Annotated in this window: 51 protein-coding genes and 1 other RNA gene (2 of these 52 only partly in view); 11 read left to right on the forward strand and 41 right to left on the reverse strand. The window is 63.2% G+C overall.

Annotated features, from left to right (window positions below):
- From ACELLULO517_RS00985 to ACELLULO517_RS01125, 29 genes are all read right to left on the reverse strand, one after another.
- A protein-coding gene (locus ACELLULO517_RS00985) for an efflux RND transporter periplasmic adaptor subunit (RefSeq protein WP_227304854.1) crosses the window boundary here: on the reverse strand, positions 1-647 show its 5' portion. 541 nt of this gene lie to the left of the window's left edge; 647 of the gene's 1,188 nt are visible here — the first part of the coding sequence; it begins with the start codon at positions 645-647; its stop codon lies beyond the left edge, outside the window.
- A gap of 234 nt (positions 648-881) precedes the next feature.
- Positions 882-1,247, reverse strand: a complete 366-nt coding sequence (locus ACELLULO517_RS00990; protein ID WP_227304857.1) for a response regulator — start codon at positions 1,245-1,247, stop codon at positions 882-884.
- Between the two features lie 119 nt (positions 1,248-1,366).
- Positions 1,367-3,157: a malto-oligosyltrehalose trehalohydrolase gene (treZ, locus tag ACELLULO517_RS00995; RefSeq protein WP_227304860.1), complete on the reverse strand. Its 1,791-nt coding sequence runs from the start codon at positions 3,155-3,157 to the stop codon at positions 1,367-1,369.
- Positions 3,154-5,274, reverse strand: a complete 2,121-nt coding sequence (gene glgX, locus ACELLULO517_RS01000) for a glycogen debranching protein GlgX (protein WP_227304861.1) — start codon at positions 5,272-5,274, stop codon at positions 3,154-3,156. Before glgX ends, treZ begins: the two co-directional genes overlap by 4 nt.
- 147 nt (positions 5,275-5,421) lie before the next feature.
- Positions 5,422-6,570 (reverse strand): MFS transporter, encoded by a 1,149-nt coding sequence (locus tag ACELLULO517_RS01005; protein ID WP_227306042.1) that lies wholly within the window; start codon positions 6,568-6,570, stop codon positions 5,422-5,424.
- 98 nt (positions 6,571-6,668) lie between these two features.
- A complete protein-coding gene (gene ftsZ, locus ACELLULO517_RS01010) occupies positions 6,669-8,210 on the reverse strand; it encodes a cell division protein FtsZ (RefSeq protein WP_227304863.1) in 1,542 nt (513 codons plus the stop codon).
- A 100-nt stretch (positions 8,211-8,310) separates the two neighbouring features.
- A complete protein-coding gene (gene ftsA / locus ACELLULO517_RS01015; RefSeq protein WP_406566220.1) occupies positions 8,311-9,606 on the reverse strand; it encodes a cell division protein FtsA in 1,296 nt (431 codons plus the stop codon).
- Between the two features lie 13 nt (positions 9,607-9,619).
- Positions 9,620-10,567, reverse strand: a complete 948-nt coding sequence (locus ACELLULO517_RS01020; RefSeq protein ID WP_227304865.1) for a cell division protein FtsQ/DivIB — start codon at positions 10,565-10,567, stop codon at positions 9,620-9,622.
- Positions 10,555-11,472 carry a D-alanine--D-alanine ligase gene (locus ACELLULO517_RS01025; protein WP_227304867.1) on the reverse strand — a complete coding sequence of 306 codons (918 nt, stop codon included), beginning with the start codon at positions 11,470-11,472 and terminating at the stop codon, positions 10,555-10,557. Before ACELLULO517_RS01025 ends, ACELLULO517_RS01020 begins: the two co-directional genes overlap by 13 nt.
- Positions 11,469-12,398 (reverse strand): UDP-N-acetylmuramate dehydrogenase, encoded by a 930-nt coding sequence (gene murB / locus ACELLULO517_RS01030; protein ID WP_227304869.1) that lies wholly within the window; start codon positions 12,396-12,398, stop codon positions 11,469-11,471. The genes ACELLULO517_RS01025 and murB overlap by 4 nt, the downstream gene beginning before the upstream one ends.
- An 8-nt stretch (positions 12,399-12,406) precedes the next feature.
- Positions 12,407-13,861: a UDP-N-acetylmuramate--L-alanine ligase gene (gene murC / locus ACELLULO517_RS01035; protein WP_227304871.1), complete on the reverse strand. Its 1,455-nt coding sequence runs from the start codon at positions 13,859-13,861 to the stop codon at positions 12,407-12,409.
- On the reverse strand, positions 13,858-14,979 hold the full coding sequence (gene murG, locus ACELLULO517_RS01040; RefSeq protein WP_227304873.1) for an undecaprenyldiphospho-muramoylpentapeptide beta-N-acetylglucosaminyltransferase: 1,122 nt from the start codon (positions 14,977-14,979) through the stop codon (positions 13,858-13,860). Before murG ends, murC begins: the two co-directional genes overlap by 4 nt.
- The gene (locus ACELLULO517_RS01045; RefSeq protein WP_227304875.1) at positions 14,976-16,097 is read right to left on the reverse strand and encodes an FtsW/RodA/SpoVE family cell cycle protein; all 1,122 of its coding nucleotides are present in this window, start codon (positions 16,095-16,097) and stop codon (positions 14,976-14,978) included. The genes murG and ACELLULO517_RS01045 overlap by 4 nt, the downstream gene beginning before the upstream one ends.
- Entirely contained in the window at positions 16,097-17,434 is a 1,338-nt protein-coding gene (murD, locus tag ACELLULO517_RS01050; RefSeq protein WP_227304878.1) for a UDP-N-acetylmuramoyl-L-alanine--D-glutamate ligase, read from the reverse strand. The genes ACELLULO517_RS01045 and murD overlap by 1 nt, the downstream gene beginning before the upstream one ends.
- Complete coding sequence (gene mraY, locus ACELLULO517_RS01055; RefSeq protein WP_227304881.1) at positions 17,431-18,519, reverse strand: phospho-N-acetylmuramoyl-pentapeptide-transferase; 1,089 nt, start codon at positions 18,517-18,519, stop codon at positions 17,431-17,433. Before mraY ends, murD begins: the two co-directional genes overlap by 4 nt.
- Positions 18,519-19,907 carry a UDP-N-acetylmuramoyl-tripeptide--D-alanyl-D-alanine ligase gene (locus ACELLULO517_RS01060; RefSeq protein WP_227304884.1) on the reverse strand — a complete coding sequence of 463 codons (1,389 nt, stop codon included), beginning with the start codon at positions 19,905-19,907 and terminating at the stop codon, positions 18,519-18,521. Before ACELLULO517_RS01060 ends, mraY begins: the two co-directional genes overlap by 1 nt.
- Positions 19,904-21,385, reverse strand: a complete 1,482-nt coding sequence (locus ACELLULO517_RS01065) for a UDP-N-acetylmuramoyl-L-alanyl-D-glutamate--2,6-diaminopimelate ligase (protein ID WP_406566233.1) — start codon at positions 21,383-21,385, stop codon at positions 19,904-19,906. Before ACELLULO517_RS01065 ends, ACELLULO517_RS01060 begins: the two co-directional genes overlap by 4 nt.
- Positions 21,386-21,389: 4 nt before the next feature.
- Positions 21,390-23,390: a peptidoglycan D,D-transpeptidase FtsI family protein gene (locus ACELLULO517_RS01070; RefSeq protein ID WP_227304890.1), complete on the reverse strand. Its 2,001-nt coding sequence runs from the start codon at positions 23,388-23,390 to the stop codon at positions 21,390-21,392.
- 12 nt (positions 23,391-23,402) lie between these two features.
- On the reverse strand, positions 23,403-24,389 hold the full coding sequence (ftsL, locus tag ACELLULO517_RS01075; RefSeq protein ID WP_227304894.1) for a cell division protein FtsL: 987 nt from the start codon (positions 24,387-24,389) through the stop codon (positions 23,403-23,405).
- On the reverse strand, positions 24,386-25,342 hold the full coding sequence (rsmH, locus tag ACELLULO517_RS01080) for a 16S rRNA (cytosine(1402)-N(4))-methyltransferase RsmH (protein ID WP_227304897.1): 957 nt from the start codon (positions 25,340-25,342) through the stop codon (positions 24,386-24,388). The genes ftsL and rsmH overlap by 4 nt, the downstream gene beginning before the upstream one ends.
- Positions 25,342-25,839, reverse strand: coding sequence for a division/cell wall cluster transcriptional repressor MraZ (mraZ, locus tag ACELLULO517_RS01085; RefSeq protein WP_227304900.1), 498 nt, complete (start codon positions 25,837-25,839; stop codon positions 25,342-25,344). Before mraZ ends, rsmH begins: the two co-directional genes overlap by 1 nt.
- A 353-nt stretch (positions 25,840-26,192) precedes the next feature.
- An RNA gene (gene rnpB / locus ACELLULO517_RS01090) (RNase P RNA component class A) lies at positions 26,193-26,608 on the reverse strand.
- 33 nt (positions 26,609-26,641) lie between these two features.
- On the reverse strand, positions 26,642-27,352 hold the full coding sequence (locus ACELLULO517_RS01095; RefSeq protein ID WP_227304902.1) for an N-acetylmuramoyl-L-alanine amidase: 711 nt from the start codon (positions 27,350-27,352) through the stop codon (positions 26,642-26,644).
- A complete protein-coding gene (locus ACELLULO517_RS01100) occupies positions 27,349-28,428 on the reverse strand; it encodes a site-specific DNA-methyltransferase (RefSeq protein ID WP_227304905.1) in 1,080 nt (359 codons plus the stop codon). Before ACELLULO517_RS01100 ends, ACELLULO517_RS01095 begins: the two co-directional genes overlap by 4 nt.
- Before the next feature lie 67 nt (positions 28,429-28,495).
- Positions 28,496-29,209: a ribonuclease HII gene (locus ACELLULO517_RS01105; RefSeq protein ID WP_227304908.1), complete on the reverse strand. Its 714-nt coding sequence runs from the start codon at positions 29,207-29,209 to the stop codon at positions 28,496-28,498.
- The gene (locus tag ACELLULO517_RS01110) at positions 29,209-29,928 is read right to left on the reverse strand and encodes a hypothetical protein (protein ID WP_227304911.1); all 720 of its coding nucleotides are present in this window, start codon (positions 29,926-29,928) and stop codon (positions 29,209-29,211) included. Before ACELLULO517_RS01110 ends, ACELLULO517_RS01105 begins: the two co-directional genes overlap by 1 nt.
- A gap of 10 nt (positions 29,929-29,938) precedes the next feature.
- Positions 29,939-31,108, reverse strand: a complete 1,170-nt coding sequence (locus ACELLULO517_RS01115) for a pyridoxal phosphate-dependent aminotransferase (protein ID WP_227304912.1) — start codon at positions 31,106-31,108, stop codon at positions 29,939-29,941.
- Between the two features lie 184 nt (positions 31,109-31,292).
- Entirely contained in the window at positions 31,293-32,627 is a 1,335-nt protein-coding gene (locus tag ACELLULO517_RS01120; protein WP_227304915.1) for an ABC transporter ATP-binding protein, read from the reverse strand.
- A gap of 86 nt (positions 32,628-32,713) precedes the next feature.
- Positions 32,714-34,432, reverse strand: coding sequence for an ABC transporter permease (locus tag ACELLULO517_RS01125; RefSeq protein WP_227304918.1), 1,719 nt, complete (start codon positions 34,430-34,432; stop codon positions 32,714-32,716).
- Between the two features lie 173 nt (positions 34,433-34,605).
- Here ACELLULO517_RS01125 and ACELLULO517_RS01130 point away from each other — a divergent pair, with 173 nt between their 5' ends.
- A complete protein-coding gene (locus tag ACELLULO517_RS01130; protein ID WP_227304921.1) occupies positions 34,606-36,063 on the forward strand; it encodes a DUF2142 domain-containing protein in 1,458 nt (485 codons plus the stop codon).
- A gap of 9 nt (positions 36,064-36,072) precedes the next feature.
- On the opposite strand, the gene dut is transcribed toward ACELLULO517_RS01130, so the two are convergent.
- Genes dut through ACELLULO517_RS01145 form a run of 3 tightly spaced genes read right to left on the reverse strand, consistent with a single transcriptional unit; the run spans position 36,073 to position 38,500 of the window.
- A complete protein-coding gene (gene dut, locus ACELLULO517_RS01135; protein WP_227304924.1) occupies positions 36,073-36,522 on the reverse strand; it encodes a dUTP diphosphatase in 450 nt (149 codons plus the stop codon).
- Positions 36,519-37,736 carry a bifunctional phosphopantothenoylcysteine decarboxylase/phosphopantothenate--cysteine ligase CoaBC gene (gene coaBC, locus ACELLULO517_RS01140; protein ID WP_406566221.1) on the reverse strand — a complete coding sequence of 406 codons (1,218 nt, stop codon included), beginning with the start codon at positions 37,734-37,736 and terminating at the stop codon, positions 36,519-36,521. Before coaBC ends, dut begins: the two co-directional genes overlap by 4 nt.
- The gene (locus ACELLULO517_RS01145) at positions 37,733-38,500 is read right to left on the reverse strand and encodes a class I SAM-dependent methyltransferase (protein ID WP_227304927.1); all 768 of its coding nucleotides are present in this window, start codon (positions 38,498-38,500) and stop codon (positions 37,733-37,735) included. The genes coaBC and ACELLULO517_RS01145 overlap by 4 nt, the downstream gene beginning before the upstream one ends.
- A gap of 29 nt (positions 38,501-38,529) precedes the next feature.
- On the opposite strand from ACELLULO517_RS01145, the gene mutM reads away from it, so the two are divergent.
- From mutM to ACELLULO517_RS01180, 7 genes are all read left to right on the forward strand, one after another.
- Positions 38,530-39,375 carry a bifunctional DNA-formamidopyrimidine glycosylase/DNA-(apurinic or apyrimidinic site) lyase gene (gene mutM / locus ACELLULO517_RS01150; protein ID WP_227304929.1) on the forward strand — a complete coding sequence of 282 codons (846 nt, stop codon included), beginning with the start codon at positions 38,530-38,532 and terminating at the stop codon, positions 39,373-39,375.
- Positions 39,376-39,536: 161 nt separating this feature from the next.
- On the forward strand, positions 39,537-39,803 hold the full coding sequence (gene rpsT / locus ACELLULO517_RS01155; RefSeq protein ID WP_227304932.1) for a 30S ribosomal protein S20: 267 nt from the start codon (positions 39,537-39,539) through the stop codon (positions 39,801-39,803).
- Positions 39,804-40,222: 419 nt separating this feature from the next.
- Positions 40,223-41,692 carry a chromosomal replication initiator protein DnaA gene (dnaA, locus tag ACELLULO517_RS01160; RefSeq protein WP_264481286.1) on the forward strand — a complete coding sequence of 490 codons (1,470 nt, stop codon included), beginning with the start codon at positions 40,223-40,225 and terminating at the stop codon, positions 41,690-41,692.
- 131 nt (positions 41,693-41,823) lie between these two features.
- Complete coding sequence (gene dnaN / locus ACELLULO517_RS01165) at positions 41,824-42,951, forward strand: DNA polymerase III subunit beta (RefSeq protein WP_227304936.1); 1,128 nt, start codon at positions 41,824-41,826, stop codon at positions 42,949-42,951.
- Positions 42,944-44,137 (forward strand): DNA replication/repair protein RecF, encoded by a 1,194-nt coding sequence (gene recF / locus ACELLULO517_RS01170; protein ID WP_227304938.1) that lies wholly within the window; start codon positions 42,944-42,946, stop codon positions 44,135-44,137. Before dnaN ends, recF begins: the two co-directional genes overlap by 8 nt.
- Before the next feature lie 37 nt (positions 44,138-44,174).
- Positions 44,175-46,628, forward strand: coding sequence for a DNA topoisomerase (ATP-hydrolyzing) subunit B (gyrB, locus tag ACELLULO517_RS01175; protein ID WP_227304941.1), 2,454 nt, complete (start codon positions 44,175-44,177; stop codon positions 46,626-46,628).
- 425 nt (positions 46,629-47,053) lie between these two features.
- Entirely contained in the window at positions 47,054-47,122 is a 69-nt protein-coding gene (locus ACELLULO517_RS01180) for a hypothetical protein (RefSeq protein WP_319796408.1), read from the forward strand.
- Positions 47,123-47,197: 75 nt separating this feature from the next.
- Here ACELLULO517_RS01180 and ACELLULO517_RS01185 read toward each other — a convergent pair whose 3' ends face one another.
- The gene (locus ACELLULO517_RS01185) at positions 47,198-47,575 is read right to left on the reverse strand and encodes a hypothetical protein (RefSeq protein ID WP_227304942.1); all 378 of its coding nucleotides are present in this window, start codon (positions 47,573-47,575) and stop codon (positions 47,198-47,200) included.
- 994 nt (positions 47,576-48,569) lie between these two features.
- Between ACELLULO517_RS01185 and ACELLULO517_RS01190 the strand changes: the two genes are divergently transcribed.
- Complete coding sequence (locus ACELLULO517_RS01190; RefSeq protein WP_227304944.1) at positions 48,570-48,821, forward strand: hypothetical protein; 252 nt, start codon at positions 48,570-48,572, stop codon at positions 48,819-48,821.
- A 124-nt stretch (positions 48,822-48,945) separates the two neighbouring features.
- Positions 48,946-49,146, forward strand: coding sequence for a hypothetical protein (locus ACELLULO517_RS01195; protein WP_227304947.1), 201 nt, complete (start codon positions 48,946-48,948; stop codon positions 49,144-49,146).
- Positions 49,147-49,199: 53 nt separating this feature from the next.
- Here ACELLULO517_RS01195 and ACELLULO517_RS01200 read toward each other — a convergent pair whose 3' ends face one another.
- Entirely contained in the window at positions 49,200-50,141 is a 942-nt protein-coding gene (locus ACELLULO517_RS01200; protein ID WP_227304950.1) for a LysR substrate-binding domain-containing protein, read from the reverse strand.
- Positions 50,142-50,435: 294 nt separating this feature from the next.
- Between ACELLULO517_RS01200 and ACELLULO517_RS01205 the strand changes: the two genes are divergently transcribed.
- Positions 50,436-51,197 carry an SDR family oxidoreductase gene (locus ACELLULO517_RS01205; RefSeq protein ID WP_227304953.1) on the forward strand — a complete coding sequence of 254 codons (762 nt, stop codon included), beginning with the start codon at positions 50,436-50,438 and terminating at the stop codon, positions 51,195-51,197.
- Positions 51,198-51,403: 206 nt separating this feature from the next.
- On the opposite strand, the gene ACELLULO517_RS01210 is transcribed toward ACELLULO517_RS01205, so the two are convergent.
- The 7 genes from ACELLULO517_RS01210 to ACELLULO517_RS01240 all read right to left on the reverse strand — a co-directional run.
- Positions 51,404-53,773 (reverse strand): membrane-bound PQQ-dependent dehydrogenase, glucose/quinate/shikimate family, encoded by a 2,370-nt coding sequence (locus ACELLULO517_RS01210; RefSeq protein WP_227304956.1) that lies wholly within the window; start codon positions 53,771-53,773, stop codon positions 51,404-51,406.
- Positions 53,774-53,784: 11 nt separating this feature from the next.
- Positions 53,785-54,885, reverse strand: coding sequence for a pyrroloquinoline quinone biosynthesis protein PqqE (gene pqqE / locus ACELLULO517_RS01215; RefSeq protein ID WP_227304959.1), 1,101 nt, complete (start codon positions 54,883-54,885; stop codon positions 53,785-53,787).
- On the reverse strand, positions 54,882-55,169 hold the full coding sequence (gene pqqD / locus ACELLULO517_RS01220) for a pyrroloquinoline quinone biosynthesis peptide chaperone PqqD (protein ID WP_227304960.1): 288 nt from the start codon (positions 55,167-55,169) through the stop codon (positions 54,882-54,884). The genes pqqE and pqqD overlap by 4 nt, the downstream gene beginning before the upstream one ends.
- A 7-nt stretch (positions 55,170-55,176) precedes the next feature.
- Positions 55,177-55,914, reverse strand: coding sequence for a pyrroloquinoline-quinone synthase PqqC (gene pqqC / locus ACELLULO517_RS01225; RefSeq protein WP_227304963.1), 738 nt, complete (start codon positions 55,912-55,914; stop codon positions 55,177-55,179).
- Positions 55,911-56,828, reverse strand: coding sequence for a pyrroloquinoline quinone biosynthesis protein PqqB (gene pqqB, locus ACELLULO517_RS01230; RefSeq protein ID WP_227304966.1), 918 nt, complete (start codon positions 56,826-56,828; stop codon positions 55,911-55,913). The genes pqqC and pqqB overlap by 4 nt, the downstream gene beginning before the upstream one ends.
- Before the next feature lie 37 nt (positions 56,829-56,865).
- The gene (pqqA, locus tag ACELLULO517_RS29015) at positions 56,866-57,054 is read right to left on the reverse strand and encodes a pyrroloquinoline quinone precursor peptide PqqA (RefSeq protein WP_406566234.1); all 189 of its coding nucleotides are present in this window, start codon (positions 57,052-57,054) and stop codon (positions 56,866-56,868) included.
- A gap of 486 nt (positions 57,055-57,540) precedes the next feature.
- Positions 57,541-57,671: the end of a PfkB family carbohydrate kinase gene (locus tag ACELLULO517_RS01240; protein ID WP_227304968.1), read on the reverse strand. Its footprint extends 790 nt past the window's final position; 131 of the gene's 921 nt are visible here — the last part of the coding sequence; the start codon falls outside the window, past its right edge; its stop codon occupies positions 57,541-57,543.

Genomic DNA, 57,671 nt, shown 5'->3' on the forward strand with positions numbered 1-57,671 from the left:
TCCTGGGTCACCGTCAGGATCGGGCTGGTGCCATTGGCTTGAATGAGATTGCCGACATCGATTTGATAGAGACCGACACGTCCGTCGAAGGGCGCATGGATGGTCGCATAGCCGAGGTTGATCTTGGCCGTCTCGATCATGGCGTTATCCGCCTGGATAATCGCCTGATCCTTGCCGACGACGGCGCGCTGATCGTCGACCTGCTGAACCGGGGCATAGCTGCTAGTGGCGAGCTTGGCATAGCGCGCCAGATCCAGCTGCGCGCTTTGGAGCGAGGCCAGATCCTCGGCCCGCTGAGCCAAGGCCTGATCCAGTGTTGCCTGATAGGCTGACGGGTCGATGCGGGCGAGAATATCGCCCTTCTTGACTTCCTGGCCTTCCTTGGCCGGCAGGTCGATCAGGACGCCGCCGACCTGCGCTTTGATCGAGACCGTATTATAGGCCTGCACATTGCCCAGGCCATCGAAATAGACCGGCACGTTCTGCGCCACTGCCTTGGTCACCGTCACCGGAACGGGGGCTGCTGCCGGGGCCGCCGCCTGAGCCGAGGACATCAGCCCCCCCGTCAGGGTAAGCGGTAAGGTGAGCGTCAGGGCCATGCCGAGAGCGGTCAGACATCCATCGTAGCCGCGGATCATCCCGTTCATCTGTCCCCACCTCTTCATCCAACTGAGCGCCCTGCTAAGGGATAGTTGGAGGCTGCGCGAGAGCTTGGCGCTTGGTATCTCAGCTTCGTGAGAGGTTGTTTCAATCCGTCACAGAACGAGACCTTCCGCAGTCCTGCGTTCGCATCCTGTCTCATCCGGGATTTCGATAAATGTCCGGCTGGCAACCAAGTGTTTCGTTATTTTAGCGTTTCGTCTTGGCGAAAGCCGCCCAACTCACGCTTGGTGTAGCGCCTCGTGCAGCATCGCCAAAAGATGGCGGGGCAGATAGGGCTTTCCAAGGAAACGATAGCCAAGTTCCGGGTCCCAGGTGCGGGCGATCACATCCGGCCGCCCGGAAGCGATGATCACCGGCAACTGCGGGTAATGGATGCGCGCATGGGCCGCGACCTCCGCGCCGTCAGCCTCGCCCGGCATATGAAAATCTGTCACCAGGGCCTCGATCGCCCGATCATGATGGTCGATCAGGGCCAAAGCCTCATCGCCGGTCGCGACCTGAATAACCTCGAATCCGTCATCCGCCAGGCTCTCAGCCATGATTTCGCGGATCAGCGCCTCGTCTTCGACCAGCAAGATAGCCACATGCATCCCCATCTCGGGCAGTTACAAACTGTATATCTGCCCGGTGCTGCGCCTTTTCACTGGTCCTTCGCCATACAAGATCGCGTGGCTGCCCGGCCGGTCCTTTCAACGCAGGTCGATCAGGGAGAAAACATCCAGCGGACAGACCATGCCGGGAGATTTTCTTTCTGCGCAGCCGCGCCTTCCTGCCATAACGGCTGGGAATCGACCGCGAAATCACCCGAAACGGTTTCCGATGACAGATTGGCGAGCAGCGTCAGAGCACCGCCGCCATCGACCGTCCAAACCACTTCGACCGCCCTCTGGCCCCGCATGCGCGCCCGACCGCCTTGCCTGATCCCGTGCAGAAGCGGCAGCAGCCTCTCCCGCCGCACGGCTAGAATGCGCCGATACCAATCCTGCACCGTGGGATCGACCTTGTCCCACTGCAGCTTCGATGCCAGGAACGTCGCCTCGGCCAAGGGGTCCGGGATCTTCTCGCGCGTCTCAGGGTCGCTGAAGGCGGGGAAGCGAGCGAATTCCTCGCGTCGTCCATCCCTGACCTTCTCTGCTAGCTCCCCTTCGAAATCGGCAAAGAACAGAAAGGGCGAGGTCGCACCCAATTCCTCACCCATGAACAGCATCGGCACCTGCGGCAGCAGCAGATAAACGGCCGAAACGGCCCGCACCGCCTCGGCACTCGCGATCTGCGACAGACGCTCGCCCATGGCGCGATTGCCGATCTGGTCATGGTTCTGGGCAAAGGCGACGAAAGCCGAGGGCGGCAGATGGGCGGAGGGCTCTCCCCTCGGCTTGCCGCTATACGCCATGGCTTCGCCCTGGAAAGCGAAACCTTCCGCCAGGGCGCGGCCGAGTAATTCCGGTTGCTGCGCGTAGGGCGCGTAATAGGCGACGTCCTCACCCGTGGCTGCGACATGCAGCACGTGATGGACATCGTCGTTCCATTGGGCCGAGTAATCGCGCGGCTGGCCGTTTGACGTCCGCTCCAGATAGCGCGCGCGGTTGTCCTCATTCTCCAGGACAAGATGCAAGGGCCGGTCCTGGACCTGGGCGCGCAGCGTCTCCGCCAGTTCCAGCAACAGGTGGCGGGGACTGTCATCCTGAATGGCATGGACGGCGTCGAAGCGCAGCCCGTCGAGATGAAATTCCTTTATCCAATACAGCGCGTTGTGGATGAAGAAGTCGCGCACCGGGCGGCTGTCCGCGCCATCGACATTGATGCCCGCGCCCCAGGGGCTTTTGTGACGCTCGGTAAAGAATTGCGGCGCGTAGACGGGCAAGTAATTCCCATCCGGTCCGAAGTGATTATAGACGACGTCCAGCATAACGCTGAGCCCACGCGCATGGGCGGCGTCCACCAGGGCCTTGAAGTCTTCCGGCCTTCCGTAGCTGCTGTCCGGTGCAAACGGCAGCACGCCGTCATATCCCCAGTTCCGCTGCCCCGGAAAATCCGCGACCGGCATGATCTCGATCACTGTCACGCCAAGATCGGCCAGATGGTCCAGCCTGGCGATGGCCGCACGGAAACTACCTTCGGGCGTAAACGTGCCGATATGGAGTTCGTAGATCACGGCTTCCGCCCAATCCCGGCCGCGCCAGCTCCCGTCCTGCCAGTCATAGGCCTCAGGATCGATCACCTCGCTTGGACCATGGACATCCTGCGGCTGAAAGCGGGAGGCCGGGTCCGGCACGCGGAGCCCGTCTTTCACCACATAGTGGTAAACCGAGCCGGCCTTGGCATTTGGGACCAGCTTTTCGTGCCACCCGTCCTCACCCGCTGTCATCGGCAAGGGCTCACCCCCGTCCAACGCGATGGAGACCTCAGCCTCGCCAGGTGCCCAGAACCGGAACAGGACACCATCGCCTTGCAGACTTGCCCCGAAGGGCAAGTCATGGACCCGCGTCGTCATGCGGCATCGACCTCACTATTGGGATGGCCGAATGCAAGCACGGAACGGCCGGTGACGGTATAGATATCGCCCGTTTTGGAGATTGCTTCCTCGGCATCCGGCCGGTTGGTATCGATGATCAGCGTCCATTCATCGCCGCCGGCACATTCCGGCAGGGTGAAGTTCACGCCCTCGGCCGCCGCGTTGAAGACCAGCAGAATGGTCGCGTCGCCACCGCGCTTGCGAATGCCGCTGGGTTGCGCCCGGCCGTCGATCAACATGCCGAAGCAGCGCATGCCCTCATCCTTCCACTGGCTGTCCTTCATCTCGGCGCCAGAGGCATTGATCCAGGTGACGTCCTTGACGCCCAGTTCCTCATTATACTCGCCGCTAAGGAAGCGGTTACGGCGCAGAATGGCATAGTTATGCCGCAGCGATGTCAGCTTCTGCACGAAGGCGATGAGGGAATGGCCCTTCTCCTCGATCTTCCAGTTCAGCCAGCTGATCTCACTGTCCTGGCAATAGGCGTTGTTATTGCCCTGCTGCGTGCGGCCGAATTCGTCACCGGCCAGCAGCATCGGCGTGCCCTGTGCCAGCAGGAGCGTCGTCAACATATTGCGGATCTGGCGCGCACGAAGATCGTTGATTTCCTCGTCGTCCGTCGGTCCTTCGGCACCGCAATTCCATGACCGATTGTCGGAACTGCCGTCCCGACCGTCCTCGCCATTCGCGTCATTATGCTTGTCGTTATAGGTGACGATATCGTTGAGCGTGAAACCGTCATGCGCCGTGATGAAATTGACCGAGGCGAAGGGACGGCGCCCGTCACGGTTGAAGATGTCGCCCGAGGCACAAAGCCGTGGCACGATGGCGGCGGCAGAGGCCTCACCCTTCCAGAAGTCCCTGGAAATGTCGCGGAACTTATCGTTCCATTCCGCCCAGCCCGGCGGAAAGCCGCCAACCTGATAGCCGCCCGGCCCGCAATCCCAGGGCTCAGCGATCAATTTGACGCTCTGCAGAAGCGGGTCCTGGCCACAGGCCTTTAGAAATCCGCTCTGCTCGTCGAAGCCATGCGGCTCGCGCGCCAGGATGGTGCCGAGGTCGAAGCGGAAACCATCCACATGCGTCTCCCCCGCCCAATAGCGCAGGCTATCCGTCACCAGTTGGATGACGCGCGGATGGCTGAGATTGACCGTGTTCCCGGTGCCGGTATCGTTGATATAGTAGCGTTTCTTGTCGGGCAGCAGACGGTAGTAGCTGGCATTGTCGATGCCCTTGAAGGACAAAGTCGGCCCCAGCTCATTGCCTTCGGCGGTATGGTTGTAGACGACGTCAAGAATGACTTCGAGACCGGCATCGTGCAGCCGCGCCACCATCTCCTTGAACTCGCGCAGCGACTGCTCGCGCTCCGACGCATAGCGCGGATCGGGAGCGAAGAATCCGATCGTGTTATAGCCCCAGTAATTGGTGAGGCCCTTTTCCAGCAACTGGCTGTCATTGATGAAGCTATGGATGGGCAGCAACTCGACCGAGGTCACGCCCAGGCTGCGGATGTAATCCGTCACCGATTTGTGGCCGAGCCCGGCATAGGTGCCGCGCTGCTTTTCCGGCACCATCGGATGCTGCTTGGTGAAACCCTTCACATGGGTTTCGTACAGGATCGTATGATCCCACGGCACGGGATGCCGGTTCGGCTCACCCTTCCAATCGAAACCCGGATCGACGACGACGCATTTCGGCATGAAGGGCGCGCTGTCGCGCTCATCATAGGTTGTGTCGTCTCCGCTTTCCATCTGATAGCCGAAAATCGCCGGGTTCCATGTCAGATCGCCGGTATGGGCGCGGGCATAGGGGTCCAGCAGCAGCTTGTTCGGATTGAAGCGATGCCCCTCTTCCGGCGCATAGGGACCATGGACGCGATAGCCATACACTTGGCCGGGCCCAATGCCGCCGATCCGGCCATGGAAGATCTGGTCGGTATATTCGGGCAGCTCGATCCGCTGGATTTCCTCACTACCGTCTTCATTGAAAAGACAGACCTCGACCTTGGTCGCATGGGCCGAAAAGAGCGCGAAATTGACACCCTCGCCGTCCCAGGTCGCACCACGCGGATGCGGCAAGCCTTCACGTACAGGCAAGTTTAAACTCTCGACCAAGGGGGGGGCTCCATCCGGCGGTGCAATGACAGGCCCTAGATGGGATGAACGCAGTCGAAGCCAAGGAGCAATGGCGGCCTAAGCCGAAGGTTCATGAGGCGGCAGCCCGCACCTTTGCGTCATCGCAGCCTAGGCTTGCACGGCCCGCCGCGCCGCACCGAAGACCGAGAGGGTCAGCACTCCCACGATCACCAGCGCGGTGCCGAGCGAGGTGGCACCCGCGACGAAGCCGATAATGCCGGGACCACAGAGCATGCCGGCATAGCCGACCGCACTGATGACAGGGATGGAGATGCTGGCCGGCACGCCTGGCACGCGCGCCGCGGCACTGAACAGCAGCGGCACGATATTGGAGGCCCCGACACCGACCAGCGCGAAGCCCAGCACGGCCGCCGGCCCCGGTAGAAACACCACCGCACACCAGCCGGCCGTCGCGATCAATGCGCTGACGCGCAGCAGCGGCACCGTGCCGAAACGCCGCGTCAGCCTGTCCCCGGACAGACGCCCGCAGGCCATGGTGACGGAAAACGCCGCATAGCCCAACCCACCATAAGCGGCGGGAAGACCCTTGCCGTGCAGGAAGAGCGCGCTCCAATCCAGCGCCGCGCCCTCACCCAAAAAGCCCACGAAACACAACACCCCGACCAGCACGACCAAGGGATGGAAGGCCCGTCTGGTACGCGGCTCGTCCAACCGCCGCTCCGCCGGCGGCGACTCCACGCCCGGCAGCAGGCTCGGCACACGCCAGAGCGCGACGAGCAGCACGACCGCTGCCGTCAACACCGCACCGATGCTGACCGCGAGGCCTGCGCCAAGAAGAATGGTCAGGCCGAGCGAGCCGATCAGACCGCCGACACTGAACATGCCATGGAAGCCTGACATCATCGGCCTTGCGCTGAGTCGCTCCACCTCCACGGCCTGCGTGTTCATGGCGGCGTCGAAGGTGCCGATGCTGAAGCCGAAGACGATCAGCGCCGCGGCGAGAAGAACCGGGCTGGCTAACCAGCCGAGCAGCGGCAGAGTGATAGTGAGGAGCAAGGCGCCGGCGAAAAGCACGCGGCGCGAACCGTAGCGTCCAAGCCCCCAGGATATGAGCGGCATGACGGCGACGGCACCGACGCCCAGTCCGATCAGGACAAGACCGAAGGTCGCCGTGCCAAGACCCGTCCGCGCCTTGGCGTAGGGTACCATCGGCGCCCAGGCAGCGTTGGCGAAACCCGCCAGCACAAAGAAAAGCCGCGTGGAAATCCGCGCGGCTGCGAGCTGCGATCCTGTCACCTGACCCAAGCGGGTTTCCTTTGAACTGTCCCGCGGCGCATGACGGAGCCCGAAAAGAAAAGACCCGTCACCTTAGCCGTGGCGACGGGCCCCTATGATTAGGACTGCTGGCGGCGCAGGAAGGCCGGGATTTCCAGGCCACCCATCTCATCGGCCGCTGCCTGGCGAGCCGGGCGTGCGGCCGGCGCATCCGGACGCGGCTCGGCTGCGGCCGTCGGTTCCGCCCGCTCAACCGGTGCCGAAGCGGCAGCCGCCGGAGCGGACGAACGCTTGCCGATCGCACCCGTCACCCGATTGAACAGGCTGGTGCCGACGGAAGGCGCCGGAGCAGCCGGCTCGCTCTGGCGTGACACCGGCTCCGCGAAAAGGCTGCGGGTGCTCGCCGGACGCTGCGGCAGACCGGCCGGCGAACGCAGCGCCGGAGCGGACGACGGCAGCGGTGCCGCGGGCGCCAGATTCGGCGTCATCGGCGTCGCCTGCTGCGCCGGGCTCCACTGCGGCGCGGCCGGCGCGAAGGTCGGCGTAAAGCCGACCGAGGCCTGCATGCCGGTGGTGCCGGTCGCGGCCAGCGGCATTTCGGCAACCGCCGGGGCGGCTGCGACCTGCGCCGGCTGAGCGATACGATCGTTGCTGGTCGCAAGTTCCAGCTTCGGACGGTATTCGATGGCGGCGGAGTCTATGCCGGTCGCGACGACGCTGACGCGGATGCGGCCGTTCAGCGTGGAATCGATCGCCGAGCCGAAGATGATGTTCGCTTCCTCGTCCACTTCCTCACGGATGCGGTTGGCGGCCTGATCGACCTCGAACAGCGTCATATCGTCGCCGCCGGTGATGTTGATCAGCAGGCCGCGAGCGCCGGCCATATTGGTGTCTTCCAGCAGCGGGTTGCTGATCGCCGCTTCCGCCGCACGGACCGAACGGCCCTCACCTTCGGCCTCGCCCGTCCCCATCATCGCCTTGCCCATTTCGGACATGACGGTGCGGATATCGGCGAAATCGAGGTTCACGAGGCCCGGCACGACCATGAGGTCGGTAACGCCGCGCACGCCCATGTAGAGGACGTTATCGGCCATCTGGAAGGCTTCTTTCCAGCTGGTATGCTCATTGGCGATCCGGAACAGATTCTGGTTCGGGATGATGATGAGCGTATCGACATATTGCTGCAGCTCGGCGATGCCGGCCTCGGCCGAACGGGCGCGCTTGATGCCTTCGAAGGAGAAGGGCTTCGTGACGACGCCGACGGTCAGAATGTCATGCTTGCGGGCAAGCCGCGCGATGACCGGCGCGGCACCCGTGCCGGTGCCGCCGCCCATGCCGGCGGTGATGAAGACCATGTGAACGCCTTCGAGGTGACGTTCCAGATCCGCTTCCGCTTCTTCAGCCGAGAGACGGCCCACTTCCGGCTTGCCGCCCGCGCCATTGCCCTGGGTGATGGTCGGCCCAAGCTGGATGCGGCGGTCGGCGCGGCTACGCATAAGCTGCTGCGCATCGGTATTGGCGACGATGAATTCCACGCCCGGCAGGTTGAGCGCGATCATGTTGTCGACGGCATTGGTGCCGCCGCCGCCCACGCCGATGACGCAGATCTTCGGCGTGAAATCGGAGTGGGTCTGCTGCGGAACGGTGAGGTTCAGCGTCATGGGCGGTCTCCTTGGAAAAACTTGCCCGGCAGATATTGTCCGTCCGGCGCTACATGAAATGAAAGGGACGCGGTGAAAGGAAGGCAGCTGTGCGGCGGCATCAGACACGCTCCTTAAGGAAAGAGATCAGACGTCTGAGCGGTCCGCCCACACGCTTCGTTTCAAGGTCGATGTCCTGCATCGACCGACCTTCGCCCGAAGCCCAGGCGAGCAAGCCCGCACCGGTGGCGAATGCAGGGCCGGAGGCAGCGTCCGGCAGGCCCCGCAATCCGACGGGACGGCCAAGACGCACCTGCTTGCCCAGGATATGGGCCGCAAGCTCACGGGCACCCGCAAGCTGGCAAGCCCCACCGGTCAGCACGACGCGTGCTCCGGCGACGCGGGACAGGCCGGAATTCTCCAGCCGGTCCTTCACGATCTCAAAAATCTCTTCCAGGCGCGGACGGATGATGCTGACCACCATGCTGCGCGGCACCTTGGCGATCTGATGCTCTTCCTCGCCCACCAGTGGCACGGGCAGCATCTCCCGCTCGTCGTCCGGACTCGCCTGGCAACTGCCGTACAGCGTCTTCAATCGTTCGGCATGGGCGACCGGCGTGGAAAGCAGCCGCGCTATGTCATTCGTCACATGGCTGCCGCCGACCAGCGTGCTGGCGGTATGCAGAAGCTGCCCTTCCGCGAAGACAGCGAAGCTCGTCGCGCCGCCCCCCATGTCGATGACGGTCGTGCCAAGCTCGCGCTCATCCTCGACCAATGTCGCCAGACCGGCAGCGAAGGGCGCGGAGACGAGTTCCGCAATCTCCAGATCGCAGCGGTTGAGGCAGGTATGGAGATTGCGCAGCGCCGAGGAGACCGCGTCGATCACATGCAGCCGCGCCGTCAGCGTCTCGCAGTGCAGGCCGCGCGGGTCTTCGACGCGCATGGTCTCATCCACCGAGAATGACAGCGGCAGGACATGGATGGTGTCACGGCCTTCGGATTCCGCACGATGGCGGCCTTCCAGCACGACGTGGCGGATCTCGTCCTCCCCCACCACACGACCGCCGACCGGCCATTGCACATTGAACAGACGGCTTTCCGGCTGGCCGCAGCCGAGATTGACGGTGACGGAGCGCAGCCGCGTGTCGGCCATATCCTCGGCCTGCCCCACGGCCGCCCGGATCGCGCGCTCAGCCTCATCCAGATCGGTGATGGCGCCATGACGGATACCCCGTCCCTTCTGCCAGCCGAAGCCCAGGATACGGCGGGTGCCGTCAGGTTCCGCCCTGCCGATCATGCAGGTGATCTTGGTGGACCCGATATCGAGCGCGCCGAATATCCCCGTGCGCAACACGCGGGAACGCGGCGGCAGATCGGTCGATACCGGCGGCAGAGAGCGGCGTGCCATGTCGTTCACGGACCTCACTCCCTCAAGGATGCTTGTTGGTGGTGCCGGCATCATTGCCGGACTTGGATGCATCCTTGCCCGACGCGCCGGTATCGGGCGCGGGTTCGGGGCGAACGACAACACGGTCGGCCAGTCGCAGGTCGACGACCTTCACCGGACGATCAAGCAACTGCATGCGGGTCTGCAAGGCCTGCAAGCGGCCGAGCGCCGCATCCTGATCCTCACCCGGCAGCATGACGGTCGCGCCGGATTTGAGAACGAGATTCCAGCGCTCCTGCCCCACACGCACCGCACCGACCATGCGCGAGCGGATATCGGGATAAGGCTTCATCTCATCGAACAGCTCGGTCGTCGCTTCCGGCGCACCGGGACCCACGACCAGCGGCAAGTCCAACTCCTGCGAGGCACGGCCGACATCCTGCTCGCCCATCGTCTCGCCATTACGGTCGATCAGACGGAACTGTCCGTGATCCTGCCAGACGGCGAAGGGCGCGCGCTCAATCAGCCGCACGACCAGCGTGTCCGGCAGCCGACGCTCCACCACCGCATCGGCGACCCAGCCGAGCGAGAGCAGACGGCCCCGCGCGTCGTTGAGCGAGAAGCCCAGCATCGGTTGGCCGATCATCACACCAAGGGCGTGGCGCAGAAGCGGCTCGGGCGTATTCTCCCGCCCATCGATGATGATGTTGCGGACATTGAGCCCCATGACGGAGCCGATACCGCCAAGGACCGTCCGCACGCCACTGACGGAGCCACCTTGATCCGTACCGCGCAAGACCATGCTGGCCACAAAGATGATGATGATGATACCGCCAGCGCCGATCGCCGGGCGCATCATGCGGCGCGCGCGGCGCATCAGCATGTCGCGCTGGCTCGGCCGGTCGACCACGCTCGCGCTCGCCATCATGCGCGCATGGGCGACGCGCGCCTGATCCTCGACGATGGGGGGGCGTTTCGCTACGCGCGGCATTGAGCCGCCTCCACCATCCAGGCGCAGAGCGCGGGAAAGCTGATCCCCTGATGCGCGGCCTGTTCCGGCAGCAGCGATGTCGGCGTCAGGCCGGGCTGCGTATTCACTTCCAGCAGCACGAGACGGCCGGGCGTGCCCGCCGTGTCGTCATAACGGAAGTCGGAGCGCGAGGCCCCGGCACAGCCCAGCGCCAGATGCGCACGCAAAGCGACGTCCATCGCCTGTTCGGTAATCTCGGCCGGTACCTGGGCCGGGATGACATGGGATGAGCCGCCTTCGGCGTATTTCGATTCGTAGTCGTAGAAGGCGTGGCTCGCCTTGATCTCGGTCACCGCCAGGGCGCGGTCGCCCATGACCGCAACCGTCAATTCACGACCCGGGATGAACTCCTCGACCATGGCGGTCTTGCCGAAGCTCCAGCCGCGCGCGATCTCCGCGCGCCGGTTGTCACCCTGCTGCAGGATATAGACGCCGACGGAGGAACCTTCGCGCTGCGGCTTGACGACATAGGGACGCTGCATCGGATCGGCTTCCGCCAGATCCTCGATATCGACGACTTTGTGGTACGCAACCGGCAAGCCGGCCGCCGCGAACAGCGCCTTGGCGGCGATCTTGTCCATGGCTATGGCCGAAGGCCTTACGCCGGAATGGGTATAGGGGATGCCGAGCCAGTCGAGCACGCCCTGAATGGCACCGTCCTCACCGAAGCGGCCATGTAGCGCATTGAAGACCGCGTCCGGCTTGGGGTCGAGCGCCGTCAGAACGGCACGCAGGTCGGTGCCGACTTCGACCGGCACGACGTCGTATCCGGCCTCGCGCAAAGCCATGATGACCTGCTGCCCGGAGACGAGGCTGACCTCACGCTCGGTGGAGATACCGCCAAAAAGAACCGCGACGCGCTTCATGCCACCACCTCTGTCCGCGGCAGGGCCTGCCCGATACGCTTGATTTCCCAGACGAGGCTGACGCCGGTCGCGTCCATCACCCGGCGTCGCACTTCCTCACCCAAACCTTCCAGATCAGCCGCCGTGGCGCCGCCGGTATTGAGCAGGAAATTGCAGTGCAACTCGGCGACCTGCGCGCCGCCACGGGTCAGACCCCGGCAGCCGGCTGCGTCGATCAACTCCCAGGCCTTCTGGCCGGGCGGATTGGCGAAGGTGGAGCCGCCGGTGCGCGCGCGCACGGGCTGCGTTTTGGTGCGGGAGTCGCGAATCTCGGCCATGCGTGCCGCGATCAGATGCGGGTCGCCAAGCGTCGCGCGCAGACGCGCACGCGTCACGATGGCGCCGGGCGGCAGTTGCGAATGACGGTAGGAGAGATGCAGATCCTCGGCCACCAGGCGCATTTCCTCGCCCTGGCGGGTGACGATTTCGACCCAATCGAGGCAGGCCTTGATATCGCTGCCATAGGCGCCGGCATTCATGGCAACCGCGCCGCCGATGCTGCCCGGAATGCCGGAGAGAAATTCGAGACCAGCGAGACCGGCGGCCGCCGCATGTTCGCTGACCGTCGCATCAAGCGCCGCCGCACCGCAGACGATGCCGTCGCCTTCGACCGCGACGGTCGAGAAACCGCGCGTGAGACGAATGACCACGCCTTTGATACCGCCGTCACGGATGATGAGGTTGGAGGCGGCACCGATCACGGTCAGCGGCACGTCTTCGGACAGGGCCGCCAGGAACTGCGCCAGATCGCCGGCATCGGCCGGTTTCACCAGATACTCGGCCGGGCCGCCGACGCGAAACCAGGTCAGCGCGCCAAGCATCGCCTGCGCTTCGACCCGCCCCTGCAAAGGGGGGAGCGCCAGACCTTCGGTTTCGATGGCGTTCATGGCGGCCTTCATGCGCCCACCGCACCGGCAGCGCGACGGCCGGGCTGGGCTTGCTGGCCCTGAAGCGCCTGCAACTGCGCCGGAAGGGCATTGGCCCAGGCGGTGATATTGCCGGCACCGAGGCAGACGACGATATCGCCCGGCTGCGCCATGGCATGAACCATCTCCGCCAGATGATCGGGCGAGGGCAAAGGCACCACGCTGCGATGGCCACGGGCACGCAGACCGTCCACCAGCGCATCCCGGTCGATGCCGGCGATCGGCGCCTCACCGGCCGCGTAAACGTCGGCCACGATCACCGTGCCCGCGTCATTCATGCAGGCGCAGAAATCCTCGAACAAGGACTGCAAGCGCGTAAAGCGATGCGGCTGCACGACCGCGATGACGTTGCGGCCGCCGGCCTGACGCGCCGCCTTCAAGACCGCCGCGATCTCAACCGGGTGATGGCCGTAATCGTCGATGACGGTGATGCCGCCGGTCTCACCCGTCTTGGTGAAGCGACGCTTGACGCCACGGAAAGCCGCCAGCGACTGACGCAAAGCCGTCTCACCGATTTCCATCTCAACGCCGACCGCGATAGCGGCAAGCGCGTTCGACACATTGTGCTGACCGAGCATGGGCAGCCGGAACGGCCCCATGCGGCGCTGGCGGTTGCGCAGACGGTCGGTGATGACGACCTCGAAATTGGCGCCGTTTTTATCCATGATCAAACGTTCCGCGCGCACATCGGCCTGCGGGCTGAACCCGTAGGTGATGATGCGATGATCGGACAGGCGCGGGATCATCTGCTGCACGGCCGGATGATCGACGCAAAGAACAGCGAAGCCGTAGAAGGGAATATTACCGACGAACTGGCGGTAGCCCGCCTCCATCGCTTCCTGATTGCCCCAGTGATCGAGATGCTCGGGGTCCATATTAGTGACGACCGAGATGACCGCCGGCAGACGCAGAAAGCTGCCGTCGCTTTCATCGGCCTCGACCACCATCCAGTCGCCGGCACCAAGCCGCGTATTGGTGCCATAGGCGTTGATGATGCCACCGTTGATGACGGTGGGATCGAGCCCCGCACCTTCCAGCACCGCCGCGATCAGGCTCGTCGTCGTCGTCTTGCCATGCGTGCCACCGATCGCGACCGACCAGCGCAGACGCATGAGCTCGGCCAGCATTTCCGCCCGGCGCACGACGGGAATAAGCTTCGCCCGCGCCGCCTGCACTTCCGGATTATCCGCCTTCACGGCGGTTGAAACGACAACCACCTGCGCCTTGCGCAGGTTCTTGGCGTCATGACCGATGGAAACCTCGATCCCCTCGCCGCGCAGCCGCTTCACATTGGCCGATTCGGCAATGTCGCTGCCTTGCACCGAATAGCCGAGATTATGCAGGACCTCGGCGATCCCGGACATGCCGATACCCCCGATCCCGACGAAATGGATGGTTCCGATCGTAAGCGGAAGCGCCCTCATGACTGCGTCTCCCGCACCATAGACTGTTCAACCAAATCCGCGAGCAGCGCCACGGCATCCGCCCGCGCGATAGTACGCGCGGCGAGCGACGCGGCGGCAAGCGCGGGCGTATTCTCCAGCAGCGCCGTCAATTGCGCCGACACGGCCTCCACCGTGAAACGCGGCTGCGGCAAAACCCAGGCGGCACCCGCCTGTTCCAAAATAGCGGCATTGGCCGACTGGTGATCGTCGATCGCACTCGGCAGCGGCACCAGCAAAGCGGGCCGGCCGGTTACCGTGAGTTCGGCGGTGGTGGAGGCACCGGCGCGCGCAATCACCAGATGCGCCGAGGCCAGACGCTGAGCCATATCCGCGAAAAACGGAGAAACCTCGGCCGCGATACCGGCACTCTCATAGGCAGCGCGCACCCGCGCGCCGTCTTCCTGCCGGGCCTGCTGTACCACGCGCAGCCGCGCCCGGACGTCGGCCGGCAATGCGATCAGCGCCTGCGGCACGATATCGCTCAAGACCTTTGCCCCGAGCGATCCGCCCGTAACGAGAAGGTTGATCGGTCCATTCGGCAGGGGCGCTTCGTACGGTGCGTCCGCGAGTGCGGCGATGGCGGGCCTTACCGGATTGCCGGTAACGACCGTGCGCACGCCGGCGGGAATGCGCGTCGTGCCAGCCGCACTCAGCGCGAGAACGGAAACGCGTTTCGCGAGGCTGCGATTGGCACGGCCAAGCACGGCATTCTGTTCATGCAGGATGATCGGCGTCCTCTGACCGCTCAGCTTGGCGGCGACGATCGGCGGCACGCAGGGATAGCCACCGAAGCCCACGATGGCACCGGGCTGGAGGGTGCGGAGAAGCCTCGCCGCCACGATCGTGCCGGCCGCAAGGGCCGCCGTCGCCTTGATACCCTTGATAACGCCACGACCGGCAATGCCCGCGCCCGGCAAAACATGGCGGTCGCCATCGGCGAAAGCGTCAGAGCCACGACCGGCCGAACGGCCGTCGGTCATCAGCACCGGACGATAGCCACGACCCGCCATCGCATGGGCCAGCGCTTCGGCCGGGAAGAAATGACCACCGGTGCCGCCGGCCGCGATGACGACGGGGATCACGCGCGGGCCTCTCATGTGCGTTCTCCCGCGACGCGCCGGCGCGTCAGCGCCAGCAGCATGCCCATTTCCAGCGCGACAGACAGCGCCGATGAGCCGCCATAGGAGATGAAGGGCAAGGTCATGCCCTTGGTCGGGATGAGTTCAAGCGAAGAGGCCATGTTGATGAAGGCCTGCAGGCCGAAGCTCATGAGAATGCCGGCGGCGGCGAGCAGCACGAACTGATCGTTCTCGGCGACGAGACGAAGCAACCCGCGCAGCACGATGGCCCCGAAGATGAACAGGATGAACAGGCAGACGACGAGGCCGAATTCCTCGCCCGCCACCGCGAAGACGAAATCGGCATGAGCGTCGGGCAGGATATCCTTGACCATGCCCTCACCCGGGCCACGGCCGAGCAACCCGCCATTGCCGAAAGCCTGCAGCGCCGTCAGCGCCTGATAGGCGGTCTGTTGCGTCGGATGCAGGAAGCGCTCCACACGGATATGCACATGCGGCATCAGGAAGAAGGCGGCGATGAAGCTCACGACCAGCATGGCGGCGGCTGCCAGGACGAGGCCGACATTGAGCCCGTCCAGAAACAACTGCGCCAGGAACACGATGCTGACGACGGCCAGCATGCCGATATCCGGCTGAGACTTCAGCAGCAGCGCAATCACCGCATAGAGGGCGACCGCCAGAAGACGGCCGGGGAATTTCTCTGTCCTGCGCGCTTCGACCAGAAGCCCGGCGGTGACGACGGCGAAGAACGGCTTCAGAAACTCGCTCGGCTGCAAGGACAGAAGCGGAAGATTGATCCAGCGGCGCGCGCCCTTGATCTCGGCCCCATGCACAAGGGTGAAGGCCGTCAGCAGAACCGCGATGAAGGTGCCGATCAGGGCCAGCCAGCGGATGCCCTTGGGCGGCAGCATGGACACACCGATGACGATGCCCCCGGCAATGGCAAGGAAGGCGACCTGCTTCAGGATCAGCATGTCGCGCGGATCGCCGATGCGATGGGCGACCGCCGGGCTGGAGGCGAGCACCAGCACATAGCCGAAGCCGATCAGCGTGCCGATGCAGACCAGCGTCCAGCGATCGACCGTCCACCACCAGCGGCCAAAAAGAGAGGTATCGGTGCGCGACAGAGAGGGCATCAGGCAGCCTCTCCTTGGCAGGTGGATGGGCGCAAAGCGGCCACGAGTTCCGCGAAACGATCGCCGCGCGCTTCGAAGCCCGAGAACTGATCCCAGCTTGCCGTCGCCGGCGACAGCAGCACGACCGGCGCGCCGAGCGCACGCGCCTTCGCGAAGGCTGCCGGCACGGCGGCGTCCAGGGTTTCCGCCATGTGGAAGGGAACGTTATGAGCGGCGAGCGTTTCGGCGAATTGCGGGGCGTCCTGCCCGATCAGCTCGACATGAGCGATGCGCGGGAAGAAGGACGCAAGCGGCGCGATACCGCCGGCCTTGGCGATGCCGCCGGCGATCCAGACAATGCGGTCGTAACAGCCGAGCGCGCGGGCCGCGGCATCGGCATTCGTCGCTTTGCTGTCGTTGATGAAGATGATGCCGTCTTGGCTGCCTACGCGCGCCTGGCGATGCGGCAGGCCGGGATAGGTGCGGATGCCTTGGGCGATCGCGTCATCCGAAACGCCGAGTGCTCGGGCCAAGGCAGTCGCGGCTGCCGCGTTCTGCGCATTGTGTTCGCCCGGAAGCGCCAGCGCGCCGGTCGCCTGTCCGATGCCGCTGATTTTCACCACGCGCATCGGCCCTTGGGACTCGAGAGACTCCGCCATCGCCACCGAACGCGCGTCATCAACGCCGACCACGGCGGTGTCATCAGCCGTCTGACGCGCAAAAACTGCACGTTTTACAGCTGCATAGCGGTCCATGTTGCCATGGCGCTCGAAATGATCGGGGCTCAGATTCAGCATTGCCGCTGTAGAGAACCGGAGAGTCGCGATTCGCTCCAACATGTAAGACGACATTTCCAGAACATAGACGCCGTCATCGGGCAGCAACGGCAGCGCGAGCGAGGCGGGGCCGAGATTGCCGCCAGCCGCTGTTGGCACGCCAGACTCGGTCAGAATATGCGCGAGCAAGGCGGTCGTCGTTGACTTGCCATTGGTGCCGGTGACGCCGGCGAAGTGCGCCTTAGAGCCCGCCTTTCGCACGGCCTGATAAAGAAGCTCCGCATCACTCAGAATCGGCACGTTTTTCGCGATGGCACGTGCAGCGACAGGATGCGGTTGCGGCAAGCTGTGCGGAATGCCCGGCGACAGCACCAGCGCATCATAGGCGAAGTCACCCGCCATCAGATCAGAGAGCGTAAAGCCTTCGCCGGCAGCGGCGGTCCGCGCCGCCTCACCGTCATCCCACAACGCGACCTCGGCCCCCATGGCGCGCAACGCGCGCGCCGCCGGCAGACCGTTCTTGCCCAGGCCCAAAATCGCGAAACGTGCGCCCGCGAAGAGGTTTGCAGGGAAACCCGTCATCGGATCTTCAAGGTCGCGAGACCGACCAGCGCCAGGATCATCGACACGATCCAGAAGCGGATGACGATGGTGGGTTCGGCCCAGCCCTTCTTCTCGAAATGGTGGTGCAGCGGCGCCATCAGGAAGACGCGCCTGCCGGTCCGCTTGAACCAGAAGACCTGGATGATTACGGAAAGCGTTTCGACGACGAACAGACCTCCGACGATGGCGAGCACGATTTCATGCTTGGTCGCGACCGCAATGGCCGCGAGCGCGCCACCCATGGCCAGGCTGCCGGTATCGCCCATGAAGACCGCCGCAGGGGGCGCGTTGAACCACAGGAAGCCGAGGCCTGCCCCGATCAGCGCAGAGCAGAACACGGCAAGCTCACCCGAACCCGTGACGAAAGGCAGTTCCAGATAGCCCGCGAAGATGCGGTTACCGACGAGATAGGCAATGAGCGCGAAGACGCCGGCGACGATGATCGTCGGCACCATGGCGAGACCGTCGAGCCCGTCGGTCAGGTTCACGGCATTCGACGCGCCCATCATCACCAGCATTCCGAAGAGCGGGAAGAAGATACCGAGGGGAATGAGCACGCTTTTGAAGTCGGGAATGGAAATTCCGCTGCCCAGATCGCCGCCGATATGGACCATGATCCAGATCGAAGCGAGCAGGCCGATGCCGGCCTGGCCGACCAGCTTGAGGCGACCCGACAGGCCCTTGGTATTGCGCTTGGAGACCTTGAGATAGTCATCCGCAAAGCCCAGCGCGCCGTAGCCGAGCGTCACGAAGAGCGTCGACCAGACATAAGGATTGGCAAGATCGGTCCAGAGCAGCGTCGAGATGGTCAGCGCACTCAGGATCAGGACGCCGCCCATGGTGGGCGTCCCTTTCTTTTCGACCAGATGACGCTCAGGCCCATCCAGGCGGATCGGCTGCCCCTGTTTCTGCAGGCGGCGGAGCATGCGGATGACGCGCGGTCCCATCACGAAGCTGAGCACCAGCGACGTCAGGCAGGCGCCGCCCGACCGGAAGGTCAAATAGCGGATCAGGTTCAGGATATGCAGATGGTCCGCATAGGGCAGCAGCAGGTTGTAGAACATCAGCCAGGCTCCTCAGTCTCGGCTCGGACGGGGAGCGCGTTGATAATGATCGCCATGCGGCTGCCAAGACTGCCCTTGACCAGAATTGCATCTTCGGCGCGCAGGGCAGCTACCACCAAAGGCGCCAATTCGGCGGAAGTGAGGGTATGGGCGGCTCGTTGCCATTCCGGCACGGACTCATAAAGCCGCTTCATTTCAGGACCGCAGGCAAAGAGCAGATCGGCATGGGCGATGACGTCCGGCAGCAGGGCAAGATGCTCGGCTGCACTCGCCTCTCCCAACTCGCGCATGTCGCCGAGGACCGCGATGCGGCGGCGCGCCGGCTGAAGGGCCAGCACCGCAAGCGCCGCCCGCACCGAAGGGCCGGAGGCATTGTAGCTTTCGTCGAGCAGCAGCGCCTCGCCATCGGGCAGGGTCAGCCGGCGGCGCGCACCGCGACCGCTGACGGCAGAAAACCCGTCCAGCGCAGCCGAGGCATGATGCGGGTCGAGGCCCATGGCGACAGCGGCTGCGATCGCGGCGACGGCGTTCAGCGCCATATGTTCGCCCGGCGCGGCGAGCCGGAAGCTCAGCGGCATACCGTCCAAGCTCATCGAGACGGACGCGCCATCGGCATCGCTATTGACCGCCACAAGTCTTGCCTTGGCCGTTTCCGACTTGCCGAAACGAATGACGCGATGCGCGCCGGCAGCCCCGGCCAAGGTCGCGAATTCCGGGCTGTCCGCCGGCAGAACGGCAATGCCGCCGGGCTCCAGCCCCGACAGGATAGCGGCTTTCTCGGCAGCGATGGCGGCCAGGCTGCCCATATGGCCGATATGGACCGACGCCACATTGGTGATGACCGCGACATGCGGCCGGGCGAGCGCGGCGAGCGGCGCGATCTCCCCCGGATGATTCATGCCGATCTCGGCAACGCAGAACCGGCTGTCACGCGGCATCCGCGCCAGCGTCAGCGGCACACCCCAATGATTGTTGTAGGAAGCGACCGCGGCATGGGTCGGCGCCTCGGCCGCCAAAATCCGCCGCAGCATCTCCTTGGTCGTGGTCTTGCCGACGCTGCCGGTGACGGCGACCAGCTTGCCCGTGAAGCGGTCACGCGCGAAGCGGCCAAGGGCCGTCAGCCCATCCAGCGTATCGCCGACCCGCAGAAGCGCGGCCGAGGGCAGAACATCCGGCACATCATGATCGACCAATGCGCCACCGGCCCCGGCGGAGAGCGCCGACGCGACGAAGGCATGGCCGTCGCGGTTTTCGCCGTGCAAAGCCACGAACAGATCGCCCTTGGCCACCGTGCGCGTGTCGATGGACAGGCCATTGGCGGCGAAGGGATGGGCCATGCGGCCGCCGGTCGCCGCGATCAGTTCCTCGGGCGTCCAAAGATCGGTCATACCGGCCGCCCCCCGACCAGACGGCGGACGACATCCACGTCATCGAAGGGCAGAACCTCACGGCCCAGGATCTGCCCCTGCTCATGGCCCTTGCCGGCAACCACCATGACGTCGCCCGGACCAAGCAGGGCGAGCCCTGCCGCAATCGCCGCTTCGCGGCCGCCAACCTCGATCGCATCCGGTGCGCCGGTCATGACCTCGGCGCGGATCGTCGCCGCATTCTCGGTCCGCGGATTGTCGTCCGTCACGATGACGTGGTCGGCACCCAGACGCGCGGCTTCCGCCATCAGCGGGCGTTTACCACGATCCCGGTCGCCACCCGCCCCGAAAACGATGGCGAGGTTTCCCGTCGTGTGCGGACGGAGCGCCGACAAGACCCGCGAAATGGCGTCCGGTGTATGGGCGTAATCGACATAGACGGCCGCACCGTTCGGCAGCGTCGCTGCCAGTTCCATCCGCCCGCGCACGCCGACCAGAAGCGGCAGCCGGTCGAAGACCGCCGTATCGCCAAGAAGCAGGATGATGGCTGCGGCCAGAAGCGCATTATCGGCCTGGAAGCGGCCGGGCAGAGCGAGTTTCACCTCGAAACGGCGCCCGCCGACCGACAGATCCAACCGCTGGCCGTCCGGCTCGGGCGTCGCCCGATGCAACTGGATCAGGCTGCCGCCTTCGCCCACCGTGCCGTAGTTCAGGCCACGCTGAACTGCCACATAGGCGAGTTGGCTGCGGCTTTCCTCATCCAGCGTCATGGCAGCGACGACCGGCGCACCCTGGGGCAGAATCTCCGTGAACAGGCGCAGCTTGGCAGCGCGGTAAGCTTCCATGCTGCCGTGATAATCCAGATGATCACGCGTCAGATTGGTGAAGGCCGCGGCGGAAAGGCGCAGCCCGTCGAGCCGGAACTGGTCCAGCCCATGGGACGAGGCCTCGACCGCCGCATGCTGGATGCCCGCGCGGGCCAGCGCCGCCATGGTATTGGCGATGGAGACCGGGTCCGGCGTCGTCAGCCCGGCACCCTGGGGGAAGCCCGGAGCGACGAGGCCGAGGGTGCCGAGCGAGGCCGCCGGATGACCGCCGAAGGTCCAGAGCTGGCGCAGGAAATCCGCCGTGCTGGTCTTGCCGTTGGTGCCGGTGACGGCCGCGATGCGATGCGGCTGGGTGCCGGCAAGGCTTGCCGCCATGATTGCCAATCTGCGGCGCGGCTGTGCATCGAAAATGACCGGGCGCGGTGGCACGCCGGCCGGCCAATGGGTGCCGGGCGGCGCCAGAATGGCGGCTGCCCCCTGGGCCACCGCATCGGCGATGTAATCCCGCCCGTCGCGGGTCTGGCCCGGCAGAGCCGCGAAGATGAAGCCGGGGCCGACATCCTGGCTATTGGCCGTGATGCCGGCCACTTCCACACCGGAGGAACCGCTCGGCGCGTTAGCGGCTAGCGAGCGCGTGGGACGAAGGGCGCCCTGCGCGTAGGCGCCCTGCATGAGATCAATGAGTCGCATCGGCTGAAGCCGGCGCCGGGACGCGATACATCGCGTCATGCCGCAGGTTTTTCACCGTGCTGGCAGGCGTCGTCCATTTTGTATCCTGCGCGACACGCGCGATGCCACCACGCTTGGTCGGATGCGCGGGCTTGTCCATTGCGTTCGGGTCGTCAGGCTCTCCGGGATTGTTGGGACCATAGACGACGGCACCGGGCGGCGCCGGATAAGGATGCGGGAAATCGAGTTGCTGATTGATCTCAGCGACATTGTCGAAGCGCGGCATGACGTTCAGCATCGGTCCGATGCGGCCAATGATATGGCTGACCGCCGGGCCCGCCATCCAGCCGCCTGTGGTATAGCCATGCGTCTCAGCCGTCGCATGGCCCGAATCGATCGCGACATAGACGACGTAGCGCGGCGCGTAGATCGGGAATGCCGCGACGAAGGAGCTGTAATTGGTGTGCTTCTTGTAGCCGCCGTGCTCGGACACCTTCTGCGCCGTGCCGGTTTTGGCGCCCACGAAATAGCCCGGCACGTCACCGAACTCACCCGTCCCGCTGGTCACGATATAGCGCATGATCTTGCGCATTATATCCGACGTCGATGTCTGCATGACGGTCGTACCCTGGATCGGCGGGTCGCCGATATTCTGAGCTAGGAGCGTCGGCTTATAGAGCGTGCCGCCGTTGACGATCGCGACCGCGGTATTCGCGATATGCAGCGGCGTTTCGGCGATACCATTGCCGAAGGAGACGGTCATCAGCGTCGCCTTTCCCCAGGTGCTGGCAGGCTGCACCTGCGGCATCGCGGCTTCAGGCAACTGGATCGGCTCACGCGACATCAGGCCCAGCTTCTGCAGCCAGGCGCGCTGACGGTCCTTGCCGACCAGGAGCGAGATCCGCGAAGCGCCGATATTGGACGAGAGTTTCATGATGTCGCCGAGCTGCATCCAGACATGCTGCGGCTCGAAATCGGTGATGTGGAAACGACCGATCGGCAATGGATGGGTCGTGTTGAAATAGTCCCACATGTGAATGACATTGTCGTCCAGCGACATGCTGGCAGTCTGCAGCTTGAAGACCGAACCCGGCTCGTACGTGCCGGTTGCGCAGCGGTTGAAGCGCTCCGCATCCGTCGCCTGGGCAAGATCGTTGGCGTCATAATCGGGGATGCTGACCATGCCGAGGATCTGGCCGCTATTCGCATCCTCAACAATGCCGCAGCCGCCGACCGCGTCGAAGGTCTTCACCGCATTGGCGACTTCGTCCCGCACGATGGCCTGCACGCGCACGTCGATCGACAGGCGCAGCGGCGTCGTATCGGTGTTCAGGCGCGTATTGAAATACTTCTCGACGCCGGCAATGCCGTTGGCATCGATATCGACGCCGCCCAAAACCTGTGCCGCCGTATCCCCCAAGGGATAGCGCCGCTCAGACGACAGCTGAAAGGAAAGGCCCGGAACGCCAAGGTTGTTAATGGCGATTTCCTGAGCCGGGGTTACGCGGCGCGCGATATAGACGAAGGCCTTGGCGGAAGCCAGACGACGCGCAATGTCACCTTCGTCAACGTCAGGCAGGATTTTCTTCAGCTCGACCGCGACCGCGTTGGTGTCGATCATCTGGCGCGGATCGGCGTAAAGGCTGGCGACCGGCAACGAAACCGCCAGAATCTGGCCATTGGCATCGATGATCGAGGCACGGCCCGGCGGGGGGGCCGTCGCGGCGGCGGGCGGCTCAGGCGTGAACTGCTGCACGACGCGCGGCGCCGGCTTCATCGGATCGATCACGGTCGCGAAGGATAGCCGTGCGGCCACAGCAAAAAACAGAATGAGGAAGACCGCCGAGACCGCGACAAGGCGCGTGCGGCTTTTCTCCAGCGCCGCCCGCTGGCGGAGATCGGGCGAGGTCACGCGCACCGTCTCGCCCTGAAGGCCGCCGCTGCCCTGGCGCGGCCGCGGACCCCAAGGGTTATTCGGCGTCGTGTGAGGCGGGGGCGCGTCGCTCATACCGAACCGCGCCTATTGGGTCGAAGAATAGAGCGGACGCGGCGGCGCGAGGGTCGCGGCCGACGCCATGCCCAGCGATGAACCGACCGGCGTGTACATCACCGTCGCGGCCCGGGGCGTGATCCGCTCGCTACCGTAGGCCGGGTGGGTCGCGTCATTGGCCGCGAAATACTGCGTACCACTCGGCGACGTCGGCTTGCTGTGATGCGTGGCATGGTGCGGCTTGGGTGCGGGCGAAGCGGCGCTATTATCGGCCAGAGACGAATCCGCACCATCCTGGGGGATATTCGCCTTCGCAACGGCCGGCTGCACATGTTTCGCATAATGATGCGTCACACGCGGCACGCTGACCGCAACCTTCGCAAGTGACGGCGGCGCGGCATGCGCCATGGCAACGGCGGCGGAAGCCGAGGCCGCGACGGAGGCCGCCGCAGCAGCCTTGAGCGCGGCATTCGGAGACGCGTTCGGCGTCGGTGCGGGGTTGCTCGCGATAGCCGGTGCGTCGGCATCGCTGGCGGCCGTATCGGCGCCCGCATCAGACGTCGCTGCCGGAGCCGGCACGACCGGCTGCAACATGGCAACCGCCGTCCCGTCGGACGCGCCACCCGACGGTGTGGCCGGCGCGTTGGAAGCCATCGGCACGCCATGAGTGGGGTCGGTGGCAGGTGCGGCGATATCGGGCATCACAGGGGCAGTCTTGGTGCCGGGCGGGATCGGCGCCGGCAAAGCAACGGCCAGCTGATCCAGCGTCATCAGCTGCGACGGGCCCATGGGCTTGAGCGTCAGATACTGATCCGACAGCGCCTGCAGACGCTCCGGGTCATTCATCAAAGCCCAGTCGGCACGCAGCATGCGGGTTTTTTCACGCGCCATGTCGATATCATGGAAGGTGCTGCGCAGAGACGCATCGAGGGCGAAGGCACGCTGCTTGACCTGATACAGGTAAAGGCCGGACCCGGCAGCCAGCGCGAGACAGATGCACGTAAAAGGTTTGATCATGCCGCAATCTCCGGCGCATCAAGCCGACGCAAAGCCCGCAGGCGCGCAGAGCGCGCCCGCGGATTGGCCGCAGTTTCGGCAAGTCCGGGCCGCACAGCTTTGCGCGTCAGAAGGGAAAAGCTGGCGACCGCAGGGGGAAGAAGCCCGCGCGGATCGTATCGGGACGGACCGGGCGCCTGGCCCGCAGCTTCACTCATGAAACGCTTAACAATCCGATCTTCGAGGGAATGGAAGGAAACAACGACGAGTCGCCCCCCAGGACGCAGTATGCGAACGGCTTGCTCTAAAGCACGTTCTATTTCACCTAGTTCGTCGTTCACTTTTATTCGCAGCGCCTGAAAACTGCGCGTCGCCGGATGAATGCCGGATCGATCCGGCGGTAGAACGCTTCGAATGATCTCAGCCAGCCGCGCGGTTGTCGTAATCGGCTGCTCGGTGCGGGCGGCGACGATAGCGCGCGCGATGCGGCGCGACTGCCGCTCCTCCCCGAATTGGTAAAGAATATCAGCGAGTTCGTCGGCCGTCAGTTTCGCCACCAGATCGGCGGCATTCGGCCCATCCACACCCATACGCATGTCGAGCGGCCCGTCATTGCGAAAGCTGAAGCCCCGCGCCGCGTCATCGATTTGAAAGGAGGAGACGCCGAGATCGAGCACGACACCGTCGAGGCTCGCGACGCCTTGGGCGCCGAGCAATGCCATTAGATCGCCGAACCGGCCTTCGACCAAATGCAGACGGCCAGGGTAATGGGCGGCGATGGCAGCCCCACGCGCGATCGCCTGCGGGTCGCGATCAATCGCCCAGATAGTGCAATCGGCGCTATCGAGAATGGCGCGCGTATAACCACCGCCGCCGAAAGTGCCGTCGAGATAGGCCTCCCCCGGACGTGGGCCCAGGGCTTCCAGCACCTCATGCAACAGCACGGGGATATGGCCGGGGGCTTGTGCGTTCATCAGACGCCCCCCGCTGCGACGACGGCAGCCGGCCGGGCGATCCCGCCCAGCGTCAGGCCGCTGCTATTGACGATCTGGCGTGCTTCAGCGGCCCGCGCGCGGGCGGCCTCCGGCTCCCAGATCTGGAAGATCGGACCGGTGCCCATGAACACGACATTGTCCGACACGCCGGCATGGCTCGTCAGCATCTCATTCAGGATGATGCGGCCTTCCCGGTCGGATTCGATCGGATAGGCATCGGCATAGATGGCCGCCGCCAGATTGTCGTATTCCGGGCTGAAGAGCTCATAGCGGTCAAGCTGCTGCGCCAGCTTATCGAAGACCGCCTGCGGCCAGGCTTCGACGCATGGGTATTTGTGGGACGGGCGCAGGATCATGCTCACGCTGCCCTCGGTCGCAGCCCCGAAAGACCGGAGTGCAGTGCGAAAAGCAGCCGGTACCGATACCCGACCCTTGGCATCCAACCGGTTAAGGTGGCTCCCGAGAAAATGCGTCATCGGGCCCCCCTCACCTTATGCGCTGGCCACAGCGCTTCCATTGACACTTTTGGCGAAGCGCGACGCGCCCGCACCAATCACCTCATGGGATACCGTGGGTTATCATGGGCACAGATGGGCGTCAAAGAATTTTACGCTCACGACCTGGAAAAAGGTCTTGGTTTTCCTCTGAAAACCGCAGGATCCTGTCGTTTGACAGGTCCCGACCGAATACACGAACGCGTGTAACGTTCTTGTGGCGTTTCGGAATGATAGCATCCCGAGGCGCCGTTTTCGAGGAATAAGAGGGCTTGGCCCATAATTTCCCATGGCCACAGCGCCCCGTCACCCACGAAAGCCCATGGGGACGGAAAATCGCCAGACGGTCTGTAAGCCGGGTTCTGTCCGGGCCGCTTGCGCGGCCTTGGACGGCCATTCCTCTGGGACGCTCTTCGCAGAGCGCCTCACGCGACCAACCCGGGCGACGGGGCGGAAATGCCCTCGCGTCACGCGCCATGTTGCCATAACGCGCCGCCGGCCGCCCCTATTCGGTCTTGCTCCCGGTGGGGTTTACCCTGCCCGCGCCGTTACCGGAGCGGCGGTGCGCTCTTACCGCACCCTTTCACCCTTGCCCGCTGAAGGCTTGCGCCTTGTACGGGCGGTTTGCTTTCTGTGGCACTGTCCCTGGGGTCGCCCCCGCCGGCCGTTAGCCGGCACCGTATTTCCGTGGAGCCCGGACTTTCCTCCATCCTGCCCCGAGAGGCAAAACAGCGGCCGTCCAACCGTCTGGCGGCGGGCTGATTGCGCCTGACGGCCCGCGCGGTCAACCGCTGTTCTGCACAGACCTCATGAGCATGGCCGCGCGGAGCGCGGTTTCCGCGTCCGCTTCGCCGCTCACCAGCGCCGGGCGCCAGCGGCGCTGAAAGGCGCGCAGCAGTGTCGCGAAGGCAGCCTCCCCCTGCGTCAGGGACGGCACCGGATAGCCGATTTCCGCCAGATCGACGCGAAGCTTTGTCTCATCCACCGATGACGCGACAACAAAATCAGGAAAGTCCGGCCAAAGACCAACTCCCTGGGTTGCCAGCCAGGGCCAATCGAACAGCTCGCCGGGATCTTCCTTGCGGTCGGGCGCGACATCGGAATGCGCGACGACGTTGCGCGGCGGAATGGGGTGGCGCGACAAAATGCCCAGACAGAGGTCCCGCACCGCCGCCATCTGGGCTGGCGGAAAGGGCCGATAACCCCATTCATGGCCGGGATTGACGATCTCGACCCCGATGCAGCGCCCATTCAACGTGTCATGGCCACGCCAGAAGGAAATGCCGGCATGCCAGGCCCGCCTGTCTTCGGGAACCAAATTCCAGACGGTGCCGTCCTCCTCCACCACGTAGTGGGAAGAGACGCGGGCTTCGGGATCACAGAGCCGATCGATCGCGGCCTGTCCCGACTGCATGCCGGTGTAATGCAGGACGAGAATATCAACCGGCTCATCCGCCGGCCGCGCATCATGATTGGGGGAAGCGCGTGTTCTCACGACTTCCGCAGCACATCGATCGGCACCAGCAAGCCGTCCCGCTCGAAATGCCAGAAGGTCCAGCCGTTGCAGGACGGCGCATTCTGCAACTCCGCGCCGACCTTATGGATGGAACCACGCAGATCGCCCGCGCTGACGCTGCCGTCCGATCCCACAATCACCGAAACGCGGCGCTGCTTGTCGTACAGCACCGTCCCGGCCGCGAGAGCACCATTCTCCACCAACGAACCGAAGGCGATGCGGGGCGTTTCTCGGCGCGAGGGCGTGATGGCCATCGCGTCATTGTCCAGCGCCTTGGTCTGGGCCAGGCGCGCCCAGGCCGCTTCGACATAGGCCGGGTGCCGCTCGATACCGATGAAATGACGGTTCAGCCGTTTGGCGACGACCGCCGTGGTGCCGGTGCCGGAGAAGGGATCGAGCACGACATCCTCGGGCGCGGTCGAGGAGAGCAGAATGCGGTGAAGCATGGCTTCCGGCTTCTGCGTCGGATGCAGCTTCAGCCCATGCTGATTGCGCAACCGCTCCGGCCCGTTGCAGATCGGCAGAAACCAGTCGCTGCGCATCTGCAAATCGTCATTCGACGTCTTCATGGCCTGGTAGTTGAAACGGTAGCGGGAATCCCGGCCCCGCGCCGCCCAAATCAGCGTCTCATGCGCATTGGTAAAGCGCCGGCCGCGGAAATTGGGCATCGGGTTCGACTTGCGCCAAATGATGTCGTTCAGCATCCAGAAACCGAGATCCTGAAGCGCGGCACCGATGCGGAAGATGTTGTGATAGGAGCCGATAACCCAAAGCGTGCCGTCCTTGCGCAGCACGCGGCGGCATTCCGTCAGCCATGCATGGGTGAAGCGGTCATACTCCGCGAAATCGGTGAAGCGGTCCCAATCCTCGTCCACGCCATCGACCACGCTCTCGTCCGGCCGGCGCAGCTGGCCCTGAAGCTGAAGATTATAGGGCGGATCGGCGAAGATGCAGTGAACCGACGCCGGCGGCAGCATCCGCATCATCTGGACGCAATCGCCCAGCAGAAGCTGGTTCAGCGGCAATTCGCGCGTGAGATCCACGTTCCTCCTCATGGTGTCGAACCAAATGGCAAGCGGCCAGACAGGCGAAGGCACGTAAGACGTTTCAACATGATCGGACTCAGAGTGCCAGAGCGTTGTGACGGGACGGCGCGGCTTTGCCCTGATTTTTCGTCCAGGGCGCGGCGGTCTCCGTCGAGAGGGCCGGCACGTCGAGCAGAAGCGTTTCCTGAAGCAGAGCGCGCACAGGCGCGAAAGCACGCCGATGATGCAGCGTCACACCGATCTCAGCCAAGGCCCGGCAATGGACCGCCGTGCCATAGCCGGCATTGCGTTCCCAGCCGTAATGCGGGTAGCGGGCGGCCAGACGGGCCATCAGCCGGTCACGGATGACCTTGGCGATGATGGACGCCGCCGCGATCGAGAGGCTTGTCGCGTCCCCGCCCACGACGCATTGCGCGGGGCAGGCGAATTTGGGGGCCATATTGCCGTCGACCAGTACGGAATCGGGGGTCTGCGGCAGGCGCAGCATGGCGCGCTGCATAGCGAGGTGGCTGGCCCGGAGGATATTGATATCCTCGATTTCGGTGACGGAGGCCGCTCCGACGCCGATCTCTACATTCCTCGCCGCGCGCAAGGCCGCATAGGCGGCTTCGCGTCGCGCCGCCGTCAGTTTCTTGGAATCATCCAATAGGCTTGCAAGTGCCTTCGGCACGCCCTTGGGGAAGACGACCGCGGCCGCGACAACCGGCCCCGCAAGCGGACCGCGCCCGACCTCGTCCACCCCCGCGACACGACCGCCGGCTGCCTTTTCCAGCTTGAAATGCGGTGCCATCAGTCGCGCCCGAAGAGCCGGCGCCAGAAGCTGCCGACATGGCCCAAGACGCTATCGGACGAACCGCCCTGATTCTGGGCCTGATTGTAGGACACATGCGGCCGGCTCGCGGGCGGGCGCAGCGCACTGCTCAAAAGCTGGCGGCCGGTATCACGCTCGGCGATCAGATGGCGCTGAAAATCGACGATCGCCGCCGAGTTTTCATCCAAGGGCTCTTCCATCAGCGCTTCGGCGATGACCGCGGCACGGGAGAAATCCCCCGAGCGGCGGGCGATGTCGATCAGGCAGAGGCGGGGCTGCACTGCCCGTGAGCCTGGCCAGAGTTCGGCCGCCTGGGCGCGCCAGAGCCGAGCCCATTCCGCGTCTTCTGCGTCATCGGCGGCCCAGGCCGCCTGCAACAACGCCTCCGCCGCCGGCCAGGGATCGTCGCGCCGCTGCGACAGAAGTGCCCAGAGCAGAAAATGACGGGCAAAGGCCGGCGCCTGGTCGCGCAGCGCCGCATATTCCGGATCGTTCCGCACGACAGCCGCATCAGCCTCGGTCAACTTGGCCAGATCCGGTGCGGCCGCACCGCAGCCGGAGCAAACGGCCACCCAGTGGCGGAGGGTGGAACGCGCAGGCTCACCGGGACGGAAATCGAGGTCCGGTGACAATTCCGCCATCGGCGCCTTGAATTCCGGCTTCACCACAGCGCCGCAAACCGCGCAAAGGCTGCTCATCGCACGGTCCTCACGCGGTTGCGCGGAAGGCTTTGAGACCGGCAGCGAGCCTGTCGAGCGCGCGGGTCAGCCTGTCCGGGGCGACCGCGAAGCAGACGCGCAGCCACCCTTCCCCGCTTTCACCGAAGGCGATGCCAGGCGCGATGGCGACGCCGTGATCAGTCACCAGCCGCTCAGCGAGGCTCAGACTGTCGGTCAGCCCCTCAACCTGCAGGAAGGCGTAGAAGGCACCGTCGGGCGAGGCGTAGCGGATGCCCGGTACCTTCCCCAGAATTTCCGCCGCGATCCGGCGCCCTTCGGCGCAATGCTGACGGAAATGCGGCGGCGTCACATGATCGGCGACCGCCGCCAGGCCCGCATGCTGAATGAAGGGGGCGACACCGGAATGCGTGACCTCGATAAGCTCCGACAGATCATCCCGCACGCCTTCGGGAACGATCAGCCAGCCCAGGCGCCAGCCCGTCATGACCCAGGTCTTGCTGAAACTATTGGCGACAATGACGCGGTCGTCAGGCTCGGCCACATCCAGAATGGAGGGCGCCGCGTCCCGCCCGTCATAGACCAGGCGGGAATAGACCTCGTCCGACAACAGCCAGCAGCCGTGGCGGCGGCAAAGGGCCAGGATCTGCCTTAGCTCCTCCTCGGTCGCCGTCCAGCCCGTCGGATTATTGGGCGAATTGAGGATGAAGACCCGCGCGCCGGCCAGCGCCCTGTCCAAAGCGTCGAGATCGAGATGCAAGCTGCCGTCCTGCCGAGCGGCAAGCGCGATCGGCTCCACCCGGGCGCCGCGCAACCGCGCCGCATTGCCGGCATTGGGCCAAGCCGGTTCATGCAGCACAACGCGGTCACCGTGACGCAGGATCGCCGAGAGTGCCACGGCGAGCGCCGCCATGCCGGACGCCGTCACCATGACGCGGCTTTCCACGACCGGTTGCTTGTGCAGCGCCGTCAGATAATCCGCGAGCGCGTGGCGCAGCGCGGGCAGACCGCGCACATCGGGGTAGAGCGTATCGCCCCGTGCAAGCGCCGCTGTAAGCGCGCCCACGGCGGCGGCCGGACTTTTCTGGTCCGACTCCCCGAAGCACAAAAACTCGGTATCCGGGCGGCCGAAGGCCAGCCTTGCCACGGAGACGATTCGCGACCCTTGCAGACGGGCCAGATCAAATTGAGGACCAGACATGCGAATCGGGCTAACACAGCCTATCGAGCCGAGGCGAGAGACAAAAAATACTTGCCGCGCGGGGCTGGGATTCGCGCCTCAGAATTATGCCGTGCGTACCCACCCGTTTGGACGCCCGAGCGGCTGAACCCGCGCAACAACTGCGCGGGCGACAGAGATTTTGGAGGGTGGCACCGACGATGTATCAGTCGTTCTCGTCTTCCTCATCTTCCAGGGAGAACTGGTCGGCTTCGCGGTCATAACTGAACAACTCCGCGTAGCGGCCCCAGGCGATGATCGTGCGCATGGTATCATCCGCATAGTCAGGGGACATGTAGTCCTCCAACTCATCACGAAAGCGCAAAGCCGGAGCCCGGTGATTCCAGCGCTCGTCCAGCACCTGACGGATCTGGCTGATCATGGGGACATGGGCACGAAGGGCGGCAGCGAACTCCGCCTTGCGGTCGTCGGTATCGGCTTCGACGAAGCGACGGCCGGCATCCGTCAGCTTGATGTCGCCCTCCTCGAACTCAGCGAAACCAAGCATCTGCAGCGCCTCGCCGATGGGCAGCAGTTCATCCGCCTCCATCTGGAAGGCGCTCGCCAGCGCCGGCAGGTCAGCGAGACCGTTATAGGGTTCGCCCTCGATCGTCTCCATCAAACCGGCCATGAGGTTGGTGGAGACGACGGGCAGCGCCTGGAAGGTGGGCGGCGGCGGCGTGCGATCGATCGCATGCGCGGGCGCCCGATGCTCCACCGGGCGGCGGGTCATCAGCGCGTAGATGTCATCCACCAATTGCCGGAATTCCGGGTCCAGACGTTCGCGCGGATGCGGGAACGGCACTTTCAGCTCGCTCGCGACCCGGCCGGGATTGGAGGAGAAGACCAGGATGCGGTCGCACATCAAGACCGCTTCCTCGATATTATGCGTGACCATGAGGATGGATTTCACCGGCAGCTTGCCCTCGGACCAGAGGTCGATGAGATCGGTGCGCAGCGTCTCGGCGGTCAGCACGTCCAGCGCACTGAAGGGCTCGTCCATCAGCAGAAGGTCGGGATGCACGACCAGCGCGCGGGCCAGGCCGACGCGCTGGCGCATGCCGCCCGACATTTCCTTGGGATAGGCGTTTTCGTAACCGCCGAGACCGATCAGGTCGATCGCATCCTCGGCCCGTGCCTCGCGCTCGGTTTTGGGCACCCCCTGCGCTTCCAGACCCAGCGCGACATTCTCCTCAACCGTCAGCCAGGGAAACAGAGCGAAACTCTGAAAGACCATGGAGACACCACGGACCGGACCGGTGATGGGCTTGTCGCGCCAGCGTATGTCGCCCGCCGTCGGTTTCAAAAGCCCGGCGACGATGCGCAGCAGCGTCGACTTGCCCGAGCCGGAGCGGCCGAGCAGACCCACAATCTCGCCTTCCCGCAGCTCCAGATTGACGTCATCGAGGATGATGACGTCGGAGGCTGCTTCCTTCGGATAGGACTGGCGGCAATTGGCAATGCTCACCAGCATCGGCGTCGTCTGTAGAGTTTGGTCCATGGTCATCTCCGGCCGATGTTGGAGAGGCTTAGAGCCTGTTTGGAAATGCTACTACGGTGTGCGAGAAGCGCATTGTCGAACAGGCTCTAGAAGGTCAGGCGGCGAACGGCAAAGGCATGGAGCGGTCGCCAGAGGATACGGTTGATCGTGAGCACGAAGGCCGTCATCACGAAGACGCCGAGCACGATATGGCTGGTATTCCCCTCGGTCGTCGCCTGCGCGATATAGGATCCGAGGCCGCTCGCAGTCAGCGTCGTATGCCCCCAGCTTGCCACCTCAGCGACAATCGAGCTGTTCCAGGCCGCACCCGAAGCCGTCAAAGCCCCCGTGATGTAATAGGGGAAGATGCCGGGAATGATTACCCGGCGCCACCACAACAATCCCTTGATGCCGAGATTGGCCGAGGCTTCCTTGAGGTCGCCCGGAAAGGCGGAGGCGCCGGCCACGACATTGAACAGCACATACCATTGCGTGCCGACGATCATCAGCGGTGTCAGCCAGATATTCGGATTGAGCGCGAAACGCACCAGCACGATGACGACGATGGGGAACAGCAGATTCGCCGGGAAGGCCGCGAGGAACTGCGCGATCGGCTGAATGAGCCGCGCCCAGCGCGGCCGCAGCCCGATCCAAACCCCGATCGGCACCCAGACGATGGTGCAAATGATCATGGCGGCCGCGACACGCAGTAGCGTGTAGAAGCCGAGGAGCACGACATGCGCGAGACCGCTAAGCGTCACCGAAGCCGCCACGAATTCCGCGACCCGCCAGAAGGCGAAAGCGACGACGACGCCGACAAGCGTGAACCAAATGCCGTCGACGACGCGCGAGGGTTTCTGTGATTTCGTTGTCAAAACCGGAAGCGGCAGCCGCATGCGCAATCCACCGACGCGGTTGGCGATATCGCCGATCGCGTCGCCCACCAATTGCAGCAGCCGCGTGCGACGTAGGACGCTGAGCACCCATGGGTCCGGCGCCTCACCGCCGCTTGTCATCTCAAAACGAAACTTTGCCGACCATGCGACAAGCGGACGGAAGAGCAGTTGATCGTAAATCAAAATGACAACCAACATGGCGATGATGGCATAGATCACCGCAGCCAGATCGCTATGCGACAAAGCGACAGAGACATAGGAGCCGATGCCCGGCAGCAGAAAGGTCGTGTTGCCAACTGTCACCGCTTCGGACGCGACAACGAAGAACCAGCCGCCCGACATCGATAGCATGGTATTGAAGACCAGGCCCGGCATCGCAAAAGGCACTTCCAGCCGCCAGAAACGCTGCCAGATGGATAGACGGAAACTGCGCGACGCTTCATCAAGGTCGCGCGGCACCGTCGTCAGCGACTGATAGAAGCTGAAGGTCATGTTCCAGGCCTGGCTCGTGAAGATCGCGAAAACCGCGGCGAGTTCAGCGCCCAGCACGCGCCCCGGAAACAAATTGAGGAAGAAGAGGACGGTGAAGGACAGAAAGCCCAGGATCGGCACCGACTGCAGAATATCAAGCGCCGGAATGAGGATGACGCCAAGACGACGGCTTTTGGCCGCAAGCGGCGCCACGACCAGCGTGAAGACAATCGAAAAGATCAGCGCCACAAACATGCGCAGCGTCGTTCTCAACGCATAATAGGGCAGATAAGCAAGACCGAGATGGATCGTATTGGCGGCCGGCAACGGCGCCAGCGTGCCGCCGGCGGCGTGCGCCACGAGGACGAGGCCGGCAAGCACGCATAATATGGCGGCAAGGTCCCAGAGGTTGGGAAGACGACGACCGCTCACGAAGGCGGGCAAGGCCGGTGTCGTCATGGGACTGCGCCTTTGGCTTAGTAACAAATGGATGGGAACGCCGTGAAATGCGGCCAGTTTCCTGCGCTCTAGACCAGGGACACCCCGTCTGTCATCACCCTTCCGATGATGAACGGGTGACAGAGCGCGAAGGGACCGCTATCGGCTGGCCAGTAGCACATCCCGAGGGCGGCTTGACCCAAAGATCCGATCGCATTCGCCTTATCGAGCGCTTCGTCGCTTTAGCCTGTTTCCTCATCCTCGTAGTACCGCTGGTCGTCTATTGTGCCTGGAAAGTGCCTTTGGGTCAGGTGCCGGATGAGCCCAACCACATCGCCCGCGTCGACAGCGTGTTGCGGGGCGAAGTGATCGGCTACAGATTGAAAACCCCCAACCCCTCGACCGGCGCGCCGAATGCCGGCGTTACCGGCAATTACGGGCTGATCTATGCGGCGGCTGCCGGGAATGGCGCCAATGCCCCCCTGCCCGCCTCGGCTTCCGCGCAACAGCGGCTGGCCTGGGCCAAAGCTATTCCCTGGTCGCCGGCACCTGGCTTCCTCAGCAGTGTGAATACCGCCGCCTATGCGCCGATCGCCTATATACCGGCGGCATTGGCGCTTGGGGTCGGCATCAGCCGAGGCGATGGCCCGCATGACGCCGCCTTGGCCGCACGCTTCGGCAATGTCATCGCCTTCACGATCCTGGGCTGCCTCGCTTTGCTGCTGGCAGGGCGTGGGCGCCTTCTGCTGCTCGTCACGCTCGGACTGCCGATCACCATCTGGCTGGCCGGATCCTGCAATCAGGACGGCGTCCTGATTGCGGTCGCCGTCCTGGCATTAGCCCTCCTGACACGCCAAGACCGTGCCGGATTCTGGGGCGGAACGATCCTTCTTGCCGTGCTCGCCCTGCAAAAGCCCCCATTCTTGACCCTGATGCTGCTGCCGCTGGTTTTGCCAACCGCAATGCGCGGGACCTGGGCCAAGCGTATCTCGGCGGCCCTCGCGATCATGATCCCGGCGGTTCTCTGGTCGCTCCTGGTCATGTGGCATGTCTCGGTCCCGCTGTTGCCGAGTGCCATCTATCACCCCGGCCCGCTTTGGGCGGGGGACCCTGCCCTTGTTTTCCATTCCGCCATCCCGGCCGCGCAGATATCGGTCCTGCTGCATCATCCGCTGACGGTCGCCTTGCTGCCCTTGGCGGATAAAATCCCGACCATCACCACACCCTTCGCGGACCTCATCGGCATTCTGGGCAGTTACGATATCCGGTTGCCGAGCCGGCTCTACGCGCTTTTCTCGTTCGCCTTGCTCTCCGCGGCAGCCGCTTTGCTGACGAGCGCCCCGGTGATGTCACACCGATCCATCGCGGCTAAGTGCTGGGCATGGGCGCTTGTGTTGATCGCGGCCCTCAGCTGCGCCGAGCTGATTTATCTGGTCGAATATCTGACCTGGACACCCGTCGGCTTCAATCGCATCGATGGCATCCAAGGGCGCTATTTTGTGCCCCTTCTGCCGATCCTTGCCTTATTGCTCGGTCGTGTTCTGCCTATTCCCGCGCGCTTCGGCTGGATCTGGTGGATCCTGCCCTTGGTCGCGCTGATTGCTCTGGATGCCCAGCTGCCGGGCATCATCACCCAGTACTACTATCGATAGAATGAGATATCAGACGCCGGTGGAACCGAAACCACCGGTGCCGCGTGCCGTCTCATCCAGGCTCTCCACTTCTTGCCAGCGCATCCGGGTGACGGGAGCAAGCACACCCTGGGCGATGCGCATGCCGCGCTCGACCCGGAAAGCCTCGGTCCCGGCATTGAGCAGGATGATCTTGATCTCACCACGGTAATCCTCGTCGATCGTACCGGGTGAGTTAGCGACGAGAATGCCGTTCTTCAGCGCGAGGCCGGAGCGCGGACGGACCTGCAACTCATGACCCGTGGGAAGTGCCACGGCCAGGCCCGTTGGAATGGCGACACGACCGCCGGGTGCAATCTCAACCGGCCCGTCGATGGCAGCCAGGAAATCGACCGCCGCCGCGCCGGCGCTGGCATAAGCGGGCAAAGGCAGATCTGCGCCATGGGGCAGACGGGTCACGGCAACAGGGGCTTCGGTCAAGGCGTCTCTCCGGTCAGTTCCTGCAGGATGCGGGCCGCCAGCCTTGCCGCGACGGCGTCCTTCGGCAGGCGAGGCCAATCTTCGACACCGGCAGCGGTGATGAGATGCACCTCATTCTCCGCGCCGCCCATGACGCCGCTCGCCGGCGAGACATCATTGGCAATGAGCCAATCGCAGCCCTTGCGCAGGCGTTTGGCGATCGCATGGGCGATAACGTCATCCGTCTCCGCCGCGAAACCGATGACCAGACGCGGCCGAGCGGGACCAGGCTGCGATAGCGTCGCCAGAATATCGGGGTTGGGGATCAGGCGGAGCGCGGGCACTTCCGCGCCCGGCTGCTTCTTGATCTTGCCGACCTGCGGTTCTGCCACGCGCCAATCGGCGACGGCGGCGGCGAGCACGGCAATATCGGCGGGCAGCGCCACCTGCACGGCGCTGAGCATCTGCGCAGCTGTCTCAACCTTCACCACGCTCACGCCGAGCGGGTCAGGTACCGTCACTGGACCTGCGATCAGCGTTACCCGCGCACCCAAAGCAGCGAGTGCGGCGGCAATGGCATGGCCCTGCCGGCCGGAACTGCGATTGGCGATATAGCGCACCGGGTCGATCGGCTCATGCGTCGGCCCGCTGGTGACAAGCGCATGTCGCCCGGCAAGCGGTCCAGGCTTGGGCGTCCATTGGCGAAGAATATGGTCGAGGATGATGGCCGGCTCGGCCAACCGGCCGGGGCCGAATTCGCCACAGGCCATCGGACCTTCATCAGGCTCGACCACGCAAACGCCTCGGCTTTTGAGAGTTTGAACATTCGCGACCGTCGCCGGATGGGTCCACATACGGACATTCATGGCGGGCGCCACCAGCACCGGCTTGTCGGTCGCCAATAGTAGCGTCGTGGCCAGGTCGCCCGCGAGGCCCGCCGCCATTTTGGCCAGGATATCGGCCGAGGCCGGGGCAACCACGACCAGATCGGCGGCGCGCGAGAGCTGGATATGGCCCATCTCGCTCTCATCCGTCAGCGAGAAAAGGTCCTGATAGACCTTTTCCTCCGTCAGCGCCTGAAGCGAAAGCGGCGTCACGAACTCGGCCCCGGCGCGGGTCAGCACGGCCGTAACCGCGGCGCCGGATTTTTTCAGCAGGCGCACCAGTTCCAGCGCCTTATAGGCCGCGATCCCGCCCGAGACGACGAGCAGGATACGCCGACCTGAGAGGGTCACAGCTTCCAGCCGGAATGGATGGCCGCAATGCCGCCCGAAAGATTGCGATGGGTGACGCGGCCGAAGCCCGCCGTCCGCATCATCTCGACCAGCGTCTCCTGATCCGGGAACATACGGATGCTCTCGGCCAGATATTGGTAGCTATCAGCGTCATTGGCGAAAAACTGGCCGAGCCGCGGCAGCACCTTGAAGGACCAAGCCTCATAGAGCGGTATCAGGGCCGCGATCTCCAGCCGCGAGAATTCCAGGCAATGGAACCGCCCGCCCGGACGCAGCACGCGCCGCGCTTCCCGCAGCACGGCATCCTTGTCGGTGCAATTGCGCAGGCCGAAGGCCATGGAAACGACATCGACGCTGTTATTGGGAATCGGCAGTGCCTCGGCATCGGCCACCAGAAAGGTCAGATCGCCGATCAGCCCACGCTCCACCGCGCGGTCGCGCCCGACTTCGAGCATGGCCGGATTGATATCGGAGAGAATCGCCGGACCCCCGCCCTTTTTCAGCCATCCGAAACTGATATCGCCGGTGCCCCCCGCAAGGTCCAGCAGCTTCCGGCCCGGGCGCGGGTCCAGCAGCGTCGTGAAAATCTCCTTCCAGACCCGGTGGATACCGAGGGACATGAGATCGTTCATGAGATCGTAGCGTGGCGCCACGCTCTCGAAGACCTCGCGGACGAGGGACTTCTTGTCGGCACGGGGAACCTCCCGGAAGCCGAAATCGATCTGATCGGAAGAAATCTGGTCTGGCATGGCTTTGTCGGTCATCGTGCTTCCCCTATACGCTGGCCAGCGAGATGCCGGAACTCCCTGAAGTTGAAACCGTTATGCGCGGGTTGGCCGCGCGGCTGGAAGGCAAGACCCTCCGCCGGGCGGCGCTTGCGCGCGGCGACCTGCGCCGCCTGATCCCGCCGGGCTTCGCTGCCCGGCTGACCGGCGCGCGGGTGACCAGCTTCCGGCGGCGCGGAAAATATATCCTGATGCGCCTCTCAGGCGGGGATAGTGTGCTGATCCATCTCGGCATGTCCGGGCGGATGGCGATCCACGGACCGCATGACACGCTACCGCCCCCCGCCAAGCATGAGCATCTGGTGATGGAGACCGAAGACGGCTGGCGCGTCGGCTTTATCGACCCGAGGCGCTTCGGCCTGCTCGACCTGATGCCGACGGATGAAGAAGACGCCCATGCCCTGCTCCGCGCCATGGGGCCGGAGCCTTTGGACGACAATTTCACCCCCGCGGTCCTGTCGGCTGCGCTGAAGAACCGGAAAACACCGATCAAGGCCGCGCTGCTCGACCAGCGCATCGTGACGGGACTCGGTAATATATATGTGTCCGAGGCGCTGTTCCGTTCGGGCATCAGCCCGGAGCGGCTCGCCGGCAAGGTCGCCGGCGCCCGCGCCCGGCTGTTGGTGCCCGCGATCAAGGACACTTTGCGGGAAGCGATCGCGGCCGGCGGATCAAGCCTGCGGGACTATGTGCAACCCGATGGGGAGCTCGGCTACTTCCAGCATGCCTGGAAAGTCTATGCCCGCGAGGGCATGCCTTGTGAGCGTTGTGGTGATAATCCAGGCTGCCCCGGCATAAGCCGCATCGTACAGGCAGGGCGCAGTACTTTTTTCTGTCCAAAAACACAAAAGTGATGCGGCAGTGTATCAAGTTTTGTGACCGCCGTGCAGGGCAGAAGCGCCTTTGTCACCTTCCCTTTCGCTTGACTCACCCCCCCGCCGGAATCTAGAGAAACCCCCTCGTTCGGGGTGGCGAAGCGGCCGCTCCATACTCATTGTTTGGATGTCGATTAATCATGGCCAATACCGCCTCTGCCCGTAAGCGTATCCGCCAGACGGCAAAGCGCACCGAGCGTAACGTCGCGCGCCGCACCCGCATGCGTCACGTGATCAAGTCCGTTGAGACCGCGATCGCCAGTGGCGATAAGACCGCCGCTCAGGCCGCTATCCTCGCGGCTCAGCCTCTGCTGCAGCGCGCCGCCAACAAGGGTGTTGCTCACAAGAATACGCTGGCTCGCAAGATGTCCCGCATGTCCGGCCGCATTAAGGCTCTTGCGGCCTAACTCAGCATCTTATTAAATGGGAACCGGCATTAGCCAGGTTCCCATTCCGTTCTACGTCGCCCGATTTTAATACAATAGATAGCTTGCCTGAAAGAACAGGCATACTATCGGCGCGTAGAGCCTGGCCATCAATGAAGTCAACATTGCCCTTGGCAATGCTAGACAGATGGCTGTTCAGCATAAGTCGAAATATTAGTAAATATTCGAGCGCGACATTCTTTTTTTGTCGCGCAGTTCTATTTTGGCTCCATTTGATTCTGGTTGCCTCCCACCTCGTCGTGACCTAACTTGGTTGTCATGAAGGCGGTCCGGGGGCTGGCAGCGTAAAACCCCGAAATCGGGATTTATTTGTTGTGGGCTCGCTTTTTCACAAGAGCGGGGGCGGGGTTTAGCTTGTTTGGCACGTCATGGAGCTTCATTTGAGAGCCGCGTCCGACATCAGGGTGGAAGGAAGCGAGATCGTACCGCCCGCTGAGCTGGCGGCCGAATGGTCACGCGTACGCACGCGCCTTCAGAATGAAGTCGGAGAGGTCGAATATCGCACTTGGCTGCGCCAGCTCAGCCTGGGCGGTGCCGACGGCGATGAGGTGACGGTGCTGCTGCCGACCCGCTTCCTGAGGGACTGGGTGCGCAGCCATTACGGCGACCGCCTCAGCGCGCTATGGCAGTCTGAGAATAATCGCGTTCGCCGGGTCGATATCCGCGTCGGTCAAGGCGTGCAGCCGCTGGCGCCGTCGGTCGCACCGCCCCACAGCACGGCGCCGGCAGACATCACCGCGCTGACGGATAACGCGGGTGTCGCGATCCCGAGCGCGGTCGATGGCCTGGACGATAAGAACGAGGGTCGTGGTGACGGCATCGTGCTCGATCCGCGCTATACCTTTGATACCTTCGTCGTTGGCAAGCCGAATGAATTTGCTTTCGCTTGCGCAAGCCGTGTGGCCGACCAGCCCTCCTCCCCCGGCTTCAACCCGCTATTTCTTTATGGCGGCGTCGGTCTGGGCAAAACGCATCTGATGCATGCCGTCGCCTGGAAGCTGCAGACGAGCCGGCGCGCGGGCGCACCGGCAGTGTCGGTCGCCTATATGTCGGCCGAAAAATTCATGTACAAATTCATCGCCGCGATCCGCAATCAGTCCACGATCGAATTCAAGGACAATTTGCGCAGCGTCGACGTGCTGATGATCGACGATCTGCAATTCCTCATCGGCAAGGACAATACGCAGGAAGAATTCTTCCATACCTTCAATGCGCTGGTCGATGCCGGCAAGCAGATCGTGGTCTCGGCCGATAAATCGCCCTCCGACCTGTCGGGCCTGGAAGATCGGCTGCGCACCCGGCTTGGCTGCGGCATGGTCGCCGATCTGCATGCGACAACCTTCGAACTCCGCATCTCTATCCTGGAAGCCAAGGCCGCCAAGGCCAGCGTCTCCGTGCCGCCGCGCGTGCTGGAATTCCTGGCCCATAAGATCACCAGCAATATCCGTGAGCTGGAAGGCGCACTGAACCGTCTCGTTGCACATTCGGCATTGTTCCAGCGCCCGATCACGCTGGAGACGACGCAGGAAGTGCTGCACGACATCCTGCGCGCCCATGACCGCCGGGTGACGATCGAAGAAATCCAGCGCAAGGTCGCGGAACACTACAATATCCGCCTGACCGACATGGCCTCTGCCCGGCGTGCCCGCAATGTGGCCCGCCCGCGTCAGGTCGCGATGTTCCTGGCCAAGCAGCTGACCAGCCGCAGCCTGCCCGAGATCGGCCGCAAATTCGGCAATCGCGACCACACCACCGTCATGCATGCCGTCTCCCGCGTCTCAGGCCTGATGGAAGGCGACTCGGCCTTCGCCGAGGATGTGGAGCTTCTGCGCCGGATGCTCGAATCCTGAGCCTCTGCCCCCTCCCCCGCGCGACGCGCGCGGGAGTTTAGGCTAATCTCCCGCGACGAAGTTTCCCCCGCTTGTCGGGCCGGTGGCACCTGCTAATGTGCCGGCCCTCTTTGGCTTTCCGAGGTTAGACCATGAAATTCAAGGCCGAGCGTGCGGTTCTGTTGAAGGCCCTCGCCCATGTGCAGAGCGTGGTCGAGAAACGTAACACCATCCCTATCCTCGCCAACCTCATGATGGTGGTGAAGGACGGCGCGCTCACCCTGACCGCGACCGACATGGAGATTGCGGTCGTCGAGCAGGTCGCGGCCACCACCTTGCAGGACGGCGCCGCGACGGCGCCTGCCGCCACGCTGTATGAAATTGTCCGCAAGCTGCCGGACAGCGCCGAGGTCGAGCTGGAACATGCAGGCGGCGATGCGCCACTGGCGCTGCGCGCCGGCCGCTATGTCACCAGCCTGATGGTCCTGCCGGTCGATGACTTCCCATCGATGACGGCCGGAACCTTGCCCCATGCCTTCAAGCTGCCGGCGCAACTGCTGCGCGGCATGATCGACCGCACCCGCTTCGCCATCAGCACCGAGGAAACGCGCTACTACCTCAACGGAATCTATCTACATGCGGTGCCGAGCCCCGAAGGGCCCAAGGTTCTGCGCGCCGTCGCGACCGACGGCCATCGCCTGGCCCGCGTCGAGGAAGCGCTGCCCGAGGGGGCGGACGACATTCCCGGCGTCATCATTCCGCGCAAGACCGTGCTTGAAGCCCGCAAGCTTCTGGACGAGGCGCAGGAGGATGTGGAGATCGCCCTGTCCGATACGCGCATCCAGTTTACCTTCGGCACGGTGCGTCTGACCAGCAAGCTGATCGACGGCACCTTCCCGGAATACGAACGCGTCATTCCGCGCAACAACGACAAGATCCTGCGCGTCGACAAGAAGGACTTCGCCGAGGCCGTCGCCCGCGTCTCCGCCATTTCCACCGAACGGTCCCGCCCGGTGAAGCTGGCGCTCGACGTCGACCGACTCACCCTCTCGGCCGCGAGCCCCGACCAGGGCTCGGCCACCGAGGAGCTGGACGGCGGCCGCGTTGCCTATTCATCGACGCCGCTCGAAATCGGTTTCCAGGCCCGCTATCTGAATGACATCACCGATCAGATCGGCGGCGAGGTCGAATTCCTGTTCTCCGATGGCTCGGCGCCGACCGTGGTGCGCGATGCCGGCGACACCACGGCCGTCTACGTCCTGATGCCGATGCGTGTCTGATTTATCCACCAGCCTCGCGACGGCGCCATTTCACCTGCTCCGCCTCGATCTCACGGACTTCCGTAGCTACCCATCCCTGCAATGGAGGCCGCAATCACGCATCAGCGTGATCAGCGGCCCCAACGGCAGCGGCAAGACCAATCTGCTGGAAGCTTTGTCCCTCCTCGGACCCGGCCGCGGCCTGCGCCAGGCCAAGGTCGCTGAATTTCCGCGCCTGAGGCCAGAGGGCGGCAGCAGCTGGGCAGTGGCCGCGCGCGTGCAGACGCCGGATCTGGCCGAGCCATTGCAGATCGGCACCGGCAGTGGGCCCGATACCAGCGAGCGGCGGATCGTGCGGCTGGACGGCGCGCCGGCCAGCCAGGCGGAGCTTGCCTCCCACATCGCCGTCACCTGGATCACCCCACAGATGGAGCGGCTTTTCGGCGAAAGCACGAGCGGCCGCCGCCGTTTTCTCGACCGGCTGGTCTGGGCGCTGGACCCCACCCATGCGCGTGAAGTCGCGGCCCATGATGCGGCCATGACCCGGCGCAACCGCCTGCTCGCAGAAGGCCACGGCGATCCGGCCTGGCTTGCCGGGATCGAGGACGGCATGGCCCGCCATGCCGTCGCGGCGACGGCGGCACGCCGCACCCTTGTTACCCGATTGAACGCCATGCTGGCCGAGGGTGCCGTCGCGCCCTTCCCGGCTGCCCGGCTGTCCCTGATCTGTCCGATCGGCGCAAGGCTGGCGGAGGAGCCAGCCTTGGCCGTCGAGGAATGGCTGCGGGGCGCTTTGGCTGCATCCCGCAAACGCGATGCGGCGGCGGGCAGTTCCTCCCTCGGCGCCCATCGGGCCGATTTCGGGCTCGCCGATCTTTTGACCGGACGGCCGGCCTCTCTTGCGTCCACCGGGCAGCAAAAGATGCTGCTGCTCGGCACCATTCTGGGCCATGCGCTGGTCATCGCGGAAGCCCGGGGATTTGCGCCCTGGCTGCTTCTGGACGAGCCGCTGGTGCATCTGGATGATGAGCATCGCACAGCCCTGCTCGATGCGCTGCTGCGCCTGCCCGCGCAGTGCTTTTTGACAGGCACCGATGCGGCCGCCTTCCGCCCCTTGGGCGATCGCGCGGATTATCTACGCTGCATGGCGGCTGACCTGCTGCCGGAGCCGGGTTTCGCTAGGCCGCACGCCGAAGAATCGTTATAGTCTCTTCTATTCCCTGCATTCTGGAGTGATTCTCGGCATGTCCGAACCCGCCGCGCCTACGCCCGTTGAGACCCCCGAGATCCACGCCTATGATGCCGCCTCAATTTCGGTCCTGAAGGGTCTCGATGCCGTTCGCAAACGGCCCGGCATGTATATCGGCGATACCGATGACGGCTCCGGTCTGCATCACATGGCCTTCGAAATCATCGACAATGCGGTGGACGAGGCGCAGGCCGGATTCGCGTCCAAGGTCGAGGTGACGCTGAACGGTGACGGCTCCGTCACCGTGCGCGACGACGGTCGCGGAATCCCGACCGATATTCATCCCGAGGAAGGCATTTCGGCGGCAGAACTGGTGCTGACGCGCCTGCATGCGGGCGGCAAGTTCAATCAAAATTCCTACAAGGTTTCAGGCGGCTTGCATGGCGTCGGTGCGGCCGTTGTCAATGCATTGTCGGAATGGATGGATGTACGCGTCTGGCGCGACAATCGCGAGCATCGGATGCGCTTCCAGCACGGCGAACCCGATGCGCCGCTGGCCGAGGTCGGTCCGAGCGATTTCGCGCATGGCACCGAAATCAGCTTCAAGCCGAGCGCCGGGACCTTCACCCATGTCGAATTCGACTATGCGATCATCGAGCGCCGCCTGCGCGAATTGGCCTTTTTGAATTCCGGCCTGGACGTCACGCTCCGCGACGAGCGCCATGCCCCGGCCGTCGAGACGCGGTTCTTCTACGAAGGTGGGCTTGTTGCCTTTGTGGAATGGCTTGACCGCGCGCGCGCACCGCTCTTCACACCGGCGCTGACCGGCAATCTGGAAGACAAGACCAGCGGTATCCGCGTGGAATTCGCGATGTCCTGGAACGATTCCTATCACGAGACCATGCTGTGCTTCACCAACAACATCCCCCAGCGGGATGGCGGCACGCATCTGTCCGGCTTCCGTCAGGCGCTGACGCGCATGGTGACGAAGTATTCGGAAGGCATGGGCAAGAAGGACAGCCTGCAGCTGACCGGCGACGATATGCGCGAAGGCTTGACCGCCGTTTTGTCGGTCAAAGTGCCGGACCCGAAATTCTCGTCCCAGACGAAGGAAAAACTCGTCAGCTCGGAAGTCACGCCGGCCGTACAGGCAGTGGTGTCCGACGCGATCAGCCATTGGCTGGAGACGCATCCGAAAGAGGCGCGCAGCATCATCCAGAAGGTGATGGATGCGGCGAGTGCGCGCGAGGCCGCGCGCAAGGCACGCGAGCTGACGCGCCGCAAGGGTGTTCTTGATATATCAACTCTTCCGGGCAAGCTCGCCGACTGCCAGGAACGCGATGCCTCCAAATGCGAAATCTTCATCGTCGAAGGTGACTCGGCCGGCGGTTCCGCCAAGCAGGGCCGCGACCGCAAATTCCAGGCGATCCTGCCCCTGAAAGGCAAGATTTTGAATGTGGAGCGTGCGCGTTTCGATCGCATGCTGGGCAGCGCGGAAATCGGCACGCTGATCACGGCCCTTGGCACCGGCATCGGCAATGCCGAGTTCGATCAGGGCGGCTTCAACGTCGATAAGTTGCGCTACCATCGTATTGTCATCATGACGGACGCTGACGTCGACGGCTCGCATATCCGCACGCTGCTGCTGACCTTCTTCTTCCGCCAGATGCCGGAACTGATCACGCGTGGCTATCTTTATATCGCGCAGCCGCCGCTGTACCGCGCCAAGCGCGGCAATGATGAGCGTTATCTGAAGGATGACCGCGCCCTGGAAGACTTCCTGCTCAGCAAGGCGCTGGCGGAAGCGCGGCTGACCTATGCCAATGGCAGGATCATCGAAGCGGCCGAACTGCCGGACGCTGTAGGCTTCCTGCGCGAGGCCTGGAACCGCGTGCGCCGGCTGACCACGGCGGCGCCGATGGCGATCCTGGAACAGGCGGCCATCGCCGGCGCACTCGCGGTGCCGAGCGATGATGGCGACGCGCTCAGCCATGGTCAGGCCCTTATCGAGCGACTTAACACCCTGATGCTGGACGGTGAGGCCGGCTGGGCTGCTACCGGTGACCTCATGAGCGGCATCACCATCACCCGGCGCGTGCGTGGCGTGGGTGAGCGCTATACGCTGGACGCGGCGACCCTCCGCAGTGCCGATGCGCGCTGGCTGTCCGAGCGGCGCGAGCGGATCGCGGCCGAATTCGGTGAGGCGGCCGTGATGAAGCTCGATAATCGCGAGGAGAAGGTGGCCGGCCCTGCCGCCGCCTTCGAAGCCATTCTGGCCCACGGCCGTCGTGGCTTGACCATCCAGCGCTTCAAGGGCTTGGGTGAGATGAACCCCGATCAGCTGTGGAAGACGACGCTGGACCCGAAGGTGCGGACGCTGCTGCAGGTGAAGATCGGCGACGCTGAAGAGGCTGCACAAGTCTTCTCGACACTGATGGGCGATGTCGTGGAACCGCGCCGCGACTTCATCGTCGGCAATGCGCTGAAAGTCGCGAACCTCGATATCTGATGTTGCTGTAGGATTCACCATAGCCTGACTTAGTTTTTCATAAACCGTTTCTGAAACGAGACTGTTCTTTTGCCTCTACAACAGAACAGTCTCGTTGAGACGCCTGCAAAAAAATGTTCGACGTGCAGCAAGCCCTGAGGGCGTAAGCTTCCGGCAACATAGTTACAATCACCAAACTCTCTTTTACGCCAGACCGTTGTTTTCTGAGGCATCGGTTACTTTACAGATCTGTTTCTGAGCTCATTCGGATCGCGAAATAGCCTTTGTTTTCAGGGGTTTGGACTTGCCAAACCCAGACCATGGTCACCGCCTAGGGTGCCCCAGAAGGAACGACCCAACAAAGTCATTCCGCCGCAAAACAGCGCTCCGCGGAACGCAGTTCCGGCGCTAGCCTGGAACAGATCGCAAGGGACGCTGAACTGGGCATAGGCACGCTCCACCGGCATTTTCCTATGCGTGATCATTTGATCGAAGCAGTATATCGACAGGACTGATAAACTTGTCGATGCGGCAGAAAAGCTTTCTGCGCAGAAAACGCCTTTGCAGGCACTGCAAGCTTGTGTCTTTGATCACCAAAGGTTGGTCAAAGTTGACGCGAAGCCAGTCGATTGCGCGCCTAACATGAACCACACGAGCGCTGCCAAATTGGCTATAGCGACCCCAGCAGGGCCGAATGTTTTCCCCGTGTCTTTGATTGTGACGCCTATAGCCGCATCAAGCGCTTGAACAACGATCATTCCGGTGGCTGTCGCTTGAAGCCACTGAGCAGACCCGTTCAGAAGAGCATATACACTGATAAGGAATAAGGCTGTGCTTCTCGCACAGGTATAAAGCGCCATCACACGGGCCTGATTTGTTGTGGTCATTACGGCGGCGACGGAATATCCAAGGCTGATGAGGGCACTAATCACCGTGACCGCAGAACAAATAATAAAAGGCAAACTCATCTAAAAAATCTCCATTGGCATAATTTCAGAAAACTTAGTCCAAGCTGACATGGCAAGCGAAACCCAACGTAGTCTTACAAATCTGTGATAATTTAAAGAGAGCATTACTGAAAAAACAGGCGCCGACGTTACCGGATCGGAGTTGCAAGACTGCGGTCGGAGCTTCAGCTTCGCTAAAATACATCCAAATGACGCCGCACCGCTATGTTACGACAGCGCCGCTAGCAACAGAATTTGAGAGCTGTGTATGACTCCCGGCTCAAAGCCTACCCGGAGCGGCCGACTGGTTTGGATAAGTCGTCTTCTGTCGGGATGCTAGATGGTTAGCGTATTCGCTGTTGGCTATTTCCTGCGCTGCAACATCCGCTAGGCGTGCATCTTGGCGGGGCGTGCTGCCCATCACTCGCTTGAACGCAGCAATAAACGCGCTTTCCGATTCAATCCTCGGGCAATATTCAAACTGAGGTAGCAAATCATTATAGCTTCGTAAGCTCGACTGTACGGTAAGAGGATCCATCAACAATCCACAGCACAAATACTCATCAGTCCGCCGGCAGCAGCCAAGCCTCAAAGTCTCCGCCAATCTCCCTCATAACAACGCAGGCCGAGAACAATGAGTTCGGTTATCAACAATATGTTAAATAAACGCAATATAATCCATGATATTATGACAAATCAATCAAGTCAGCGCGAATTTTGAAATTCTTTGAAACTTGGCTTGGCAATAAAGTCTGTCGACTTTGTTGAGTCTGATTTGGGCTCCGGATAGCAGCGGCTCCGGCCGCGGGGCTGAGCGCAAGCGCGGCCACGAAAAGGCTTTACTTGGGCGCGCCACGACGACGGCAGGTCAATGCTCGGTCGAACTCAACATCGACGCCTCTGGAACGCGTGGGGGGCTTGATCTCAAGGGACAATCCCGATCTTCGGGCATAGCTTGATATTTTAGCGCGAGAGCGCGATATAATGGCTAGTTTCCGCCATTTTGGGTAAGCATATGACGACGACGGTTTATGACAGCAAGGCATTTCGGGTCTGGAAAATGATCCACGAAGACAAGGTCCCCGCTAAAAAAGCAGCGGTTAAGATCGGTGTCAGCCTCGCGGAAATCTACGAATACCTGGCCTACTGCAAAACACGGATCGACATTCTTGTGTCGCGCAAGGCCACCTACTCCGCCATCGCGAAGCACAACCCTTCGTCCCATAACGCTGGCCATAGCAACGCCAAACCGCCCTCAGGACTATAGGTTCCAGGAACCTGAATGGGCTGCTGCCTTCCCACCAAACCTGTCCACCCGGTGCGACCTAAACGGGGCTTAGTCTCGCCTGGACTCATCGATAAATTGCCGCCCGTTCTTCAAGGGTCTGGCCATGGGTTTTTTATATCGCGGTCTTCTCTTCGCTGTGGGGCTGCAAGCGTTTGAGGAGGGCATCCCGCGCGCCCAAAATCCTTATGGGCCATACAGCCCGGAAGCGCATGCCGCTTGGGATGACGGCTGGCTTTCGGCGCAGGAAGCCTTCGAAGGCTGTACTCTGCCGCAGGAATTTCCGACAGACAGTCACGCCGGTTGACCCCAGTGGGGGCCTCGATGACCGCTTGGCCGAAGTGAACCACTGGCTTTGGCTCACGCCTTGTTCTGCAACGGTCTGCGGCTCGCGGCAGACCTCGGTCGCTCAAGCGGCTTACGGATATTACCCTCCTGTTCGAGCCAGGAACAAAAAGACGCGGCCAGTCCACCCTTGTCCGTCACCTCGGGCCGATAGGTGCAATAGCTGCGAGACGGCAGACGCGGGCCTGAAAATGGCGCGACAAGCCGCCCTTGCACCAAATCTTCAGACACCAGCGCCGTCGGCCCCATCGCGACGCCAAGCCCGTCCAGAGCTGCCTGGATCGTCAGATAGAAGTGGTCCAGGACCAGCACGGCTTCCGGCTTGAGATCACCTGCACCGGCTTTGCTGAGCCAATCGTCCCAAAGCCTCGGGAGGCTCAAGGTGTGCAGGAGCGTATGCGTCCTGAGATCACTGATTTCATGGAGAGGCAGCCGTTTCAATAGGGTGGGACTGCACACGGGCAGCCGTTCTTCCACCAAAAACGGACGGGCGGAGAAGCCGTAGAACGAGTCCGGCCCGCCACGAATGATAACGTCATATCCACCCGACAGAGCTTCCAGAGGTTCGTTGGATGTCTCCAACCTCACTTTGACGCCCGGATACTGCGCCTGAAAGTTCACGAGCTTCGGCACAAGCCATCGCAGCGCGAAGGTTGCCGGCGCATTGACCCGAAGCACCGTCCCCTCGCCCGATCCATATCTCCTCGTGGCCAAGGCGATAGCGTCAAGCGCCGGGCCGACCTCGGAAAGATAGGCCTGTGCCGCCGCCGTCAGCAGGACACGTCGATGATGCCGCTCAAACAAAGGCGCGCGCAGCCAGTCCTCAAGCAGGCGGATATGCTGGCTGATCGCACCATGGGTCACCCCGAGTTCATCGGCGGCCGCCTTGAAACTCCCGAGCCGCGCGGAAGCTTCAAAGGCCCGTAGTGCGTTCAGGGGCGGCAAGGAGCGCGGCATTCGTGTGAGTTTTTCTATCCAAAAATCGCAGAATTACTGGTTTTACGCCCCTGTTCACGAGAGGCATACTGATGTCAAATCTATCCCACAGCAAATATTTTTGCCGCTGACCGTCAACCCAATGTCCCTACCCTTGTCGCCAGTCCTTCCCGGTATCGCGTGGATCTTCGCCCGTTCTGGCCGCGCTGAGCCTCCGCCTTTCCGAAAATCGTGTTGTCCGCGCCACCCGCATGGTCCTGACCGGACCCGGTGCCCCCTTACATTATTGTCCTGCACCACTTGGAGGTTCGCACAATGACTACCGCTCCCCAGGCTCCGGTCATGCTGATCACGGGTGGAAGTCGTGGCATTGGCGCGGCCACGGCGCGGCTTGCTGCCGCACGAGGCTATGATGTGGCGATCAGCTACCTGTCCAACGAAGCCGCCGCGTTCGCGGTGGCGGCGGATATAGAAGCTGCCGGGCGCCGCGCTTTACCCGTGCGCGCCGATAGCGCGGATCCTGAGCAGGTCGCTGCGCTCTTCGCCGCGATCGACCGGGCGTTCGGCCGCATCGATGTATTGGTCAACAATGCCTCGATCCTTGCGCGGCAGTCTCGGCTGGAGGATCTGGGATTCGAGCGAATGCAGCGCGTCTTCGCGGTCAACGCAATCGGCCCAATCCTTTGCGCACAGCAGGCGGCGAGGCGGATGTCCTATCGTCACAAGGGGCCAGGCGGCGTCGTAATCAACATCTCCTCCGCATCAGCCCGGCTCGGCAGTCCGAACGAATATGTCGACTATGCCGCGTCGAAGGGCGCCGTTGAGACATTCACGACCGGCTTCGCCAAGGAGGTCGCGCGGGACGGCATTCGCGTCTGCTGCATCCGCCCCGGACATATTTATACGGAGATGCATGCCAGCGGTGGCGAGCCGGGACGAGTGGATCGCGTCAAGGACTCGATCCCGATGGGACGAGGCGGTCAGCCTGAGGAAGTTGCCCGGGCGATCCTTTGGCTGGCAGGTGCCGAGGCCTCCTTCATCACTGGCACCTTCCTCGATGTCACGGGCGGTAAATGAGCCAATGAAAAAGCGCCAGCCGACACAGGTCGGCTGGCGCTTTTAGAGCAGATCCCGGTCAGATGGAATCATCTGGCCGGGTGAAGATGCTCGCAAAAACAATAATCTAGAGCGGCGCCTGTGAGCGTAAGCGAGCAGGAAACGCTCTAGGATCGTCTATGACAAGGGCGGGACGGACCCAGGCCCATCCCCTTGCCTATTGAAGATCAGCTGCCGTCGGGCAGCGCATAAGCGCGGATATAGTCGCCCAGCTTGGTGTTCACGTCCGTGTCGCCGCCATCCACCGTAAGAATGTACTGCTTGCCCTTCTCGGAATAGGTCATCGGCGTGGACTGGCCACCTGCGGGCAGGCGGTCGGTCCAGAGCAGATCACCGCTCTTCATGTTGAAGGCACGGATGTAGTAGTCGAGCGTCGAGGTCACGAAGGTGACGCCGCCGGCCGTCGCCAGGGGGCCGCCCAGCATCGGCGTGCCGAGGTTGAAGGGCAGCGGGATCGGCGTCTCATCCTGAATGCTGCCGACGCGATGTTCCCAGATGACCTTGTTAGTGCGCAGGTCGATGGCCGCCATGTTACCCCAGGAGGGTGCCAGGCAAGGAACGCCGACCGGCGACAGGAAGGGGTGCAGGTTCACACCGAAAGCCGCACCGAACATCGGCTGCACGCCGGTCTCGGTACCAGCCGGCACGCTGCCGGTCGGCGTCGCGGGGTTGTGCGGGCCACGCGGACGCAGATGAGAGACGAACGGAATATACTGCGGATTGGCAATCATGATCTGATCAGCCTGATCGATCGAGACACCACCCCATTCGAAGGTGCCGTAATTGCCCGGGAAAACCAGCGTTCCCTGAACCGACGGCGGTGTGAACGGGCCCTCGTATTTCAGTTGATGGAACATGATGCGGCAAGCGAGCTGATCGAAGGCGGTGGCACCCCACATATCGGCGCCCGTCAGCTTCTTCCGGGGGCGGAACGAGAGTTCGGAGAAAGGCTGCGTCGGCGCAACGTGATCGCCCGGCGCACCATCCGTGGGCACGGCCGTTTCCGGCGCCGGCACGACCAACTGGCCGGTGGCGCGATTTAGCACGAAGATATTGCCGGTCTTGGCCGGGGCATAGATGGCCGGCACCACGCCGTCCTTCGTCTGCACATCGGCGAGCGAGGGCTGCGAGGGAAGATCCATGTCCCAAAGGTCATGATGCACGGTCTGGAAGGACCAATTCACATGGCCGGTCTTGAGGTCGAGCGCGACAAGCGACGAGTCATACCGCGCGCTATAGGGGGAACGATTGCCGCCCCAGATGTCATCCGCTTCCTGACCCATCGGAAGATAGACCATGCCGAGCTTTTCATCGATGACGCCGGGCATCCAGGAATTGGGCGAGCCCGCTGTCAGCTGGTGGGTCGCGGAGGGCATTTCATTGACTTCCGGATTGCCGGCGTCGAACACCCAGACAAGTTTGCCGGAATAGACGTCATAGGCGCGGATGGCGCCAGACGGCACCTTCTTGGACCAGTTGTCGATGACAGCGCCACCCATGACCAGAACCTGGCTGCCGACGATCGGCGGGGAGGTCGCGGAGTAGAAACCGTTGGTCTGATAGGGGCTGCCGTATTTGAGATCGACGACGCCATGGTCGCCCCAGTTCTCGCACAGCTTACCGTCATCGGCATTGATCGCATACATCAGGCCAGTCGCGGTCGGCAGGAACAGGCGGCGCGGGCAATCCTGCGGGGCCGGCTGGCCATCCAGGGTCGTCGCACCGGGCTGCGTCTCATGATAGCCGACGCCGCGGCAGGTCAGATGCTGGAAGGTACGGTTGTCCACGACGTGCGGATCGAATTCCCACTTCTTCTTGCCTGTGGCGGCATCGATCGCGAAGACCAGATCATGCGGTGTGCAGGCATAGACCGTGTCACCGACTTTCAGCGGGGTATTCTCATAGGTCGTCTGGCCGGAATCGTTGGGGCCAGCGATATCGCCCGTCTCGAACTGCCAGGCGAGTTTCAGCTTGCCGACATTGGCCGGCGTGATCTGGTCGAGGCCTGAGAAGCGGTCGGCCGCATTGGTGCCGCCATAGGACGTCCAGTCGGTCGACGCGATATTGCCGGGCGGCTGCTTCGCGTTGTCCGCGACATTGCCACGAATGGCCTGCGCGTCCTGCGGCATCGCCACGCCAAGCGTGATGATGGCGAGCACAATGGTGGCGCCGAGGGCGTATTTCGCCGTCTTGCCGATGATCTTGTTGCCGACGAAAGGCAGCAGCAGCCAAACGCCGAGCGGTGCAATGACGTCGCCGCGCGGTGCCAGCTTCCAGAAATCAAAGCCGGCTTCACTGATCGCCCAAATGAGCGTGCCGAGCATAACGGCGGCATAAAGCCAGAAGGCGCTGGCCCGGCGACGCCACACGAGGAAGGCCGTGACCAGGATCGCAATGCCGGTAATGACGTAATAGAGCGAACCGCCAAGGGCCGCGAGCCAGACGCCGCCGATACCGAAGTACAGGCCGACAAGGGCGAAGATGATACTGGTTATGATAAGGATTATCGGTGGTCTTGTACTCGGTGTCGCTGTCATAATCTCGTTCTTCAATCAGGGGAATTCGGTTTCGCGTTTTGCCGGTAGATGAAATCCGGCGCGACGGATGGGCGGGCCGCGATCAGGTTTTGCAGAGCCTGATGGTTCGGTGATCGGGCACAAACGGGGTCGGTCGCTGCCGCATCACCCGCCAGCGCCAAGGCCTGGCAGCGGCAACCGCCCCAGTCCTGTTCCTTGAAAGCGCAACTCTGGCAGGGTTCGGGCATCCAGTCCGTACCGCGGAAGCGCTGAAACGCGGGATCACGCAGCCAGATATCGGCGAGCGAGGCATCGCGGATATTGGGAAAATTGATGCCGGCAATGGTCTCGGCGGCGTGGCAGGGCAATACGTTTCCGGTGGGCGAGATGACGATGAAGCGGCGCGCCCAGCCGTCCATGCAGGATTTGGGCTGATCGCCGTGATAATCGGGCGTCACATAGTCGATCGCCATGCGCCCGGCATAAAGCACCCTGCCCGCTTCCACGGCGGCCGTCGCGACGTGCAGTTCGTCAGCGTCGGGCAGAAGCGCGCCGCGATTGATCAGACCCCAGCCGTAATATTGGGTATGGGCGATCTCCACCCGCTGAGCGCCGAGATCATATGCTAGCGCAATCATGCTGGCGACGTCGTGAAGGTTCTGGCGATGGATGACGAAGTTGCAGGTCAGCGGCAGCCCCGCCGCCTTGACCATGCGCGCCGCGTCCAGCTTGCGCGCCTGGGCACCGCGCATACCGCCGATCCGCTCACCTTCCGCCGCATCCGCGTGCTGAAAGGACAGCTGAATGTGATCGAGCCCGGCATCGATCAGGACAGCAAGCCTCGCCTCGTCCATGGTGACGCCCGAGGTGATGAGATTGACATAGAGACCTGCGGTCGATGCGGCCCGGATAAGATCCGGCAGATCCGCCCGCACCATCGGCTCACCGCCGGACAAATGCAGATGCAACACGCCGAGCGCGGCGGCCTCGGCGAAGACGCGGCTCCAATCCTCAGTCGATACTTCCTGACTCGCCCGCGCCATTTCCAAAGGATTGGAGCAATAGGGGCAGCGCAGCGGGCAGCGATGGGTGACCTCAGCCACCAGCGCCATGGGCAGCGGGATCGCACTCATGAGGCGTTCCGATCCGTGATGATACCGCGACCGGCCAGATCGGTCAGGAGTTCCAGGACATCGGCCATGATGACATCGGTCGGCGCCTGATAGCGGTCGGCGAGATCCGCCACTATGCCGGCAATTGTCCGCTCGCCATCGATGCCCGACAGCACCGCCTGTGCATTCTCGTCCGGCATCATGGCCCGTTCCGGCGTCAGCAGAACCCAAACGGCGCGGGCGGCATCGAAGCGGTATTTGATACCGCGGGGGAAAGCCGGAACGCTGTCTGGGGTGATGGTCATGCGACCCTCAGACCGACGCCGGCTGAAAGCAGCCGGGCGGCACAAAACCCGGCGCGACATAGGCGAAATAGAGCGCATCGAGTTGCGACCACAAGACATCGCATTTGAAGCGCAGCGCGGCGAGGACCGCTTCCTGCTTTTCAGCGTCCGTGGCAAAGGTCTTCACATAGTCCAGCGCGAATGCGACGTCTTTCGGTGCTTGCGACAGACGCGGCGTGAAATAGGCGAGTGTGGCTTCATTCACGAAGTCATAATGTTGCAGCATGCCCGCGACACGCTCGCTGATGATCGTCGGCGAAAACATCTCGGTGAGCGAGGAGGCGATCGCCTCCAGCAGCGGTCGCTCCTGCACGAAGCGGACGTAAGCATCCACCGCAAAGCGCGTGCCCGGAAGAATACCGGCACCGGATTCGACATAGTTGCTGTCCAGACCGACCCCTTCGGCCAGTTTCAGCCAGCGCGCGATGCCACCGGTGCCAGGCGCGTCACCGTCATGGTCGATGATGCGGGATCGCCATTCGCGACGCAGATCGGCTGTCGGCAGGCGCGCCATCAGGCTCGCATCCTTCGCGGGGATGCGGCTCTGATAGTAATAGCGGTTGAGCGCCCAGGCCTGGACCTGCGCGCGGTTCAGCTTGCCGTCATGCAGCAGCCGGTGAAACGGATGCAGATTGTGATAGCGCTCGGCGCCGATCGCCTGAAGGGCTGCTTCCAACTCGTCTGGCTGCAGAAGGGAAACACTCATAGCTGCACGGTCATCCCGTCGAAAGCGACATCCCATCCGGCCGCAAGCACCGCCGCGTATTCGGGCGAGGCGCGGTCGAGAATGGGATTGGAGTTGTTAATATGGATCAGGATCTTTCGCCCGACTGAGATAGCGGCGAAGGCGTCCAGCGTGCCGCCATCGCCGCTGACGGGCATATGGCCCATGCGCCGGCCGGTCTTGGGGCCGAGCCCCGCACGGATCATCTCATCATCGTCCCAGAGCGTGCCATCAAAAAACACAAGATCGGCATCTTGCAACCGAGAGCGGACGGCATCCGTCATATGGGCGCAGCCTGGAATGAAGACGACAAGCTTGTCACCGTCGCTGAGTTCCAGGCCCATCACGTCATCATCCGATTGCACGTCCCGGCCTTCGGTCTCCAGAAAAAGCGGCACTTTCCCCGGCACCGGAAACAAGGTCGCGATCAGGCCGCTATCCCTTCCATCAGGATGGCGCAGCGGAAACGGCATCAGGCTTTCAACCGTGTGACGCGTGACAAACGCCGCATTCAGAGCATTAAAGATCGGATTTGCCGCCAAAACATCCTGCACGGGTGATGCTGCATAAAGATCGAAGGTATGCCGCTCCCGCAGACAGAGGAGACCTGTCACGGTATCGACTTCCGCAGCCGTCAGAATGACTCCGGCGATCGGCGATGACCTCAGCCCCTCCTGCGGATGCAGGACAGGCGCCGAGAAAATCTGCTGCCGCAGATCCGGTGACGCATTCAACAGGAACCAGTGGCGCCGATCGGCGCTGACGGCCAATCCCGCCTGACTCTGCGAAGGACACATCGGATCAGCGCTACGCGCACGCTGACAGCGCACCGCGTTTGAATTCCATTGCGGGAACCCGCCGCCAGCCGCCGCCCCAAGGACGATGATTGAGATCATGGGAAAGAATCGGCTCCCTTTCAGGAGCCGATCGAACTCACTTCTTAGACGAAGCGCAAACGTAGCTGTTGATCTCGGCGCCGAGCGAGATTTCGACGATGCGGGGTTTGTTCCAGCTCATGTTCCAAATTCTCCTTGGTGGGAGCGCAGTCATCGCTCCAATATCCGAGAGGTGCAAGCTTAGCGATGGCCGAGTGACAGCATGGCTCATGCGCAGTTTCAGCATCAAAAGTCTGAGGAACAGGAAAATGTTCAGCAAAAATCAGTGCTGTATTAGATGCTGATTCAACTGAATTGAAGATGCCTCCGGTTGCCGGACCGCTGCCGATCGGCGGTCCGCTTTACCAGAGTGACAATGAATATTGAATAGAACGCGATATCAGCCAAGCTGAACAAATTGTTCGTGAGCGATGACTGCCGCCTATCACCCTGCTCGCCTAGACCAAAGATTGCCAAACTTCACTATTAATTCAAAATTTGAAAAGCCTTACAAAGCCATCAAGATAAAAACGAGCATTTCACGGAAAAAACACAGTCCCGCAAAGGCAATAGCCTGCCCATATCGCTCGTCGATTTACCGTTATCACCTTGTCGGTAAAGTTGCAAACCGTCCATAAAGCTCAATTGAGGGCTATCGGCCTCTTTCGAGAATCACAGATGCGTGAGGACATGGCGGCAAGATAGCGCACCCAAACATGAGTCTTGACGACAATTACTGTGTCATTCGCCTTAGTAAATTCTCGGTATCATGACTGGACAGCAATTGGCGCTTGGCCTCTTGCGTCGAAACCAGGACCGCCGCCGCGGCATTGGCGTAGACTGTGGCCTCTTCCAATGTCATCG

Source organism: Acidisoma cellulosilyticum (assembly GCF_020621385.1).
Taxonomy (GTDB): Bacteria; Pseudomonadota; Alphaproteobacteria; order Acetobacterales; family Acetobacteraceae; genus Acidisoma; species Acidisoma cellulosilyticum.

Excerpts from the sequence above, each read along its gene's own strand:
- treZ (WP_227304860.1), bottom strand. The coding sequence starts at position 3,157 with ATGACGACGCGGGTCCATGACTTGCCCTTCGGGGCAAGTCTGCAAGGC.
- ftsZ (WP_227304863.1), bottom strand. The coding sequence starts at position 8,210 with ATGACGCTGAACCTCACCGTTCCGCAGCAGACCCACTCCGATTTCACG.
- ACELLULO517_RS01020 (WP_227304865.1), bottom strand. The coding sequence starts at position 10,567 with ATGCCGCGCGTAGCGAAACGCCCCCCCATCGTCGAGGATCAGGCGCGC.
- ACELLULO517_RS01025 (WP_227304867.1), bottom strand. The coding sequence starts at position 11,472 with ATGAAGCGCGTCGCGGTTCTTTTTGGCGGTATCTCCACCGAGCGTGAG.
- murB (WP_227304869.1), bottom strand. The coding sequence starts at position 12,398 with ATGAACGCCATCGAAACCGAAGGTCTGGCGCTCCCCCCTTTGCAGGGG.
- murC (WP_227304871.1), bottom strand. The coding sequence starts at position 13,861 with ATGAGGGCGCTTCCGCTTACGATCGGAACCATCCATTTCGTCGGGATC.
- murG (WP_227304873.1), bottom strand. The coding sequence starts at position 14,979 with ATGAGAGGCCCGCGCGTGATCCCCGTCGTCATCGCGGCCGGCGGCACC.
- ACELLULO517_RS01045 (WP_227304875.1), bottom strand. The coding sequence starts at position 16,097 with ATGCCCTCTCTGTCGCGCACCGATACCTCTCTTTTTGGCCGCTGGTGG.
- murD (WP_227304878.1), bottom strand. The coding sequence starts at position 17,434 with ATGACGGGTTTCCCTGCAAACCTCTTCGCGGGCGCACGTTTCGCGATT.
- mraY (WP_227304881.1), bottom strand. The coding sequence starts at position 18,519 with ATGTTCTACAACCTGCTGCTGCCCTATGCGGACCATCTGCATATCCTG.
- ACELLULO517_RS01060 (WP_227304884.1), bottom strand. The coding sequence starts at position 19,907 with ATGACCGATCTTTGGACGCCCGAGGAACTGATCGCGGCGACCGGCGGC.
- ACELLULO517_RS01065 (WP_406566233.1), bottom strand. The coding sequence starts at position 21,385 with ATGCAGGGCGCCTACGCGCAGGGCGCCCTTCGTCCCACGCGCTCGCTA.
- ACELLULO517_RS01070 (WP_227304890.1), bottom strand. The coding sequence starts at position 23,390 with ATGAGCGACGCGCCCCCGCCTCACACGACGCCGAATAACCCTTGGGGT.
- ftsL (WP_227304894.1), bottom strand. The coding sequence starts at position 24,389 with ATGATCAAACCTTTTACGTGCATCTGTCTCGCGCTGGCTGCCGGGTCC.
- rsmH (WP_227304897.1), bottom strand. The coding sequence starts at position 25,342 with ATGAACGCACAAGCCCCCGGCCATATCCCCGTGCTGTTGCATGAGGTG.
- mraZ (WP_227304900.1), bottom strand. The coding sequence starts at position 25,839 with ATGACGCATTTTCTCGGGAGCCACCTTAACCGGTTGGATGCCAAGGGT.
- ACELLULO517_RS01100 (WP_227304905.1), bottom strand. The coding sequence starts at position 28,428 with ATGAGGAGGAACGTGGATCTCACGCGCGAATTGCCGCTGAACCAGCTT.
- ACELLULO517_RS01105 (WP_227304908.1), bottom strand. The coding sequence starts at position 29,209 with ATGGCACCGCATTTCAAGCTGGAAAAGGCAGCCGGCGGTCGTGTCGCG.
- ACELLULO517_RS01110 (WP_227304911.1), bottom strand. The coding sequence starts at position 29,928 with ATGAGCAGCCTTTGCGCGGTTTGCGGCGCTGTGGTGAAGCCGGAATTC.
- ACELLULO517_RS01115 (WP_227304912.1), bottom strand. The coding sequence starts at position 31,108 with ATGTCTGGTCCTCAATTTGATCTGGCCCGTCTGCAAGGGTCGCGAATC.
- ACELLULO517_RS01120 (WP_227304915.1), bottom strand. The coding sequence starts at position 32,627 with ATGGACCAAACTCTACAGACGACGCCGATGCTGGTGAGCATTGCCAAT.
- ACELLULO517_RS01125 (WP_227304918.1), bottom strand. The coding sequence starts at position 34,432 with ATGACGACACCGGCCTTGCCCGCCTTCGTGAGCGGTCGTCGTCTTCCC.
- ACELLULO517_RS01145 (WP_227304927.1), bottom strand. The coding sequence starts at position 38,500 with ATGACCGACAAAGCCATGCCAGACCAGATTTCTTCCGATCAGATCGAT.
- mutM (WP_227304929.1), top strand. The coding sequence starts at position 38,530 with ATGCCGGAACTCCCTGAAGTTGAAACCGTTATGCGCGGGTTGGCCGCG.
- rpsT (WP_227304932.1), top strand. The coding sequence starts at position 39,537 with ATGGCCAATACCGCCTCTGCCCGTAAGCGTATCCGCCAGACGGCAAAG.
- dnaN (WP_227304936.1), top strand. The coding sequence starts at position 41,824 with ATGAAATTCAAGGCCGAGCGTGCGGTTCTGTTGAAGGCCCTCGCCCAT.
- gyrB (WP_227304941.1), top strand. The coding sequence starts at position 44,175 with ATGTCCGAACCCGCCGCGCCTACGCCCGTTGAGACCCCCGAGATCCAC.
- ACELLULO517_RS01185 (WP_227304942.1), bottom strand. The coding sequence starts at position 47,575 with ATGAGTTTGCCTTTTATTATTTGTTCTGCGGTCACGGTGATTAGTGCC.
- ACELLULO517_RS01190 (WP_227304944.1), top strand. The coding sequence starts at position 48,570 with ATGACGACGACGGTTTATGACAGCAAGGCATTTCGGGTCTGGAAAATG.
- ACELLULO517_RS01195 (WP_227304947.1), top strand. The coding sequence starts at position 48,946 with ATGGGTTTTTTATATCGCGGTCTTCTCTTCGCTGTGGGGCTGCAAGCG.
- ACELLULO517_RS01200 (WP_227304950.1), bottom strand. The coding sequence starts at position 50,141 with ATGCCGCGCTCCTTGCCGCCCCTGAACGCACTACGGGCCTTTGAAGCT.
- ACELLULO517_RS01205 (WP_227304953.1), top strand. The coding sequence starts at position 50,436 with ATGACTACCGCTCCCCAGGCTCCGGTCATGCTGATCACGGGTGGAAGT.
- ACELLULO517_RS01210 (WP_227304956.1), bottom strand. The coding sequence starts at position 53,773 with ATGACAGCGACACCGAGTACAAGACCACCGATAATCCTTATCATAACC.
- pqqE (WP_227304959.1), bottom strand. The coding sequence starts at position 54,885 with ATGAGTGCGATCCCGCTGCCCATGGCGCTGGTGGCTGAGGTCACCCAT.
- pqqD (WP_227304960.1), bottom strand. The coding sequence starts at position 55,169 with ATGACCATCACCCCAGACAGCGTTCCGGCTTTCCCCCGCGGTATCAAA.
- pqqC (WP_227304963.1), bottom strand. The coding sequence starts at position 55,914 with ATGAGTGTTTCCCTTCTGCAGCCAGACGAGTTGGAAGCAGCCCTTCAG.
- pqqB (WP_227304966.1), bottom strand. The coding sequence starts at position 56,828 with ATGATCTCAATCATCGTCCTTGGGGCGGCGGCTGGCGGCGGGTTCCCG.
- pqqA (WP_406566234.1), bottom strand. The coding sequence starts at position 57,054 with ATGCTGAAACTGCGCATGAGCCATGCTGTCACTCGGCCATCGCTAAGC.